This window comes from Parviterribacter kavangonensis, assembly GCF_056863335.1.
This window is the reverse complement of sequence record NZ_JBXPJA010000002.1, coordinates 785,269-840,896: the sequence shown is the minus strand read 5'-3', so window position 1 is coordinate 840,896 and position 55,628 is coordinate 785,269. Positions and strand designations below refer to the sequence as shown.

The window sequence follows — 55,628 nt, the reverse complement described above, 5'->3', positions numbered from 1 at the left end:
CCGGGCATCGGCCGCGCTTACGGTCGGCCCATGCCCCATCGCCCCTCCCACCGCGTCGTCATCGCCGGAGGCGGCATCGCCGGCGTCGAGACGCTGCTCGCCCTGCGCGAGCTCGCCGGGGCGCGCGTGTCGATCGACCTCGTCACGCCGGAGCCCGACCTCGTCCTGCGCCCGCTCGCCGTCGCCGCGCCGTTCGGCACGGAGGAGGTGCGCCGCGTCTCGCTCCCCGACGTGTGCGCCGACCAGCGCGTTCACCTGCGCCGCGACGCGCTCGACTTCGTCGACGTCGCCGGATCGGCGATCGAGACCGCCCGGGGCGTGCGCATCCCGTACGACTCGCTCGTCGTCGCCATCGGCGCGCGGCGCAGCGAGGCACTGCCGGGTGCGCTCACCTTCGACGGCGACGAGGGGATTCGCGCGTTCCGCCGGCTGCTCGACGAGCTGGTCACCGGCGCCGCCCGTTCGGTGGCCTTCGCGCTGCCGCCCGGGTCGACCTGGCCGCTGCCGCTGTATGAGCTGGCGCTGCAGACGGCCCGCCACCTCGAGGGCACCGGCGCCCGGATCGACTTCGTTACGCCCGAGCAGGACCCGCTCGACGTCTTCGGGCGCCCGGCGCGGCGGCGCCTGCGCGCGCCGCTCGCCGGCCACGGCATCGCGCTGCACGTCAGCTCGGCGCCGACCAAGCTCCTCGACGGGATGCTGATCACCTCGACCGGCGCGCTCACGGCCGACCGCGTCGTGACGCTGCCGCGGCTCACCGGGCCGCGGGTCGCCGGCCTGCCGTCCGACCCGGAGGGCTTCCTGCCCGTCGACGATCACTGCGCCGTGGTCGGTGCGCCGGGCGTGCACGCCGCGGGCGACGGCACGGCGCTGTCGATCAAGCAGGGCGGCCTCGCGTCGCAGCAGGCCGACGCAGCCGCGGAGGCGATCGCCGCCCGCGCCGGCGCGCCTTGCACGCCTCAGCCGTACCACCCGGCGCTGCGCGCTCAGCTGCTCACCGGCGCGTTGCCGTGGTGGTTCCGCAGCGCCGAGGGCCCGCACGGCGCGGTCGCCAGCCGCGCGCCGTTGTGGTGGCCGCCCGGCAAGGTCGCCGCGCGGTACCTCGCGCCGTACCTCGCCGACCGCGTGCACCTGCATCTCGGCACCGAGGCGACGCTGCACGACGTCGACCGCGGCATCGGCTCCGACGAGAAGGGCCGCCGCGCGGCGCTCGACCTCGCGCTGCTGCTCGCCGACGACGAGGCCGCCAGCGGCGAGCCGCAGCTCGCGGTCCGGTGGCTCGACGCGGCGGAGGGCATCGCGGGCACGCTGCCGCCCGAGTACGTCCGCAAGCGCCGCGTCTGGCGCGACCCCTCGTCCGAGAGCTCCGTCCTCGTCCGCGAGCCGGGCGGACCCTGGAGCTGACGTGACCGCGGAACGGCGCGAACGGGGTGCGGCCGAGTACGGATGGTGCCCTTTAGGTCCGCGCCTAGGCTGGGGATCATGAGCTCACGTGCAGAGCAGAAGGCGCAGGCGCGGGAGGCGCGCCTCGAGGCCGAGGCCGCCGCAGCCGCGCAGGCGAAGCGCCGCCGCCGGCTCATCCTCTTCGGCGTCACCCTCGCCGTCGCCGCGGTCGTGTTCGCGGGCGTCGCGCTCCTGTCCTCGGGCGGCGACGACAACGGCGGCAGCGCCGATCGCGTGACCCTCTTCGACGGCATCCCGCAGGACGGCGCGTGGCTCGGCAAGGCCGACGCGCCCGTGACCGTGCAGGAGTTCGCCGACCTCCAGTGCCCGTTCTGCGCCGCGGCCTCGAAGGAGCAGCTGCCGGCGATCGTCAAGGACTTCGTCCGTCCCGGCGACGTGCGCATGCAGCTGCGCCTGCTGACGTTCATCGGCGACGACTCCGTCAAGGGCGCGCGCGCCGCGTGGCGGGCCGCCGGCCAGAACCGCATGTGGCAGTTCGCGGAGGCCTGGTACGCCGACCAGGGGCCGGAGAACTCGAACTACGCGACCGACGACTTCATCAACGGCGTGGCCGACAAGGCCGGCGCGAGCGACGTGCTCTCCGGCGGCGACGCGGCGGCGATCTCCAAGCAGCTCGCCGAGGACCGCAGCGCCGCGAGCGCCGCGCAGATCGACAGCACGCCGACGTTCGTCGTGACGAGCAAGGACGGCAAGGCGCAGACGGTCGCGGCGGACGGACTCGCCAAGGCGATCCGCGACGCGCTGGCGGCCTCGGAGCAGAGCTAGGCGGGATGCCATGCGCGTGGTCGTCGCAGGGGGCGGGTTCGCGGCAGCCGAGGCGGTCCTCGCGCTGCACGACCTCGCCGGCGACCGCGTGCAGGTCGAGCTGCTGTCGAGCAGCGAGGACCTCCGCCACCGGCCGCTGAGCGTCACCGCGCCGTTCGCGGCGGAGGGCGTGCGCCACGTGCCGCTGCGGCCGCTGTGCGAGGAGAACGGCGCGCAGCTGCGGCTCGCCACGGTGCAGTCGGTCGACGTGCCGGCGCACACGGTGCACACCGACACGCTCGGCGCCGTCCGCTACGACGCGCTGCTCGTCGCCGTCGGCGCGCGCCGGCGCCCGGCGCTCCGCGACGCCCTGACCTTCGACGGCACGCGCGGGATCGCCGAGCTGCGGCGCCTGCTCGACGCCGTCACGGCGAAGACGGTGAGGCGCATCGCGTTCGTCGTTCCCGACGGCGTGACCTGGGCGCTGCCGCTCTACGAGCTCGCGCTGCAGACCTCGGCGCTGGCTCCGGACGCCGAGCTCGCCGTCGTCACCGCCGAGGCGGCGCCGCTCGCCACGTTCGGCGACGACGTGTCCACGCGGGTGCGGGCGCTGCTCGAGGAGCGCGGCATCGCGCTGCTGCCGCCCGAGCGCCTGCGCCGCTACCACGCCGAGCGCGTCGTCGCGCTCCCCCGCATCGAGGGCCCGCACCTGCACGGGCTGCCGGCGGACCGCGACGGGTTCATCCCGGTCGACGAGCACGGCCTGGTCGACGGGACCGCCGCCGTCTGGGCCGCCGGCGACGCGACGAACGCGATCGTCAAGCAGGGCGGCCTGGCGATCCAGCAGGCCGACGCGGCCGCCGCGGCGATCGCCGCACGCGCGGGCGCGCCGGTCGATCCCGCGCCGTTCCGCCCGTTCCTGCGCGCAGTGCTGCTGACCGGCGGCCTGCCGCTGTGGCTCGGCGCCGGCGGCGCGCACGACCAGCGGCCGTGGCCGCAGCCGGGCAAGGTCATCGGCGGCAGGATCGCGGCGTGGCTCGACGAGCCCGATCCCGTCGCCGCGCCGCAGACCGTCGACGCCGCCTTCAAGCTCGCCGAGGAGACCGCCCGGGCGGGCCGGCCGGGCGAGGCGCTGAGTTGGCTCGACGCGGTCGAAGCACTCATCGGTAGCCTGCCGGAGGAGTACGCGGCGAAACGACGTGAGTGGACGCTGACGACACCCGACCGCTGACGACCGTCGAGGTCGGGAAGCTGCCGCTCGAGCGGCTTGCGGACGTGCTCTCCGAGGACGACCGCGAACGCGTCCTCGCCGCCGCCGAGCGCGGCCGCGAGCACCTCGCCGGCCGGACCGTGTGGAACGTCAACTCCACGGCCCGCGGTGGCGGCGTGGCGGAGATGCTCGTGACGCTGCTCGCCTACGCGCACGGCGCGGGCGTCGACGCGCGCTGGGAGGTCATCGGCGGCGACACGCCGTTCTTCCGCGTCACCAAGCGGCTGCACAACCGGCTTCACGGCTCCGAGGGCGACGGCGGCTCGCTGGGCTCCGAGGCGCGCGCGGCGTACGAGGCGCCGCTCGAGGCTGCGGGCGCGGCGCTGCGCAAGCGGCTGTCCCCCGGCGACGTCGTGATCCTCCACGACCCGCAGACCGCCGGGCTCGTGCCGCACGTGCGCGACCTCGACGTCACCGTCGTCTGGCGCTGCCACGTCGGGCTCGACACGCCGAACGACGTCGCCCGCGAGGCGTGGCGCTTCCTCCAGCCGTACGTGCGCGAAGCCGACGCCTACGTCTTCTCGCGGCAGGCGTTCGCGTGGGAGGACCTCCCCGAGGAGAAGCTCGTCCTCATCGCGCCGTCGATCGACGCGCTCGCGCCGAAGAACCAGGACATCGAGCCGGACGTCGCCGAGGCGATCCTCTACGCCGCCGGGCTGCGGCGTGACGGCGACGGGCCCGCGGCCGAGCCGGCGTTCATCCGCTTCGGCGGCGACCGCGGAACTGTCCAGCGGACCGCGACGGTCGTCGAGGAGCGGCCGCTGCAGCCGGACGACCGCTTCGTGCTGCAGGTGTCGCGGTGGGACACGCTGAAGGACCCGCTCGGGGTGCTCGACGGCTTCGCCGAGCACGTCGCCCCGCAGACCGACGCGCACCTCGTCTACGCGGGGCCCGACGTCAGCGCGGTGACGGACGACCCCGAGGGCGCCGAGGTCCTCGAGCGCGCCCGGGCACGCTGGGAGGACCTGCCGGGCGACGTCCGCGCCCGTGTGCACCTCGCCCTGCTGCCGATGGACGACGGCGACGAGAACGCCGCGATCGTCAACGCGCTCCAGCGCCGCGCGACGATCGTCGTGCAGAAGAGCCTCGCCGAGGGGTTCGGCCTCACCGTCGCGGAGGGGATGTGGAAGGCGCGTCCCGTCGTCGCGTCGCGGATCGGCGGCATCCAGGACCAGATCGAGGACGGCGTCAACGGCGTCCTCCTCGACGACCCGCGCGACCTCGAGGCCTACGGCGCCGCCGTCCGCGCTCTCCTCGACGACCCCGGCCGCGCGGAGGAGATCGGCCGCAACGCCCGCGAGCGCGTCCGCGGAGGGTTCCTCGGAACCCGCTCGCTCGAGGACTACCTCGCGCTCATAGAGAAGCTCGGCTGAGACGCGACAGAGGCCGCCGGTCCGGCGGAGAGCCTCGATGCGGGCGCGCCCCCTCTCGCCTTTCACTGCGCGGCGGTGGCGAAGGCCGGCGGCGCATCGCCGGAGATCTCCGCGGGGACGCCGGCGAGCGTGCTCCCCTCCCACTCGGCGCGCAGCAGCCCGAAGACGTGGACGTCATGGACGGTGTCGCCGTGGTGGTGGAACGACCGCAGCGTCCCCTCGCGGACGAAGCCGATCTTCTCGAGCGCCCGGACCGACCGCGGGTTGCCGGGCGCGGCGTAGGCGCCGAGGCGCTCGAGACCGAGAGCGCCGAACGCCAGCGCCGCGACGAGCGCCTTCGCCTCGTGGTTCGCGCCCGTGCCCCAGTGCGGTCGGCCCAGCCACGTCCCGATCACGGCGCGGCGGTCGCGCAGGCTCCACTCGCCGAGACCGGTCACGCCGATCGCGACGCCGTCCGGTCCCGCGATCACGAAGTCGAGGTGCCGCCCCTCCGCGCGCTCGGCCGGCAGCCGCGCGATGTAGGCCTCGGCCTCGGCGACCGCGGTGTACGGGCCCCACGAGAAGAACCGCGTGACCTCGGGGTCGCGGCCGAGCACGAACAGGGCGGCGGCATCGGCCGGCCGCGCGTAGCGCAGCGTCAGACGAGGTCCTCGGGCGACGAGGTCGGTCATCGCCCGACATCATCAGCAGATCGAACGTGCACGCACGGTGCCTGACCCCGTTGTTGCGTTGGGTCAGGCGGTTCCGATGAGCGGGCCGCCGGCGACCTCGATGTCGCCGCCGCCGCGCCGCTTGACCGCGTACATCGCGGCGTCGGCGTCGCGCAGCAGCGCCTCGGGCTCGCACGTGCCGTCGGCGGTCAGGGCGATGCCGAGGCTGGCGGGCACGGGAAGCTCGTCGAGCAGGCGCCGGGCGATCGCCCGCGCCTCGTCTTCACCGGTGACGTCCTCGCAGACGATCACGAACTCGTCGCCGCCGAGCCGCGCCGCGGTGTCGCCGCCGCGCACCGTCCGGGCCAGCTGGCCGGCGACGGACCGCAGGACGCGGTCGCCCTCGAGGTGCCCGTGCTCGTCGTTGACCGCCTTGAAGGCGTCGAGGTCGAGGAGCATCACCGCCAGGCACGACCCGGTCCGGTCCAGGCGGCTGAGTGCGAGGCGCAGGCGGTCGCCGAACAGCACGCGGTTCGGCAGGTCGGTGAGCGGATCGTGCAGCGCGCGGTGCGCGAGGCGGTTCTCGACGCGCTTGCGCTCGACGGCGTGGCGGACCGCGCGCTGCAGCGCCGCCGGCTCGAACGTGCCCTTGACGAGGTACTCCTCCGCGCCCGCGCGCAGCGCCGCGACGGCCAGCGCGTCGTCGCGATGCCCGCTCAGCACGACGACCGCGGCCTGCAGCGCGGCCGGCCGGATCCGCTCGACCGACTCGACCCCGCGGACGTCGGGGAGATCGAGGTCGAGCACGACGCAGTCGACCGGCGCGGCGAGCAGATGCTCGATCGCATCGGAGAGCGAGGCGACGCGGGCGGTGTCCAGCGTTCCGTGCGGAACGGAGAGGAGCTCGAGCACGAGCCCGGCGTGGCTGTCGTCGTCCTCGACCACGAGGACCTTCATGAAGCCGATCGTCGCAGGTGCCAAGCACGGTCGAAGGCCGCTGACCGACGCTTTGGACGAAGGTTCGACGACGTTCTGCGCCGAGATGCCGCTCCGCGCGCCGATCAGGCCCCACTAGCCTCCTTCAAGTGGAAGACGAACCCTCCGAGGAGCCCGTCGACGTCGTCCTGACCGCGGGCGAGCTGGACACCCAGATCGTGGGGCTCCGCGAGTTCCTGCACGTCTCGAGCGCCGTCGAGGTGCAGGCCGTGCTCGACCGCGGCGACGACGCGCTGCCGGTGATGATCAGCTGCTCCCGGCTCGGGCCGATCGAGGTCGTCGAGGGCGATCGCACGGTCCACCTCCCCCACGCGGTCGAGCTCGCGCCCGAGCCGCCGGCGTTCCCGCTCATGGCGCCGATGCCGCCGCTCGAGGTCGACGCCGAGGAGGGAACGGTCACCGGTCCGCTCGGCGGCGTCGAGGCCGCGGCCCGCGGCGTCCGGACGCTCGCGCGCTGGCTCGGCGGGCGCAGCGTCGCGCTCGCGTTCTGGCCGACGACCGAGCCCGACCTGCCGCTCGGCATCGCCGCCCGCGAGGGCGAGCCGACGATCCTGACGATCGGCGAGCAGCAGTTCCACCTCCCCGACTGACGAAGCGTCACCGCAAGCCTTCGGCCCGTCGTTCGTTGCGGCAGGCGTGGAGGGTCACCACGACAAGGGCCTGAGCCCCGTCGGACGGATCGCGGCGGGGGCCTCCCTCGTGCTCGCGCTCGTCATCGCGGGCTTCCTGCTCCTGGGCGGCGCCGGCGGCGACGGCTACCGCGTGCACGTGCGGTTCCTCGCGGCCACCAACGTCGTCAAGGGCAACCTCGTCCAGGTCGGGGGCCGGCCCGTCGGCACGGTCGAGGACATCCGCCTCACGCCCGACGGTCAGGCCGACCTGACGCTGCAGATCGACGACGACCACGTGGCGCCGCTGCGCGAGGGCACGCGCGCGACGCTGCGGATCGCGTCGCTCAGCGGCTCCGCGAACCGCTTCGTCGACCTGCGCATCCCGCCCGCCGGCGGCCGGACGATCCCCGACGACGGCGTCATCGACACGGCGAGCACGACGTCGGCGATCGAGATCGACCAGCTCTTCCAGACGTTCGACCCCGAGACGCGCAAGGGCCTGCGCAACGTCATCCGCGGCCAGGCGAACCAGTGGCGGACCGACGGCGACAAGGCGAACGCGGGCTGGGAGAACGTCAACCCGGCGCTCGTCTCCGCCCGGCGCCTGTTCCAGGAGGTCAACGCCGACTCGGGCTCCCTCGAGGACTTCGTCGTCCACTCCTCGAAGCTCATGTCCGACGTCGCCGACCGCCGCGACAGCGTCGCGATGCTCGTCGACCGGCTCGCGACGACGACCGGCGCGATCGCGAAGGAGGAGCGGTCGCTGCGCGGGGCGATCGGGCAGCTGCCGGACTTCCTGCGCCGCGCGAACTCGACCTTCGTCGACCTGCGCGCGACGCTCGACGACCTCGATCCCGTCATCGACGCGTCGCGGCCGGTGACGCCGAAGCTGCGCCGCGTGCTCGCCCAGCTGCGGCCGTTCGCGGTCGAGGCGGTGCCGACGATCCGCGACCTCGCCGCGCTCGTGCGCTCGCCGGGCGGCGCGAACGACCTGCTCGAGCTGGCCCGCTCGATCCCGCCGCTGCGCGACGTCGCGGTGCGCACGGTCCGCCGCAACGGCAAGGAGCGCCCCGGCTCGTTCGAGACGACCACGAAGGCGCTGAAGGGCCAGCAGCCGCACCTCGCGTTCTTCCGCCCCTACGCCGTCGACTTCACCGGCTGGCTCGACGACTTCAGCCACTCGGGGATCTACGACGCGAACGGCTCGGCGAGCCGCGTCGCGACCTCGGTCAACGCGTTCGCCGCGGTGGGCGCGCAGCTCAAGCTCGTTCCGCAGGAGCTGCGCAACCAGCTCAACGACCTCGTCGTCCGCCGCGGCCAGACGAACCGCTGCCCGGGCGCGAGCGAGCGCCCCGCCCGCGACGGGTCGAACCCGTTCAAGCCCTCCGACGACTTCAACTGCGATCCGTCGCAGGTCCCGCCGGGGGAGTGACCGCGATGCTTCGCCGCCTCCTCGCGCTCCTCACGGTCGCGGTCGCCGCCGTCGCGGTCGGCCTGCTCGTCACGGGCGCGCCCGACAGCGAGGCGGACGCCAAGCAGTACTGGGTCGAGCTCGACAACGCGTTCGGGCTCGTGGACGGCGCCGACGTGAAGGTCGGCGGCGTGCGCGCCGGCAAGGTGACGACGCTGCAGCTCGACCGCGAGACGATGCGCGCGAAGGTCGGCATCGAGGTCACGAAGACCGGCTTCGACGACCTGCGCCGCGACGTGCGCTGCGAGACGCGGCCGCAGTCGCTCATCGGCGAGTACTTCATCGACTGCCGGCCCGGCACCGCGCCCGAGCGGCTCCAGCCGGGCGACACGATCCCGGTCGAGCAGACCGAGACGACGATCCCCGTCGACCTCGTCAACGACATCATGCGCCGCCCGTACCGCGAGCGCTTCTCGATCCTCTTCAGCGAGCTCGGCCTCGGCCTCGCCGCCCGCGGCGAAGACCTCAACGAGACGATCCGCCGCGCCGTCCCCGCGCTGCGCCAGGTCGACCGCCTGCTGGCGATCCTGCGCGACCAGCGCCGCACGATCCGCGACCTCTACACGAACGCCGACCGCGTCGTGACGCGCGTGGCGAACAACAAGACCGACGTCGCCCGCTTCGTCGACGAGGCGCGCGACACCGCCGCCGCCGCGGCGTCCGAGGACGCCGGCATCCGCGACCAGTGGCGGACGCTCCCGCGCTTCCTCGGCGAGCTGCGGCCGACGCTCGCCCGGCTCGAGGACACGGCCGAGGCGCAGATCCCGGCGCTGCGCAACCTGAGCACGGCCGCGCCGTACCTCGAGAAGCTCCTGAAGACGCTCGGGCCGTACGCGGAGGCGTCGCGGCCGGCGATCCGCTCGCTCGCCGACGCATCCGGCACCGGGCGCAAGGCGGTCGAGGCGGCACGTGCCCCGGTGGCCGAGCTGCGCAAGGGCGTCGACGACCTCCCCGAGGCCGCGCAGAACCTCGCGATGACGCTCGAGCACCTCGACGACCCGCGCTTCGCGGTCGAGAAGGACGCCCGTGCCGGCCGCGGGCCGGACGGCGGCTTCACCGGCCTCGAGTCGCTGCTGCGGTACTTCTACGCGCAGTCGCAGGCGATCAACCTCTTCGACGCCAACAGCTACATCCTCAAGGCGTCGCTCTTCCTCGATCGCGAGTGCGCGAACTACACGAACGCCGAGCAGATCAAGAGCGGCGCCAGCCCCGACCGCTGCCGCGCGTGGCTCGGCAGGAACCAGCCCGGCATCACGTCGGCCGACTGGACGAAGACGAGCGACGGCGCCGAAGCCGACCGCAAGCGCGGCAAGCGCGGCCGGTCGCGGGCGCACAAGGGCGGCGACGCGCGCGGCGACGACGAGGCGGCGGCAACGCCGCAGGACGCCACGCCCGGCCGCGACGGCGCGGGCGGGAGCGGCGGCCTCGGCGGCGTCGTCCCGCAGCTCGACGAGCTGCTCGACCGCCTCCCCGAGACGCCGTCGCTGCCGTCCGCGCCGCGCGTGCCGGACACGGGCCGCGTCGACCCCGTGCTGCCGCGCGACACGTCCGAAGAGCTCCTCGACTTCCTCCTGGGCCGATGAGACGCACGCGCAAGGGCACCGCCTCGATCGTCGCGAACCCCGTCCTCGTCGGCGCGGTGACCACGCTCGTGGTCGTCGTCGCCGTCTTCCTCGCGTACAACGCGAACAAGGGCCTGCCGTTCGTCCCGACGACGACGCTGCGCTTCCACGTCGCCAACGGCGCGAACCTGCTGCCCGGCAACGAGATCCGGGAGGGCGGCGCCCAGATCGGGATCGTCGAGAAGATGGAGCCGGTCCGCCTCCCCGACGGCACCGTCGGCGCCGAGGTCGCGATGAAGCTCGACAAGGTGGCCGGGGCGATCCCCCGCGACTCGACGCTGAACCTGCGGCCCCGCTCGGTGCTCGGCCTCAAGTACGTCGAGCTGACGCGCGGCACGTCGAAGCGCACGTTCGAGGACGGCGAGACGATGCCGGCCGAGCAGGTCGACTACCCGGTCGAGATCGAGGACATGAACCGCATGTTCGACCGGCCGACGCGGGCGGCCGTGCGGGAGAACCTGCGCGGGTTCGGCACCGCGCTGTCGAGCCGGGGCTTCTCGCTCAACGAGACGATCCGCGAGCTGCCGCGGTTCCTCGGAGGGCTCGAGCCCGTGGCGCGCACGCTGGCCGACGAGCGCAACCGGCTCGACCGCTTCTTCGGCGAACTGGGCGACGCCGCGCGGATCGTCGCGCCGGTCGCGGGCCGCTACGCGCACCAGTTCAGCGCCGCCGCCGACACGTTCGAGGCGTGGTCGCGGTACCCCGACCGGCTGCGCGAGACGATCCGGCAGAACGCTCCGACGATGCGCGCGGGCATCCGCTCGTTCCGCACGCAGCGGCCGTTCCTCGCCGACACCGCGCGGTTCAGCCGCGCGCTGCGCGACACGACCGAGGTCATGCCGTCGGCGCTGCCGCGCATCCAGCGCGCGCTCGCCACCGGCGTCCCGGTGCTGCAGCGCACGCCGGCCTACAACGAGGAGCTCGGCAAGACGCTCGGCGCGCTGCGCGACCTCGCGTCGGACGAGCGCACGATCGTCGCGCTGCGCGGCGTGACGCGGCTCGTCGACGTCGTGCACCCGTTCATCCGCTTCGTCGGGCCGTACGTCACGGTCTGCAACTACTTCAACTACGCCTGGGGGAACGTCAGCGAGCACCTGACGGAGCCCGACCCGACCGGCGGCTCGCAGCGCACGCTGCTCAACCAGGCGTCGCGCCCGCGCGACCCGCGGGCGCCGAGCATCGGCTCGATCGGCGCGACGCGGCCCTCCAACGGCGAGGAGGTCGTCTCGGGCTCGCCGATGAACCTGCACCTGAGCCTCTACTCGGCCGCCGTGACGCACGACGGCCAGGCCGACTGCGAGTCCGGCCAGCGCGGCTACCTCGAGAAGCTCACGACGTACGACAAGGACCCCAAGAACAAGGTCGTCGTCGACCCGCACATGCCGGGCGCGTCGGGGCCGACGCTCACGGGCCGCCCCCGCGTCCCGGAGGGCCAGACGTTCACCCGCCTTCCCGAGAGCGGTCCGCAGCTGCCGAAGGAGCTCGACAAGTGAGGGGTCGCGCGCCGTCGAAGAACCACCTCGCACGGATCGGGCTCGTCGGGCTGATCGTCGCCGCCATCGGCGTGTGGTTCGGGTTCCGCAAGGACAACCCGTTCAACCACCCCTTCGAGGTGCGCGCGGCGTTCAAGGACGTCTCGCAGCTGCAGCCGCGCTCCCCCGTCCGCATCGCGGGCGTGAACGTCGGCAAGGTGAAGCGGATCGAGCCGCTCGGCGAGGACGGCGACGGCGCGCTCGTGACGATGGAGATCAAGGACGAGGGCCTGCCGATCCACGCCGACGCGCGCGCCAAGGTGCGGCCGCGGATCTTCCTCGAGGGCAACTGGTTCGTCGACCTCTCCCCCGGCTCGCCGTCGGCGCCGGCACTGGGCCGCGGCGACACGATCCCCGTGCAGCAGACCGCGGCGCCGGTGCAGTTCGGCCAGTTCCTGGAGATGCTGCAGAGCGACACGCGCGAGGATCTGCGCAACGTCTTCCGCGAGTACGGCAAGGCGGTGTCGGGCGAGGGCGGCCGCGGGTTCAACCGGTCGATCAAGCACTGGGAGCCGGCGTTCAAGAACTCGGCGATGGTCAACGACGCGACGCGCGGCCTGCTCGAGCACGACCTCTCGCAGTACATCGCCGGCGCGGCGCGCGTCGCCGAGGGCCTCGACCGCAACCCGGACCGGCTGCAGGAGCTGATCGTCGGCCTCGCGCAGACCGCCGACGCGTTCGCGAGCGAGCAAGCGAACCTGTCGGCGGCGATCCACGAGCTGCCGGTGACGCTCGGCGCCGGCCTGCGCGCGTTCTCGGCGCTGCGCACGGCGTTCCCGGACGTGCGGCGCTTCGCCCGCGACCTCGCTCCCACCGTCCGTGAGTCGGGCCCGGCGCTCGACGCGCAGCTGCCGTTCGTCCGCCAGCTGCGCGGGCTCGTCTCGCCGCCGGAGCTGCAGGGCCTCGTCCGCGAGCTGCGCCCGACGGTGCCGTCGCTCGTCGAGCTCAACCGGGGCGGCGTGAAGCTCCAGGAGCAGACGCGCCTGGCCAGCTCGTGCCAGCTCAACTCGATCATCCCGTGGAACGAGTCGACGATCCCCGACCCGAACTTCAAGGCGAGCGGCCCGATCTACCAGGAGGCGTCGAAGCAGTTCGTCGGGCTCGCCGCGGAGAGCCGCAACTTCGACGCGAACGGCCAGTACGTCCGCTCGTACGCGAACAACGCCAACTACGCGTCGGTGCTGGGCGACGGTCGCTTCTTCTTCACCGACCTGCCGGTGCAGGGCGTCAACCCGCCCAAGAAGCAGGGCGGCCCGCCGGCGTACCGCCCGGACGTGCCGTGTGAGACGCAGGAGCTGCCGGACCTGCGCTCCAACCCCGCGCCGCCGCCGCAGCAGGTGCGGATCAACCAGCACGCGCCGGGCGCCGACGCGCGGCGGGCGAAGGCGAACGAGAAGCTCATGGACTGGATGCGGCGCGCGCTGAAGGGCAGCACGCTCGGCGACAAGCTGACGCTGTCGGACGAGCCGCTGAAGGTCGGCGAGCTCGGCGAGGTCGTCAAGACGCTGGGGAGCGACGCGCCGTGAAGCGCGCGATCCGCGAGCACGCGAAGGACTTCGTGGCGATCGTCGTGCTCGTCTCGATGGCCGCGCTCGTCGGCGGCTACATCCTCAGCAACCAGCGGCTGCGGTTCCCGCTGCTCGAGCCGAAGCCATACGTGCTGAAGGCCGAGCTGAGCACCGCGCAGGCCGTCACGCCGGGGCAGGGGCAGACGGTGCGTGTCGCGGGCGTGCGGATCGGCGACATCGCGAAGGCCGAGCTGAAGGAGGGGCGCGCGATCGTCACGCTCGAGCTCGACGAGCAGTACCGCGACCTGGTCCACACCGACGCCACCGCGCTGCTGCGGCCGAAGACCGGGCTGAAGGACATGTTCCTCGAGCTCAACCCGGGCACGAAGGCCGCGCCGCTGGCGAAGCAGGGGTTCGTCATCCCGGTGAGCAACACGCTCCCCGACGTCAACCCCGACGAGATCCTCGCCGGGCTGGACGGCGACGTCCGCCAGTACGTGCGGCTGCTGCTCGACGGCGCGGGCAAGGGGCTGAAGGGCCGCGGCGAGGACCTGCAGGAGGTGCTGCGGCGCTTCGAGCCGACCTACCGCGACCTCGCGGCCGTGTCGAGCGAGGTGGCGACGCGCCGCACCGAGCTGCGGCGGCTCGTCAACTCGCTGCAGCGGCTGAACACGACGCTGGGGCGCAAGGACGACGACCTCGCGCAGCTCGTCGACGCGTCGAGCCGCGTGTTCCGCGCGATCGCGTCGCAGCGGGCGGGCGTGTCGGACACCGTGCGCCGGCTGCCGGGGACGCTGAAGCAGGCGACCGCGTCGCTGCAGCGCGTCGAGGAGATGGCGACGGTGCTCGGGCCGACGACGCGCAAGATGCGCCCGGCGATCGGTGCGCTGCGGTCGGCGAACGAGCGCACGCGGCCGCTGGCGCTGGAGGCGACGCCGCGGCTGCGCGACGACATCCGGCCGTTCGTGCGCGAGGCGCGGCCGCTGGTGCGCGACTTGCGGCCGGCGGTGAAGGGCTTGGCCGAGGGCGAGCCCGGCCTGCGCCGGACGTTCACCGTCCTCAACCACTTCTTCAACATGCTCGCCTACAACAAGGGCGGACGCGAGGGGCCGGAGAAGGCCGACCGCGACGAGGGCTACCTCTTCTACACGGGCTGGCTCGTGCATCAGGTGAACAACCTGTTCGGCTCGCTGGATGCGCACGGGCCGGGGCGGCCGGTGACGTACGGCGGGACGTGCGCGACGATCGAGAACACGGTCGGCGCGCAGGAGGAGCTGGAGGCGCTGCTCGGCCTGACGGGCGCGCTGACCGATCCGGCGGTGTGCGGCGGGAAGGGCGGCGGCTGATGCAGAAGCAGGCCCCCACGCTCGGGCGGCTCACCGCGATGGTCGGCTTCGCGCTGTCGTGCTTCGGGCTGCTGCTGTTCCTGTGGCTCGCGTTCGGCGGGCCGATCCCGATGAAGCCGGACGGCTACCAGCTGCGGATCGCGTTCGACGAGGCGCCTCTGCTCGCGAAGCAGTCCGACGTGCGCGTCGCGGGCGTGCAGGTCGGGCGGGTCGTGTCGGTCGAGCACTCGGTGAACGCGTCGGTCGCGACGCTGGAGCTCGACCGCAAGTACGCGCCCCTGAGCCGCGATGCGAAGGCGGTGCTGCGCAACAAGACGCTGCTCGGGCAGACGTACGTCGAGCTGACGCTGGGGTCGCGCAACGGGCCGAAGGTGCCGGAGGGCGGGCTGCTCGACGAGCGCAACGTGTCCGACACCGTCGAGCTCGACGAGATCCTGAACACGCTCGACCCGTACACGCGCAAGGCGTACCGGACGTGGCAGCAGGGCGTGTCGCGGGCGGTCTCCGGTCGCGGAACCGATCTCAACGACGCGATCGGCAACCTCCCGGAGTTCGCGTCGTCCGGCGCGGACCTCTTCGAGGTGCTCGCGCAGCAGAAGCAGGCGCTAGGCGCGCTCGTCCGCAACACGGGCGTCGTGTTCGGCGCGCTGACCGAGCGCGAGGGCCAGCTGCGCCGTCTCGTCGAGAACTCGGACACGGTGTTCTCCGCGATCCAGCGCGAGAAGGAGGACTTCGCGCAGGTCTGGAACATCTTCCCGACGTTCCTGTCGGAGTCGCGGCTGACGTACGACCGCCTCGATCGCTTCGCGCGCAAGGCGCGGCCGGTCGTCCAGGACCTCGAGCCGGCGATGCGCGACTTGCGTCCCACGTTGGTGGCGCTGTCGCAGCTGTCGCCCGATCTCGAGCACCTGTTCCGCGAACTCGATCCGCTGCTGGAGGCGGGCCGCACGTCGCTGCCGGCGTCACGCGAGCTCTTCGAAGGGCTGCGTCCGGTGCTCGGTGAGCTCGGCCCGTGGCTTGGCGAGCTCAACCCCATCCTCGCCTGGCTCGGCGAGCACCAGCACACGCTGTCGGATCTCTTCGCGAACCTCGGCGCGGCGACGCAGGCGACGACGAAGTCCCGTGACCCGCAGGCCACCGGCCACTACCTCCGCCAGTTCGGCCCGACTGGAGCGGAGACCGTCGCCGTCCACCCGAAGCGCCTCGCCGGCAATCGCGGCAACGCGTACTTGAATCCGCTGTCCCTGACCGGCCCGGAGATCGCGAAGCGCGGGATCATCGCCGCCTTCGACTGCCGCAATGTCAGCGGCGACGCCGACAAGCCGTCCAACTCCGACAACCCCGCCTGCTTCAACCAGGCGCCGTACTCGTTCGGCGGGGCGTTGCGGAAGTTCCCGCGAATCGAGGCGGAGAGCTACCGCCGCTAGCCGCTTCGCCGCGCTTCGCGACGAAGACGGTCGCGGACCCGGCGCGCCGGATTGCCTCTTGACCTTAGGCGTTCGCGGTCGCGGGGGCCGGCGAGGGAGGGGTTCCGCAGTTGTGGTCTTTCGGTCCGTGATCGGCGCGCCAGTGGGGTTAGCAACGTGCCACACCGCGTCCCCCGCGTCCGCGCACGGGTTGTTCGCGTCGCGCCTCTTACGCTCGGTTGCCCCGGCCGTCCCGGGCCCGGACGAGTGCTCCCGGGGATGGCTTCGCCCCGTGACATTCGTGCACCGTCGTCGTTTCCGACGGGTCCGGTGCACGTTCGTTCCGCATAGCGGAAGGTTCGTGCACCGCCCTCCGATTTCACGGGTGCGGTGCACGTTCCTATCGCATAGCGAAAGGTTCGTGCACCGCGACCGCCCGCAGCCGGGGCGGTGCACGTTCCTATCGGCAGTTTCCTCGCGCCGCGTCGCGAAACCATCACCGGGAGCACACGCCCGGGCCCGGGACGGCCCGGGCAATGGAGCGCGCGGGGCGCGACACGAAACGCCCGTGCGCGGGTGCGGGTGGGCGGTGTGGCACGTTGCTAACCCCACTGGCGCGCCGACCACGGACCGAAAGACCACGAGCCGCAGAACCTCCCCCTTCGCCGGCCCCCGCGGCCGCGAACGACGAAGGACAAGCCAACGACCCGGCGCGCCGGGGCGAGACCCGCGAAGCGAGCGCTCGACTCGCGCTATGCCGAGAACAGCGCGTGGAAGAAGATCGCCAGCAACGTGAGGCCGGCGAGGAGAGCGGTGAGGGCGAGCACGCGCGAGGCCCAGAGGACCGCAGGGGGCTCATCCGGCTCCCGGCGGAACATCGCCCGGCGCAGCGCGTCGGTGGGAGCCATCGCGGCCCGCTCGCGCCGCAGCGAGTCGCGCTCGGCGACGGCCTGATCGCGCTCGCGCTCCATCGCGGCGCGCTGCTCCTCGGCGCGATCGCGCTGCCGCTCATGAGCGTTGCTCTCCGCCAGCGCCTCATCGCGCTCGGCGGTGAGGGTCTCGAGCCGCGCCTCCAGCGCCTCGATCCGGGCGACGACCTCGTCCCGCCGCGACAGCGCGGCATCCCGCGCGGAAGACGCGTTCTCACGCTCCGCGGTCAAAGCGGCGTTCTGCTCCTCCAACCGCTTCCGCTCGGCGACCAGCGCCGCCTTGTCGCCCGAGAGCGAATCCCGCTCCGCCGTCGCCGCGGAGAGCTCCTCGCGACGAGCGTCGAGACGCCCGTCCTCGGCCGGAGAGGGCTCCGCGGGCGGCGGCGCCGGCGGAACCTCCTCGACGACCGGCGGCGCCGGGGGCTCGGGGCGGGCGAACCTCGCCTCTCGGCGCGTCGGCTTCAGCCGGCCGTTCGCCTTGACGTCGGGGAGCTCGATCTCGATGCCGGGGGCGACGTCGAGCTTGGCGCCCGCGACGTGCTTCGCTCCCTCCCACGGGAACGCGGCGACCCAGTCGTCGGTGTCGGGCGCCCAGGGCTTGTGGTCGAGGATCGCGAGGAGGCGGCGGCCGTCGGCGAGCATCAGGGACGGGCGGACGAACCGGCGTCCGCGGACGCCGGACCAGTGCCCGCCGATCTCGAGCCGGTCGCCGTCGAAGTCCATGCGCTCGATGTCGAACGCGGCGACCTCCGTGACGACGCCAGGCGTCCTCGTGCTCCCTGCCACCTCAGCCAGGGTAGGAGGATCAGCCCATCAGCGCGCCGACTGCATCGCCGAACGCCTCGGTGTGACGGTCCACGTCAGCCTCGGTGGTCGCCGGCGAGATCAGGCACATCTTGTGGAACGGCGTGATGAGGACGCCCCGGTTCAGGAGGTGGAGATGGAGCGCGTCCTCGAGGGCCTCGTCGAGCAACGCGGCGCTCTCGCCGCCGCTCGACGGCGGCTCCGGAGCGAACGAGAGCTCCGCCCGCGCGCCCAGCTGCACGACCGACCACGGCACGCCCGAGGACGCGATGACGTCCTCGATCCCCGCGACGAGGCGGTCGCACAGCGCGATCATCCGCGCGAACGCCTCCTCGGTCAGGACCTGGTCGAGCGTCGCCCGCGCGGCGGCCAGCGACAGCGCGTTGCCCGCGAGCGTCCCGCCCACGCCGCCGACGTCGACGAGGTCCGCGCCCTCGAGCGCCTCGATCCGCTCCGCCACCGAAGCCGACACCCCGTACGCGCCGATCGGGATGCCGCCGCCGATCGCCTTGCCGAGCGTCACGACGTCGGGCCGCAGCCCCCACGCCGCGGTGCAGCCGCCCGGCCCCGCGCTCAGCGTGTGCGTCTCGTCGACGATGAGGAGCGTCCCCGTCGCGTCGCACGCGTCGCGCAGCCCCTCGAGGAACCCGTCCGAAGGCAGGACGATGCCGATGTTGGTCAGCGCCGGCTCGGTCAGCACGCACGCCACGTCGCCCTCGGCGAGCAGCGCCCGCACCGCGTCGAGGTCGTTGAACTCGCAGACCTTCGTGGTCTCCACGGGGTCGACCGCGGGCCCGACGTTGCCGGCGCGCGACCGCGGCCGCCCGTCCGCGACGGTGATGAACGTCTCGTCGACCGACCCGTGGTAGCAGTACGAGAACACGAGCACCTTCGGCCGCCCGGTCAGCGCGCGACACAGCCGCAGCGCCCACCGGTTCGCGTCCGTCGCGGTCAGCGAGAAGCTCCAGAGCGGCAGGCCGAAGCGGCGCCCGAGCTCCTCCCCCACCCAGGCCGCGTCCTCGGTCGGCAGCATGAGCGTCGCGCCGCCCTGCTCGGCCAGCCGGCGCTGCACGGCCGCGACCGTCGGCGGCGGCGAGTGGCCCGCCATCGCGCCGGTGTCGCCGAGGCAGAGGTCGACGTAGACGTTGCCGTCGACGTCCTCGATCCGGGCCCCGGACGCGCTGGCGGCGTAGACGGGATGGCCGCCCGCCCACTTCGCCATCCACGTCATCGGGACGCCCGAGACGAGCGATCCGCGCGCGGCCTCGAACAGCTCGCGCGACCGGCGGTGCGTCCTCGCGAAGAGCTCCCGCTCGTCGCTCAGCACCGCCTGAACACGTGACGTCTCGATCACACGCGGACCGTACTCGCTCGTCAGGCGGCCGCCGGCTGCGCCGCCGCGCCCTTCAGCGCCCGGCTGTCCGCCGCGCGGATCGCCAGCAGCGAGATCAGCGCCGCGACGACGGCGAACGCCGCACCCGTCAGGAACGCGTTCTGGAAGCCATCCGTCAGCGTCGCCGGGTCCGGCCGCGTCGGGTCGACGTCGGCGAACGCGATCGTCGAGAGGATCGCCAGGCCGAGCGCGCCGCCGACCTGCTGCGACGTGTTGATGAGCCCCGACGCGAGCCCCGCCTCGTCCGGACGCGTCCCCGCGACCGCGCCGAGCGTCACCGGCACGAACGAGAACCCGAGCCCGACCGCCGCCAGCAGCGACGGGAACAGGACGTCGCCGACGTACGTGCCGTCGACCGACACCTGGCTGAACCACAGCAGCCCCGCGGCGACGAACAGCAGCCCCGCGGTGAGCACCGGCTTCAGCCCGAACCGCGACACGAGCTGGGAAGCCACACCCGCCGAGACGATGATCGTCAGCGCCAGCGGCAGGTACGCGAAGCCGGCCTTCAGCGCGTCGTAGCCGAGCACCTGCTGCATGTACAGCGACACGAAGAAGAACATCGAGAACAGCGACATGCCGACGAGCAGGCCGATGACGTTCGACGCCGTCAGCGTGCGCTTGCGGAAGATCGAGAACGGCACGAGCGGCGCCCGGTGCCGCAGTTCGATGGCCACGAAGGCGGCGATCAGCACCAGCGAGACGGCGAGCAGGCCGATCGTCTGCGTCGAGCCCCAGCCCGCGTCGCGCGCGTCGACGAGCGCGTAGACGAAGATCGACAGGCCCGCGGTGATCGTCGCGGCGCCCGCGAGGTCGAACGAGCGGTGCTCGCTCTCGTCGCGCGACTCGGCCAGCAGCATCGGCGCGATGACCGCCGCCGCGATGCCGATCGGCACGTTGACGAAGAGCACCCACTCCCAGCTCAGCGCGTCGGTGAGGACGCCGCCGAGCAGCACGCCGGCCGCGCCGCCGGCGCCGGCCACCGCGCCCCAGACGCCGAGGGCCTTGTTGCGCTCGGCCCCCTCGGTGAACGTCGTCGTCACGATCGACAGCGCCGCGGGCGACAGGAGCGCCGCGCCGAGGCCCTGCACCGCACGGGCGATGACGAGCCACAGGTCGCTCTGCGCCAGCCCGCCGGCGAGCGACGCCACGGCGAAGAGCACGAGGCCGGCGATGAAGATCCGCCGCCGCCCGAGCAGGTCGGCGAGCCGCCCGCCGAGCAGGAGGAAGCCGCCGAAGAAGAGCGTGTACGCGTTGACGACCCACGAGAGGTCGTCCTGCTTGAAGTCGAGGTCGCGGCCGATGGACGGCAGCGCGACGTTCACGATCGAGGCGTCGAGCACGACGACGAACTGCGCCGCCGCGAGCAGGACGAGGGCCCACCACTTCCGTTGTTCAAGTCGTTCCGCATCCACCATCGTCAACCGCCTGCCTTCCCGCTAACCTGAATCTCGGTTCCGCATGATACGGAATCACGATTCCGTTTCAACCCCGAATGACGACTTCTTCACGCCCACTTCGCTCGGACGCGCGGCGCAATCGCGAGAAGATCGTCACCGCCGCCCGCGAGGCGTTCGCGGAATGCGGGCTGCCGGCGCAGATGGAGGACATCGCGAACCGCGCGGGCGTCGGGGTGGGAACGCTCTACCGCCACTTCCCCACGAAGGACGCGATCATCGAGGAGCTCGTCTTCGAGCACATGAGCGGCCACGCCGAGCTCGCCCGCGCCGCGCTCGCAAGCGACGAGGACCCGTGGACCGCGTTCAGCTCGTGGCTGTGGACGTGCGCGCAGCGCCACCGCGACGACCGCGCGCTCGGCGAGGTCGTCGTCAACAAGCCGTCCGAGCTCTTCCGCTCCGCCGCCGAGCGGAGCGGCCTCATCGACGTCACGGTCGAGCTGCTCGAGCGCGCCAAGGCGGCGGGCGCCGTGCGCGCCGACGCGACCGGCCAGGACGTGCCGCTCATCATGTGCGGCCTCGGCGCGGTGCTCCAGAGCTCGTGGGGCGAGGACGCCTGGCGGCGCTACTTCACGATCGCGCTCGACGGACTGCGCGCCCGCGCTTAGCTCAGCCGGCCGTTCCAGCGCAGCGCCAGCGCGCCGCCGAGCAGCAGCAGCGCCAGCCCGGCGCCCGCGAAGCCCGCGGTGATCTCGCGCTTCTCGGGCTCGGTCCCCAGCCGCGAGCCCAGCCGCTTGTAGATCTGCCGCAGCTCCCCCTCGTCGGGCGCGTCGGAGAACCGGCCGCCGGAGACCTGCGCGATCTGCTGCATCGTGTCGGGGTCGGGCGGGACGCTCAGCAGCTGCGGGCCGATCTGCACGACGCCCTCGGGCGTGCCGAGCGCGACCGTGTTGATCGGCACGCCGAGGCGCCGCGCCTCGCGCGCGACGCCGACCGGATCGCGTCCCGCCGTCGTCTTGCCGTCGGAGAGCAGCACGATCGCGGCGGGCGGCCGGCCACGGCCGCCGGCGCCGTCGCGGCGGATCGACTCGAGCGCCGTCGCCAGACCCTCGCCGGTTCCCGTTCCCTCGCCCGGCGTCAGCGCGTCCAGGGCGTTCTTGATCGCGTCGTGGTCGCGGCCGGGCGGCGCGAGCAGCCGGCTCGACTGGTCGAACGCGACGAGCCCGAGGCGGATCTGGTCGGGCAGCGCGTCCGTGAACGTCTTCGCCGCCTCCTTCGCGGCATCCAGGCGCGACGGGTCGACGTCGGTCGCCTGCATCGACGCCGACACGTCGGTCACGAGGATGACCGTCGCGCGCTCGCGCGGCACCGCGATCGTCTTCTGCGGCTTGGCGAGCGCAACGACGAGCGCCGTCAGCGCCAGCAGCGCCACGAGCGGCGGCAGGTGCCGGCGCCACGACGGCGTGCGGGCGAGCACGCCGGCGAGCACGTCGACGTTCGTGAAGGTCGTGGCGTACCGCGTCCGGCGCCGCTGGGCGGCCAGGTAGGCGAGCACCGCGAGCGGGATGAGCAGCAGCGCCAGCAGGAACAGGGGCTCGCCGAACGTCACGCCGCGCGCGCCCTCCTGGCGTCACGCCCGAGGAACCGGGCGAGCGAGCGCAGCCACTCGCCCTCGGTGGGCAGCAGCGCGTGGTCGGCGCCGCAGCGGCGCAGCGTCTCGGCGACCTCGCGGCGCTCCTCGGCCGCGGCCTCCGCGTAGCGCTGCCGCAGCCGCTTGTCGGACGTGTCGACGCGCACCTGGCGGCCGGTCTCCGGGTCGGCGAGCGTGATGTCGCCGACGTCCGGCAGCTCCTCCTCGCGCGGGTCGCGGATCTCGAACGCCAGCACGCCGTGGCGCATGTTCAGGCGGTGCAGCGGCCCCTCCCAGTCGCGGGCGCCGCGGAAGTCCGACAGCACGATCACGAGCGACCGCGACCGCGCGAACGCCCCGGTGACGTCGAGCGCGTCGGCCAGCGAGTCGGTCCGCGCGCCGGGCGCCGGGCGCGGCTCGCCGCGGTGCTCGGCCATGAGCTTCGCGAGCGGAGCGATCGCCGACCGGCCCTGGCGCGGGGGCATGATCCGCCGCTCGCCGTCGCCGAACGTCACCACCGCGAGGCGATTGCCGCGCCGCGTCGCCAGGCGGCCGATCGCGGTCGCCGCGCCCTCCGCCACGTCGCTCTTCAGCCGGTCGGCGGTGCCGAACGCCATCGACGGCGACAGGTCCACCACGAGCCACGTGGTCACCGACCGCTCGGCGACGTGGACGCGGACCTGCGGCTCGCCGGTGCGGGCGGTCGCGTTCCAGTCGATGTGCCGGACGTCGTCGCCGGGCCGGTACGGGCGGATCTGCGCCAGCTCCGTCCCCGCCCCGACCATGGGCGTGCGCTGGTCGCCCGGCACGATGCCCTCCAGCCGCCGGCGCACCGTGAGGTCGAGCGACCGCAGGACGGAGTCCGGGATCGGCCCGGGCCCGACGGAACCGGGGCGTCGGCCGGGCAAGGGCTACGCCGCGTGCTCGGACCGGGAGAGCTCGATGCGGGGCATCGCGACCTCCTCGATCATCTGGTCCAGCAGCTGATCCGGCGTGACGCCGTCCGCAAGCGCCTCGTAGGTGAGTACGATGCGGTGGCGCAGCACGTCGCGCGCGAGGTCGTGGACGTCGACCGGCAGGACGTACGAGCGGCCGCGCAGCAGCGCGAGCGCGCGCCCGGCGACGACCATGTTGATCGACCCGCGCGGCGACGAGCCGAACTCGACGTAGCGGTTCGGCCGGCGCGTCGCGTTCACGAGCGCGACGGCGTAGTCGACGATCGCGCGGTCGACGTAGACGTCGCGGGTGGCGGCCTGGTGCAGCTCGAGCTCATGCAGCGACAGGCGCTGCTCGACCTGCACCGGCTCGGCGAGCTGGCGCGTGACGACGGCCGCCTCCTCGCGCTCCGTCGGGTAGTCGACGACGAGCTTGAACATGAAGCGGTCGACCTGCGCCTCGGGCAGCGGGTACGTGCCCTCGGACTCGATCGGGTTCTGCGTCGCGAGGACGAGGAACGGGCTCGGCACGCGGTGCGAGTGGTGGCCGATCGTGACCTGGCGCTCCTGCATCACCTCGAGCAGCGCGGACTGGACCTTCGCGGGCGCGCGGTTGATCTCGTCGGCGAGCAGGAAGTTGCAGAAGACGGGGCCCAGCTCGGTGTCGAACGACGCGGAGCCGGACCCGCCCGCGCGCAGGATCCGCGTGCCCACGAGGTCGCTCGGCACGAGGTCCGGGGTGAACTGGATGCGGTTGAACGTGCCGCCGAGGACGTCGGCGGTCGTCTTGATCGTCAGCGTCTTGGCCAGGCCGGGCACGCCCTCGAGCAGGACGTGGCCGCCGGCGAGCAGCGCCACGAGCACCCGCTCGAGCATCGGCTCCTGCCCGACGATGACGCGCTTGATCTCGAAGAGCGCGTCCTCGAGCGCGTCGCGGGCCTCCTCGGGGCCGCCCACCGCGCGCAGTCGCGGCGTGTTCACGTCGTCCTGCTCCTCTCTGGCCATCAGTCAGGTCACAGGTTGGAAGGCGCAGTTCAAGGTGCTCTTAAGGCTACCGTGGCCCTGTGCTCCTGGCCGCGGCCTTGACCACGACGCTGGCCCTCTTCCCCGCCCCCGCGAACGGTCCGCTCGCGGCCGGGCAGGTCGCCGGCGTCTCGCGATCGCTGGGCACGCCGGTCAACGGGCGCCTTGCCCACGGCGTCCCGTTCCCGCCCGTCGGCGCGACGTTCTTCTCCTGGGATCCCGTCCTGCACCGCAGCCCGGACCGCATCTGGCGCCGGTACGCCACGATCAGGACCGTCTCGCGGACGATCGCGATCCTCGACGCGTTCCACGAGGACCACCCCGAGGCGCCGCGGATCGGCGTCGGCGACCTCTCGCGCCCGAACGGCGGGCCGTTCGGACCGAAGTACGGCGGCCTCGGCCACGCGTCGCACCAGAACGGGCGCGACGTCGACGTGTACTACCCGCGCAAGGACGGGCTCGAGCGGGCCGCGCGAACGCCCGGCCAGGTTGACCAGCAACTCTCGCAGGCGCTGGTCGACCGCTTCGTGAAGGCCGGAGCGCTCTACGTCTTCGTGGGTCCGCGCCTCTCGCTGACCGGTCCGCGCAAGGTCGTGCAGAAGCTCGTCCACCACGACGACCACATGCACGTGCGCTGGCGGACGTAGGCTGGAGGGCATGGCTGCGACTCCCGAAGTGACCGATCCCGACGTCGAGCAGGTTGCCTGGAACCTCGAGGACCTCGTCGATGGCCGTGCCGCCGCGGGAGCCGAGGCGCAGCTCGAGGAGGCCGACCGCCGGGCCGCCGCCTTCGCCGAGCGCTACGCCGGCAAGCTCGACGGCCTCGACGGCGCCGGGTTCGAGGAGGCGGTCAGGGAGCTCGCCGAGATCTCCGACCTCGCCGGCCGCGCGGGCAACTACGCGCAGCTGTCGTTCGCGATCGACACGAACGATCCCGCCCGCGGCGCGCTCATCGCCAAGGTGACCGAGCGCGGCACCGCGATCGAGACGAAGCTCCTGTTCTTCGAGCTCGAGTGGGCGGCGCTGGACGACGCGAAGGCCGAGGAGCTGCTCGCCCACGACGGCCTCGACTTCGCCCGCCACCACCTGCGCACCGCGCGCCGCTACCGCCCGCACCTGCTCACCGAGCCCGAGGAGAAGGTGCTCGCCGAGAAGTCGCAGACGGGCCGCGGCGCCTGGAACCGGCTGTTCGCCGAGCAGATGGCGGGCGTCAAGGTCGGCGACGAGGGCGAGTCGCTGGAGGTCGCGCTCAGCCGGCTCATGCATCCCGACCGCGAGGTCCGCCGGGAGACGCAGGAGGCGGTGACCGCGGCGCTCGAGCCGGGCCTGCGCACGCGCGCCTACATCTTCAACACGCTGGCGCTCGACAAGGCGGTCGACGACCGGCTGCGGCACTACCCGAGCTGGATCGCGGCCCGCAACCTCGCCAACGAGGCGAGCGACGAGTCGGTCGAGGCGCTCATCACCGCCGTCCAGGGCCGCTACGAGATCGCCCGCCGCTGGTACCGCCTGAAGGCCCGGCTGCTCGGGATCGACCGCCTCAAGGACTACGACCGCATGGCCGCGGTCACGAACGACGACCCGAAGGTCGGCTGGCGCGAGGCGCGCGAGATGGTCCTCGACGCGTACACGAGCTTCTCGCCCGATCTCGGCGCGACCGCGCAGCGGTTCTTCGACGAGCAGTGGATCGACGCGCCCGTGCGCGACGGCAAGCGCGGCGGCGCCTTCTGCGCCTACACCGTCCCGTCGGTGCACCCGTACGTGCTGCTGAACTGGACCTCGCGGCGCCGCGACGTGCTGACGCTGGCGCACGAGCTCGGCCACGGCGTGCACGCCGCGCTGGCCGGCAAGCAGGGCATCTTCCAGATGGGCACGCCGCTGACGCTCGCCGAGACGGCTTCGGTGTTCGGCGAGCAGCTCGTCTTCGGCCGCCTGCTCGCCGCCGAGGAGGACCCCGAGTCGCGCCTCTCGCTGCTGGCCGAGGCGATCGAGGGCCAGATCGCGACCGTGTTCCGCCAGGTGGCGATGAACCGCTTCGAGCACGCGTTCCACGTGGCGCGCCGCGAGGAGGGCGAGCTAGCACTCGACCGCATCAATGAGCTGTGGGCGCGGTCGCAGGAGGACATGCTCGGCGACTCGGTCGAGGTGACCGAGGGCTACAAGACGTGGTGGAGCTACGTGCCCCACTTCCTCAACGTGCCGGGCTACGTCTACGCGTACGCCTACGGGCAGCTGCTCGCGCTGTCGGTCTACCGCCGCTACGAGGAGGAGGGCGAGTCGTTCGTTCCCGCGTACCTCGAGCTGCTGTCGTCCGGCGGGTCGAAGAGCCCCGAGGAGCTCGGCGCGATCGTCGGCATCGACCTCGCGGACCCCGGCTTCTGGGACGCCGGGCTCGATCTGGTCGAGCGGCAGCTGACCGCGGCCGAGGACGCGGCGCGGGCCGCGCGCGGCGTCTAGCGCGCTTCGACGGGTGCCAGCGGCCGGGCGAGCCGGGTCAGCGCCAGCAGCGTGAGGCCGCACAGCGCGGCGACGATGGCGTAGGCGACCGCGTCGCTCGTGGCGTCGGCGGTCGCCGCGCCGGCCGTCGACCCGAGCACCTGCCCGCCCGCCCAGGCGAGGTTCACGAGGCCGAACGCGTAGCCCTGCGCGAGGCCGGCGTCCTCGGCGCCGTCGGAGAGCAGCGCCATCGCCGGCGCCCACATGATCCCCGCGAGCGCCGCGACGACGACGGTGAGGACGAACAGCTGCCACGACGCGCCGGCGATCGGCAGCACGATCGCGCCGGCGAGCACGCCGGTCAGGCCGACCCGCAGCGGCGCGAGGCGGCCGAGGCGGTCGCTGACGCGGCCGATGATCGGGCTGGCGGCGGCCTCGACGCCGGCGGAGACGAGGAACACCGCGGCGACGCCGCCCGCTCCCACCCCGAGGTCGTCGAGGCGCAGCGGCACGAGGATGGAGAAGAGCCCGAAGAAGAGGGCGGGGACGAGCGTCAGCCACGCGCCGGCCAGCACGCGGTGGTCCCGCAGGGCCTTCGCCAAGCCGCCGGGATGGTCGGGCGGGGGCGGAGCGGGGAGTCGCAGGCTGACGAACGCGAGGGCGATCGTCGCGAACGCGATCGCGCTGAACACCGGGCCGGTGCCGACGGCCTCGCCGACTGCGCCGAGCACCGGGCCGCCGAGCGCGCCCGCGATCGCGACCCCCATCGCGTTGCCGATGACCTCGCCGCGGCGGCTCGCGGGCGTGACGGCCAGCAGCCAGCCCATGCCCGCCGACCACATGCACGCGCCGCCGATGCCCTGCACGAAGCGCGCGCCGAGCAGCAGGCCGTACGCCTTCGCGAAGCCGAACGTGATGCACGCGACGGTGAGCAGCGCGAGGCCGACGAGCAGCATCCGACGCGCGCCGAAGCGGCTCGCCAGCCACCCCGCGGGCAGCGCGACGATGAGGTTGCCCGCCGCGTACGAGCCGCCGAGCAGGCCAGCCTCGCTCTTCGACAGCCCCAGGTCGTCGGCGTAGTGGGGCAGCAGCGGCGTGATCGCCGAGTAGAAGAGGACGTCCACCAGCACCACCGCGCTGACGAGGAGGAGAAGCGGACGAAGCACGCCTCAGTCCTAGCGCACCACCCGGGGACTGTCCCCTGGTGGTGCGCGAATCCGGCATCATCGCGCCATGCCCAGCTCCGCCGACAAGGCCGTTCAGCAGATCGCCGCGATGCGCATCGCCATCGGGGTCTCGTCGTGGGTCGCTCCGCGGCTCGCGGGAAGGCTCTTCGGGCTCGACACCGCGGGCAACCCGCAGGCGCCGTACCTCGCGCGCCTGTTCGGCGTGCGGGACATCGCGCTGGGCGTCGGCGCCATGCAGTCCTCGGGCGCGGCCCGCCGCCAGTGGCTGCAGCTCGCGATGGCCTGCGACGTCGCCGACGTGTTCGCCGGCCTGGCGGGCAAGCGCGACGGCTCGCTGCCCACGGGGACCTCGGTGCTCGTCTCGGGGGTGGCCGTCATGGCGGCGGCCCAAGGCGCGGCGGCGATCAAGGCGCACGACGCCGCTCAAGCCGCCTAGGCGCGCGAGGGCGTCTCGGGCTCGACGAAGATCGCCCGCGCGTCCGGGACCTCCCGGCGGATGCGGGCCTCGACGTCGTCGATCGAGCGCTCGATCCCGTCGGTGTCGAGGTCGTGGGTGAAGAGCACGTCCATGGCTACGAGCAGCTCCTGAGGACCCACGTGCATCGTCCGCAGGTCGACGACGCGGTCCACGCCGGGCGCCTCGGCCGCCGCGGTCGCGATCCGCTTGCGGACGGGCGGGGTCGCGGCCTCGCCGAGCAGCAGGCCGAGCATCTCGCGGGCCAGGAAGAACGCGACGCACGCGAGGATGACGCCGATGAGGATCGACGCGATGGCGTCGAACGCGGGCTGCTTCGTGATGTGGCTGAGGACGATGCCCGCCATGGCGACCGCGATGCCGCTGAGCGCCGCGGTGTCCTCCCCCATCACGGTCAGGACCTCCGGGTCCTTCGCCTCGCGCAGGGCCCGGCGGATCGTCCGGTCGCCGCGCTTGGCCTGGAACTGCTTCCAGGCGGTGCGCAGCGCGAAGCTCTCGAAGACCGCGGCGACGGCCAGGACGACGAGCGCGATGGTGGGCTCGGGCACCTCGTGGCCGTGGAGCAGCCCGGTCACGCCGTGGTAGATCGAGAAGCCGGCGCCGAGCGTGAAGAGGCTGCCGGCGACGACGAAGGTCCAGAAGAAGCGCTCCTTGCCGTGCCCGAACGGGTGGTCCTCGTCGGCGGGCTTGGCGGCGCGCTTCATGCCGAGCAGCAGCAGCCCCTGGTTCCCCGTGTCGGCGAGCGAGTGCAGCGCTTCGGCGAGCATCGCGCTGCTGCCGCTGATGACCGCGGCGACGGACTTGGCGACCGCGATCGCGGCGTTCGCGCCGAGGGCGGCGTAGACGCTGCGCTTCGGGTTGTGGTCGGCCACCCGCTCTTCCATACCCTTGCAGCCGTGGCACGCACCACCATCGCAGAGCTCCTGGCGTCGGCGCGGGCGCGCCTGTCGCGCCCCCATCCGGCCGAGGCCGCCGCGGCGGTCGCCGGCGGCGACGCCCTGCTCGTCGACATCCGCTCCGAGTACCAGCGGGTGGCCGACGGGGTCATCCCGGACACGATCTGGTACCCGCGCAACGTGCTCGAGTGGCGCGTCGATCCGACGTCCTCGGCCGCCGATCCCGTGCTGTCCCGCGACTTCGGGCGGCGGCTGATCCTGTTCTGCGACGCGGGCTACGCGTCGTCGCTCGCCGCCGTGTCGCTGCACGACCTCGGCTTCACGCAGGCGACCGACCTCGACGGCGGGTTCCAGGCCTGGCGCGCCGCGGGGCTGCCCGTCGCGCCGCTCGAGCGGTAGCTAGTCCGCCGCGGCTCTCGGGGCGTAGCGGTGGTGCAGCATGAGCGCGTTCCCGTCCGGGTCCGTGAGGAACGCCATGTGGCAGACGCCGGTGTCGAAGACGTCGCCCATGAACGAGACGCCCTTTCCCTCGAGCGCTTGGCGCGCCTGCTGGACGTCGTCGACGTGCAGGGCGATGTGGTTGCGGTTCACGCTGAACTCGCCGATGCCCATGCGCTTCGGATCGTGGACGTTGAGCGTGACGGTGCCCGTCTCGAACTCGGCGAAGTTGCGGTCGGGCATGTGCACGGACATCGGGAGCTCGAGCGTGTCGCGGTAGAACGCGACCGCTCGCTCGAGGTCCTGCGTGGGGACGGAGACGAAGTCGACGCCGGTGACGATCATGCGTTCCATCCAACCACGGGGTAGGGTCGGCGCGTGCGGAAGCTGCAGAGCCAAGGGGTCCACCACATCACGCTCGTCGGCGCCGATCGTCAGACGTCGATCGACTTCTGGGAGGGCGTGCTCGGGATGCCGTTCATCTTCGAGCAGCCGAACCTCGATCGCGCCTCGGAGAGCCACCTCTACTTCGATCCGGGCGACGGCCGGCTGATCACGATCTTCACGAACGAGGAGCGGTCGCCGGATCCTTCCCGGACGCCCACCGATGCCGGCTGCGTGCACCACATCGCGTTCTCGCTCTCGAACGCGTCGTTCCGCCAGGCGGTAGAGCGGCTCGACGAGCGCGGGATCGAGCACAGCGGCGTCAAGGACCGCGGCTTCATGGACTCGATCTACTTCAAGGACCCGCTGGGCCTGCTCATCGAGCTCGCGTCCTACCGCTTCGAGCCGCCGCACGGCTGCACCCACGCCGACGTGCTCCTCGAGGCGCACAAGCTGCGCGTCGAGCGCGAGGACTACAACATCGAGCCGGTCCACCTCGCCGACGCGATCGAGAACCTCGTGCTGAGGACGCGCCCGACCCTCTCCGAGGACCGGACGCCGAAGAACCCGTACTAGACCGGAGGGTCCGGGAGGGTCCGCGGCTGAGGCTTAGTAGCCGAGGCGCGCGAGGCGCTCGCGCTCGGCGCGGCGCTTGTTCTCGCGCTCTTCCTTGCGACGACGCTCGCGCTCCTTCTTGTCGTCGTCGCCGGGGCCGATGATGCGGATGTTGGCGCCGACGGTGCCGCCGGTGCCGAGCCGCTCGAGGTCCTCGCGGGAGACGCGATCGCGCGGAGTGCGCCCGAAGTCGTCGCGGCGCGGCGGACGGCGCTCGCCGCCACGGCCACCGGGGCCACGGCCGCGACCGCGACGGTTGTCCCGGCCGGTCGGGAGGCCGAGCTCGTTCTTGATCGCCGAGACGGGCGTCGCGGCGAGGCGGACCCACGCGTTGAAGACCGGATCGCCGGGCTTCATGCCCTTGCAGGCGTCCGCGCAGACGGTCGCCCACTTGAGTGGCTGGTCGTTCTCGTCGCGCTTGGGCTGCAGCGCCTCGGCGACGACCTCCGGACCACCCGCACGATCGATCGCCGCGATCAGGCGCGGCCGGTCGATCGCCGGCGGCGGGAAGGAAGTCCGGCGCTGCTCGTGAGCCTCGCCCTGGACGTCCGCGGCCTCCGCGGCGGGAGAGGAGGAGTCGCCTGCCTCGCCCGACTCGTCACCGGCCGTCGCCTCCGAAGAGGTCTCGGCGGTCGCGTCCGAAGAGGCCTCGGCGGCCGCGTCCGAAGAGGCCTCGGCGGTCGCGTCCGTCGCCTCGGAAGAGGTCTCAGCGCCAGCGTCGGCGGTCTCAGCGGGCGCTTCGGCAGACGTCTCCGCGGTCGCCTCGGAAGAGGTCTCAGCGCCAGCGTCGGCGGTCTCAGCGGGCGCTTCGGCAGACGTCTCCGCGGCCGCCTCGGAAGAGGTCTCGGCCGGCGCCTCGGAAGAGGTCTCGGCGGTCGTCTCGGGCGTCGCGTCCGCAGCGGTCTCCGCCGGAGCGGTCGCCTCGACCGGAGCCTCCGCGCCCTCGGCGGCGCCCTCCGTCTCCGGCGCGTCGGGCTGCAGCGCGGCCTCGCCGTCGCCACCGGACTGAGCCTGGCGGCGGAACTCGTTGAGCCGCGCGAAGAAGATGTTGCGATGCCGCTGGGTCGCGTTGAGCCGGCGGCGGCGCCGCGGCTTCTCGCTCTTCACCGCACCCGTGCCGTGAGCGGCCGGCGGAGGCGCCGGAGTCGGCGTCGGCGGCGTCCAGTCGGTGATGATCTTCGGCCCGACCGTCGGCTGGTCCTCCGAGGAAGCGGCCTCGGGAGAAGGCGTCTGCTCGGGCGAAGACGTCTCGTCGGATGAAGACGTCTCCACGGCCTGCGGAGCGGAACCCGTCTCGACCTCGGGCGAAGGCGTCGTCTCGGCCTCGGGAGAGGACGTCTCGGCGGCCTGCGGCGCCGAACCGGTCTCGATCTCCGCGGCGGGGGCCTCCGGCGAAGCGTCCGTCTTGGTCACAGCGGCGGTGACCTCCTCGGGCGCCGGGGGCGCGGCGGGGGTCTCGTTGCCCTCGGCGGCGACGGCGTCGGCGGTGCCGGCCTCGGTGACCGTCTGCTCGTCGGCGGCGGGCGACGCGGTCGCCTCGCCGGCCTCGGTCACGACGGTGTCGTCGGCGGTCGCGGGCGCCGTCTCCGAAGGGGTCTCGGCCTCGGCGGTGGGCGTCTCCGCCCCCGCAGCCTGCTCCTGCTCCGCCGCGCGCGGCTCCTCGATGTGCCCGTTCCCGCCCGCGGTCGGCTGCGTCTCGGCGGCAGCCTGGTCCGGGGCGTCGGCGCGCTCTTCGGCGCTCGGGGTGTCGGGGGCGTTCGGGGTCACGGAGGTCCTTCGGGACGGGCCGCCGTTCAATGTAGCCGTCCTCGCCTCCGAGCTACCCCCAGACCCACCCGAACCACCATCACCTCAACGATCCGTCCTCACCGGGAACGTGGATGGGGGCGCGGGAACCACCACGCGGCGGCGCCAAACCTCCCGCGCGAGACGCGGCGGACGCCGCCGAAAGAGGCGGGACGGGCGGCCGCGGAGAGCGGCGCGCAGGGGCCGCGGAGCGAGTCGATGCCGGACAGCGTGTCTAGCCGGTGACCTCGTCGAAGAGCCAGGTGCCGAGGATGATCCCGGCGGCGATCGCGGTGAGGAGCATGACGAGGATCGCGAGGCGGCGGGCGTCACTCACCGGCGAGCACCGCCTTCTTCGCGAGCTCGTACTCGGCCTCCGTGAGCTCTCCACGCTGCTTCATCGCGACGAGGCGCTCGAGCCGCGTGACGACGTCGAGCGCGTTGGGGACCGCGGGCGGAGACGCGGCGGTGGGCGGCGGCGGCGCGGCGGTGGGCGGTGGAGACGTCGTGGTCGTTGGCGGCGGGGTCCCGTCGAAGACCGGTTCGGTCGCGGAGGCATGGCGCATGTGGGCGGCGGAGAAGGTCATCTCCGACGCGGGCGCCGGCGCCGCGGCGGCGGGAGTCAGCGCGAAGCCTCCGAGGATGCCACCGGAGGACTCGCGCGGCGGGTCGTCCTTCGGCCAGAGGTTCGACGGCAGCGTCTTGATGAGGAAGACCGCCGGCAGGCCGCCCATCAGGACGAACAGGACGCCGCAGACGATCCAGCCCGCCTCCGCCCCGCTCCCATCCGGCGGGTTGAGGCCGTACTCCCAGAAGTTCCAGCCGAGGCTCAGGAACAGAGCGGGCCACGCCCACACGACGAGGCCCGCGTAGCCGGGGCCGAGGCGCGCCGCCGAGAGCCCGTACACCAAGAGCGCGACGAGCCCGCCGAAGATCCCGAGCAGCATCATCTCGACCACGCCGTCCGGGCACGGCTGCGCGCTGACGTACGGCCCGCCGTCCGCGCACGCGCCCCCGACGTCCATGACCGACCGCATCGACAGGAAGACGAGCGTCAGCGCGCAGGCGGAGCCGGCGAGCCCGAGGAACGCGCCGATGTACGCACCCGGCCCGGCCGGCTGGTTCGACGACGTGCGCACCCGATCGCTCACGCGAAGTGCGCTCCGTGGAAGCCGAAGGGAACCCACTGCGGGACGGCCGCCCGCGCCCGCTCGGTGAACGTCCGGGCATCGAGCACGAGCAGGAACGACGTCCGCCGTTTCGCATCGAGCACGACCGACAGGGCGACGCCGTCGTCCTCCCGCGATGCCGAGGGCGACGGCACGAACACCGCCTCCCCCGGGAAGCAGCCGTCCTCGTGCCACGTCCGCGCCTCGCCGCTCGCGACGTCGACCTTCACCACCTGGTCGAGGAACCGCGACCGGTCCGTGCGCAGCCCCGCGCCGTAGACGTACCGGTACGGCCGCGCGTTGACCCGCCCGTAGTTGACGCGCGGCAGCTCGAACCGCGCGTCGCTCAGCGTCGTCGCCGACGCGAGCCGCGCCCGGCCGACGTCGAGCACGAACCGGCGGAACCGCGCGCGCGGCGTCCGGTCGCCCCGCCGCAGCCGCTTGAGATAGAGCGCGTCGATGATCGACGGGTCCCCATACGCGAGCAGGTCGACGACGACCCGGCCGCGCCGGTCCTCGAACGCGTTGACGTTGTGGAAGGTGAAGAACGCCGGCGCCTCGACCGACGCGACGACACGGCCGGAGGCCAGCGACACGACGTGGAACCGCGTCGCCTCGGCACCGTCCCAGCGGAAGTTCCTGATGAACGGCTCCCAGTCCGTGACGAACTTCATCGGGTCGACCGTGAACGGCTGCTCGACCAGCACCGCGTAGCGCTTCGTCAGCGCGAAGGAGTGCATGTAGGCGGGACGCTCGGCCCCGACGCGTCCGAGCTCGCGCGAGCCGGCCCGCACGACGTACGCCGCCGGCGGCAGGAGCTGGATCTCGTACGCCACACGCCCACCGGACGCCGTGTGGTGCGGGTGCGCGGTGCCCGTCACTGCGAGCGGCATCTCCCGGCCACCGACGCCGAGCGTCCGCAACGTCACCGGGTCGAACCGCACGGGCAGCGGCAGCTCGGTGTGCGCGACGAACCGGCGGCCGAGCTGCTCGACGTGCACGTTCGCGTTCGGCACCGGCGCCACCGAGAACATCGCCTGCGCGCCGTTGAAGATCGCCCGGCACGGATCGGTGGCGAACTCGGAGAACCGGATCTCGCCCGACGTCCGCGCCGCCTCCCACGCCGACGACCGCAGGAACCGGTTGCGGTACGACACCCGCCCGCGCCCGAACGAGAACGCGTGCAGCATCGCCAACCCGTCGAACCAGTGCTCGAAGGTCCGCTCCCCCACCTCCCACAGCGCCGGCCCGTTGCGCACGAGGGTCCCGCCGAGCCACGACGGCAGCGAGCCCTCGACGGGCAGCGCGCCAACGGTGAGCTCCTTGCGGGCGCTCGTGAACCCGAGCAGGTGCTCCGGCCCCGAAGCGCCCAGCGCGACCGTCGCGTCCGCCCCCAGAGCGAGCCCGGCCGCGGCGCCCGCGGCACGACCCAGGAACGTGCGTCGCGTTTGCACGGCGCGACACTACAGACGCGATGATGGGCCGACCATGCCCGACTCCGCGCTCATCGTCGTCGACGTCCAGCAGGCCTTCGAGGACGCCTCGTTCTGGGGCGCCCGCAACATCCCGGCCTGCGAGGACAACGTCGCCAGGCTCATCGCGGACGCGCGCGAGCGCGGGGACGCGCTCGTCTACGTCCGCCACGACTCCGTCGAGGCCGGCTCGCCGCTCGAGAGCGGCACGCCCGGCAACCAGTTCAAGGAGGTCGTCAGCGGAGACCCCGACGTGCTCGTCACCAAGGACGTCAACTCGGCGTTCCTCGGCGAGCCCGACCTGAACGCCTGGCTGCAGGAACGGGGCATCGACCGGATCGCCATCTGCGGCATCCAGACGAACATGTGCTGCGAGACGACCGCCCGGATGGGCGGGAACCTCGGCTACGACGTGCAGTTCGTCATAGACGCGACCCACACGTTCGACCTGCGCGGCCCGACGGGCCGCGTCTTCTCGGCCGACGACCTTGCCGAGGTGACCGCCGCGAACCTCGATGGTGAGTTCGCGACGGTCCTGACGACCGCTGACTACTTGAAGCGGTAGACGATCCGGCCGCGGGAGAGGTCGTACGGCGAGACCTCGACGCGGACCTTGTCGCCCGGCAGGACGCGGATGCGGAACCGCCGCATCTTCCCGGCGAGATGCGCCAGGACCTCGTGACCGTTGTCCAGGGTCACGCGGAACATGAGGTTGGGGAGGGCCTCGGTGACCTCGCCCTCGAACTCGACCTTCTCCTCGACTGCCATAACACCTCCGGCGCACGCGCTCTCGAACCGCGCGCGTTGAGAACACGGAACCCAGTGAGTTTAGCCGCGCTGGTGCTCGTTCGTGGCGACTGCATCGACCTGCGCGCGCGTCGGTGGAGCGACCCCGAGCGGTCGCGCCCCGTCGGGCCGCAGGCCGTCGAGCAGCAGATCGAGGTAGCGGCGCCACAGGTCCCCGGAGGCGCCCTGCGCCATCTGGGCGGCGTGGCCGAGGCCGTGGAGCAGGAACGGCATGTCCTCGGGCGTGACGTCCGGGCGGATCTCCCCCGCCTCCTGCGCGCGCGAGACGATCTTCCCGATCAGGTCGATGAACTCGTTGCGGGCGGCGACGACGCGGGGGTGGTTGACGAGGACGTCCTTGGCCGCGCTCTCCAAGAACCCCTTGTCGCAGATCTGGAACTCGACCGTCTGCTCGAGCACCCGCCTGAGCACGTCGAGGCCGCCCGGTTCCTCGGCGGCCTCGCGCAGCGGTGCCATGACCTCCTCGAACCGCAGCTCGAGGACCGCGAGCATGAGGTCCTCCTTGGTGGGGAACCGGCGGAAGATCGTCGCGGTCCCCACCCCGGCGCGGCGGGCGATGTCCGCCACGCCGACCTCGAGGCCGCCTTCGGCGAACGCCTCGCTGGCGGCCTCGAGGATGAGCTCCAGGTTGCGCTGGGCATCCGCTCTGAGGGTGCGCTCGGCCACGCAGCCGAGCCTAGTTGAGCGAAGCCCGCGCATGCGTCAAGCGAGGACCGGCTGCTCGGCGCCCGTGAGGTGCGCCACGTCGCGGCGCCGCAGCAGCAGCGCCAGCAGGACCACGCCGGCGATCATCACGACCGCCCCGCCCGTGAACGCGACCTGCCAGCCCTCGACGAGCCCGGCGGGCGTGTTCCCCACCGACGCCGTGTGGTTCGCGGCGAGCGTCGAGAGCACCGCGAGTCCGAGCGCACCGCCGATCTGCTGCGACGTGTTGAACAGGCCGGACGCGAGCCCGGCGTCCTCGTCGCCGACGTTCGTCGTGGCGATCAGCGTGATCGGCACGAAGACGATCCCGATGCCGATCGACAGCAGCACGAGCCCCGGCATGAGACTGCCGGCGTACGAGCCGCCGACCGACAGGCCGGTGAGCAGCACCATGCCGACGGCCGCGACGGTGAGGCCGGCCAGCGTCACGTTGCGGGCGCCGAACCGGCGGACGAGCGGCTGCGCGGCCGCGGCGCCGCCCATGATCGCGGCGGTCGCCGGCAGGAACGCGAGCCCGGCCTCGAGCGGCCCGTAGCCGAGGATCTGCTGCGCGTACAGCGACGCGAAGAAGAACATCGAGAAGAGCCCGCTCGCGACGAGCAGCATCACCACGTTCGCGGCCAGCAGCGACCGGATGCGGAAGATGCCGAGCCGGATGAGCGGCGCGGAGCGGCGGCGCTCGATGGCCACGAACGCGCCCAGCAGCGCGACCGCGACGGCGGCCAGGCCGAGCGTGCGCGGATCGCCGAAGCCCCAGTCCTGCGCCTTGACGATGGCGTAGACGAGCGTGATGAGGCCGGCGGTGACGCTCGCGGCGCCCGCGAGGTCGATGCGGGTCCGATGCTCGGCGACCGTGTTCGGCACGTAGCGCGCGGACAGCGCGAACGCGGCGATGCCGACCGGGACGTTGACGAGGAAGACCCACTCCCACGACAGCCACTCGGTCAGCGCGCCGCCGAGCAGCAGGCCGACCGCGCCGCCGCCGCCCGCGATGGCGCTCCAGATCCCGAGCGCGCGCGTGCGCTCGGAGCCCTCGGCGAACGTCGTCGTGATGATCGACAGCGCCGCCGGCGAGACGAGCGCCGCGCCGAGGCCCTGCAGGCCGCGGGCGAGGATCAGCAGCTCGCCGCTCGGTGCGAACGCGTTGAGCAGCGAGGCGAACGTGAAGAGGCCGACGCCGGCGAGGAACACCCGCTGGCGGCCGAGCAGGTCGGCGGCACGACCGCCGAGGAGCAGGAAGCCACCGAACAGCAGGGAGTACGCGTTGACGATCCACTGCAGCTGAGCGGAGTCGAGGTCGAGGTCGGTCTGGATCGACGGGAGCGCGACGTTCACGATCGTCGCGTCGAGGACGACCATGAACTGCGCGAAGCAGACGAGGACGAGCACGAGCCAGGGGCTCGCGGCACGGGCACGTGGCACGAGGGGCCTTCCTTCGTATGGGAGAGGAGCGGAGCGGCGGAGCCGGCGGATAAACGGATCGCACGATCCGGTTGTAGGCGAACCGTACCACAAGCGGATCGACCGATCCGCTTTCTTCGCAACTCGGCGCGTGGGCAACACTGGAGGCATGGCGTCGACCTGGTCCTCCACGCGTCCCGCCGGCTCAGGCCTGCTGCCGGACGGGCTGCGCCTCGGCCCCGCCGAGCTGACCGTGACGAACCTGGACCACGCGCTGGACTTCTACGCCGGCGTCCTCGGGTTCACCGTGCACCGCAACGAGGACGGGGTCGCCGCGCTGGGCGCCGGCGGCGAGGACGTGCTCGTGCTCGTCGAGGAGCCGACCGCGGGCAGCGCGGGCGGGACCGCCGGCCTCTACCACGTCGCTTTGCTCTATCCGAGCCGGCTCGAGCTCGCCCGCGTCGGTCAGCGGCTCGCGATCACGCGCACGCCGATCCAGGGCGCGTCGGACCACAAGACGCACGAGGCGATCTACCTCGCCGACCCGGACGGCAACGGGCTCGAGCTCGCGGCCGACCGCCCTCGCGAGCAGTGGCCGACCGTCCAGGACACGTACTCGCGCGGGCCGCAGCCGCTCGACACCGACTCGCTGCTCGGGCTCGTCGCGGGCCACGAGCCGACCGAGCGCGCCGAGCCGGGCCTCGCCGTCGGGCACCTGCACCTGCACGTCGGCGACATCGAGCAGGGCCTCGCGTTCTACCGCGACGTGATCGGGTTCGACCTCATCGCGAACCTCGGCAGCGCTGCGTTCGTGTCAGCCGGCGGCTACCACCATCACCTGGGGTTCAACGTGTGGCGAGGCGAGGGCGTGCCGGCGATGCCGCCGAACACCGTCGGCCTGCGCGTCTGGACCGTGCTGCTGCCGGAGGCGAGCGACGTCGAGGCGGTCGCCGCGCGCGCGGAGAAGGACGGCGCTTCGGCGGTGGTGCGTGAGCCGTCCGGGTCGGTGCTCATCCGCGACCCGTGGGGGATCCCCATGCGGTTCGCGGTCGCCGGCTAGGCGGCCTCGCGCACCGCGCCCGCGATCAGCAGGCAGACCGCTCCCGCGAGGCCGAACGCCAGCCGCGGGTGGCCCGCGTAGAGCGGCAGCCACACCGCCGGGCCCGCTGCGTTGCCGGCGAACTTCCAGGCGCCGATGAACGACACCGCGCCGCCGCGGTTCTTCGGCGCCGCCTCGACCGCCGAGGTGTTCAGGCCGGTCCACAGCAGCTGCGAGCCGAGGCCGGCGACGACCCACGTCGCGGCCAGCAGCGCCGCCGTGTCGACGAGGCCGAGCACCGGCACCACGACCGCGCAGGCCAGCGTGCCCGCGAGCGTGACGGGAACCCGCCCGTGCCGGTCGACGAGCGTCCCCGCGAACGGCCCGACGATCACCCCCGCGAGGCCGAACCCGGCGAGCAGCAGGCCGCGGTCGGTCGAGGACAGGCCGAACTCGTCGGCCGCGTGCAGCGCGACGAGGAACCCGAGCCCGGTCACCGCGAGGTACGACATGAACGCGGCGGCGGCGAGCCACCCGACGCGGCGGTTGACCGCGGACCGTAGCCGTGGGGGCTCGGCGTGCGGGTCGCGGGCGAGGCCGGGCAGCGGAACCACCGCCAGGACGATCGCCGCGAGCGCCGGGCCGATGAACGCGAGCCGCAGATCGACGGCGCCCGCCAGCCCGCCGACGAGCGGCGCGGACACGATCCCCGCGGTCTGAACGGCGGCGAACGTGCCCATCGCGCGGCCGAGCTTGAGCGGCTGCGTGCTGCCGGCCAGCGCCGCGAGCAGCAGCGGCGTGGTGAACGCGTTGGCGAAGCCCTGCAGCGCGCGCGAGAACAGGAGCAGGCCGAACCCGGTCGCAGCGGCGGAGAGCAGGCACGCGAGCGCGTAGAAGACGTACGCGGCGCGGACGGTCCGCGCAGCGCCGAACCGTTCCCCGATCGTCCCCGAGACGAGCTGCAGCGCGGCGAACGGGACGATGTACGCGGGGATGACCAGGCTCGCCACGCCGGTCGAGACGCCGAACTCGGTGCGCAGGTCCGGGATGAGGACGGTCAGGACGCCGCCGCCGAACGGCCCGAGGAACCCGCCCGCGTAGAGAGCGGCGCGCTGCAGCCGCTCCACGGCTCAGGCCCAGTGCCCGCCGGCGGTGCGCAGCAGCGGGTCGCCGCAGCGCGGGCACTCGAGCTTCTTGGCCAGCCGGCCGCGCTGCTTCGGCGTCTCGAGATGCGCCCCGCCGCACCGCGGGCACGTGCCGGCCTGCGCGCGCAGCGCCGCGAGCACCGGCGTGTCGCCCTCCTCGTCCGGCGCGTCGGCGACCTTCACCACGACCGAGACCAGCTCGTCGCAATCGGCGCAGTGCGCCACGACGCGGCCGCACAGATCCCCGCCACCCTCGAGCAACCGCCCGGCGTCGTGACCGCAGTGGCCGCAGATGTACGCGTTCCAGGTGCCCATGGACCCTCGGGATCCAAGGTAGTCGTGGGATCCTCCACCCCACCTTGTTGCCGGTTGCCTGGTCATCGTTGGGCGGCGATGCCGCGTTGCTCGGCCTGGTCGACGCCGGAGACGACGGGCTCGCGCATCTCGTTGCGCGCCTTCCGGTCGACGATCTCGCCTCGGCGACCGTCGGGAGCGCGCTGCTCGCGGCGTCGGAACTTGAGGCGGCGCGGAGGGGCGCGGAGCCGCGGCCGGTCGCCCTCGACCGCGACCACCTCGCCGTCGCCTTCGCGAGCGAGCGCCATCTTCGCGTCGCCGAGGACCTCCCGCCCGCCTTCGCGCCGCTCTCGCGCTTCGCCGAGACCGCGGACGGGTGGATCCGGCTGCACGGCAACTACCCCCATCACCGGGCGGCCGTCTTGCGCGCGACGGGTGCCGACGACGACGAGGGCGCTCTCCGCGTCATCGCCGAGCGGCCGGCTCTCGCCGTCGAGGAGGCTGTCGTCGCCGAAGGCGGTTGCGCGGCGGCGGTGCGGACGGCGGAGGAGTGGCTCGCGCATCCGCAGGGCGCGGCGGTCGCGGCGATGCCGTGGCTCGACGTCTCCGCCGGCGACGCGGTGGACCGGCCGCCGGGCATGCGCGTGCTCGACATGACGCGGGTCATCGCGGGGCCGGTCGGCACGCGGTTCCTCGCGGCGCTCGGGGCTGACGTGCTGCGGCTCGATCCGCCGTGGCTGCCCGACCTGCGGCTCGCGGCGCTCGACGGCGGGCCGGGCAAGCGCGGCGCGTGGCTCGACATCCGGACGCAGCGCGACACGCTTCACGAGCTGCTCGCCGGCGCCGACGTGCTCGTGCACGGCTACCGGCCCGGAGCGCTCGAGGCGGCCGGGCTCGACGTCGCCGCGCACCCGCACATCGTCACGGTCTCGCTCTCGGCCTGGGGCCACGAGGGTCCGTGGGCGCGGAGGCGCGGGTTCGACAGCCTCGTCCAGGCGGCGACCGGCATCGCGACGATCGAGGGCGACGATGGCCGGCCGGGCGCGCTGCCCGTTCAGGCGCTCGACCACGCGACCGGCTACCTCGTCGCCGCCGCCGCGCTGCGCGGGCTGACCTCGCGCGTCACGACCGGCCGGCCGCTCCACGCGCGCCTCGCGCTCGCCCGCACCGCGCACGCGCTTCTCACCGCGCCGCGGGCGCAGAAGCCAGCTGCGCCGCCGCCCGACCCGGAGCCGTTCCTCGTCGAGCTCGAGGGCGTGACGCTCGTCCGCCCGCCCGGCGCCCCGACGTGGGCCCACGGGCCCCACGATCAAGGCGGCGACGAACCCGCTTGGGCCCGCTAGATCTCCGCCAGCCTCCGCTCGAGGAACCTCCGGTCGGCATCGGAGGTGGCAAGCGACAGCGCCTTCGCGTAGGACGCGCGGGCCTCGTCGCTCCGGCCGAGGCGACGCAGGAAGTCGGCGCGGGTCGCGTGGAGCAGGTGGTAGGTGTCGAGCCCCTCGAGTGCGTCGAGCATCGGCAGCGCCGCCTCGGGGCCCGACGCCTCGGCGACGGCAACCGCCCGGTTCAGGGCGACCACGGGCGATCCGGTCAGCTCCTCGAGCCGGCCGTACAGCGCGGCGATCTGCGCCCAGTCCCGCGGCTCGTCGGCATGCAGCGAGGCGATCGCCGCCTGGACAACGTACGGCCCGCGGCCGCGCAGCGCGATCGCCCGGTCGAGGGCTGAGCGCCCGGCGGCGATCGCCGACCGGTCCCACAGCGTCCGGTCCTGATCGCCGAGCAGCACGAGGTCGCCGTCGCGGAACCGTGCCGCCCGCCGCGCGTCGTGCAGCAGCATCAGCGCCTGCAGCCCGAACGCCTCGGGCTCGTCCGGCATCAGCTCCACCAGCGCACGGCCGAGCCGGATCGCCTCGGACGCGAGGTCCCCGCGCCCGCCGAAGCCCTCGTTGAAGATCAGGTAGACGACGGCGAGCACGGCGGCGAGCCGGTCGGGCAGCACCTCGGGCGCCGGCACGCGGAACGGGATCCCGGCCGCCTTGATCTTGCGCTTCGCCCGCACCAGCCGCTGCGCCATCGTCGCCTCGGGCACCAGGAACGCCCGCGCGATCTCCGCCGTCTCCAGCCCGCCGAGCGTCCGCAGCGTCAGCGCGACCTGCGCCTCGATCGCCAGCGCGGGATGGCAGCACGTGAAGAGCAGCTCCAGCCGCTCGTCGGGGAACGCGGTGTCGTCGGGGTCGGCCGGAGCGGGCACGGGCTCGGGGACGTCGAGCAGCTTCGTCTTCTCGGCGAGCGTCCGCTCGCGGCGGATGCGATCGATCGCCCGGTTGCGCGCGGTGGTGATGAGCCAGGCGCGCGGGCTCGCGGGCACCCCGTCGCGGGGCCAGCGCTCGGCGGCCAGCGCGAACGCCTCCTGAACGGCGTCCTCGGCGAGGTCGAAGTCGCCGAGGAAGCCGATCAGCGAGGCGAGCACGCGGCCGTGCTCGTCGCGGAAGACCTGCGCGAGGATCGCCTACCGCCCGAGGACGGGACGGACCTCGATCGCGCCGCCCATGCGCGCCGCGGGGATCCGCGCGGCGAGCCCGACGGCGGTGTCGCGGTCCCCGTGCACGAGGTAGTAGCCGCCCACCTGCTCCTTCGTCTCGGTGAACGGCCCGTCGGTCACGATCCGCTCGCCGTCGCGGACCTGCACGAGCGTCGCGGTCGACGCCGGGTGCAGCTGCGCGCCGCCCGTGACGCCGGGCGCGCCGGCGACCGCCAGGTACTCGGCCGAGATCGCCGCCCGCTCGTCCTCGGGCACCGCCCCCAGGCCGTCGGGGTCGTCGTGGATGAGCAGCATGTAGTCGGACGGCCCGTCGGGCTCGCCGGCGCGGGCGCCCGGCCGCTCGACGACCGGCCGCACCTCGATCGGCGCGACCGCCGCCGTCGGAAACGCCGCCGCCCAGTCGAGCGCCTCGTCGAGGTCCGCGCACTCGAGCACGAAGTAGCCGCCGAGCCACTCCTTCGTCTCGGCGAACGGCCCGTCGGTCACCAGCGGCTCGCCGCTGTCCTGCACGCGCACGGTGACCGCGCTCGCCGGGTCGGCCAGCGGGTCCGACGACACCAGCGCGCCCTCGGCGACGGCGCGCTCGTGGAACGCGGCGACCGCCGAGTAGGCGGCCTCCGCGTCGGGGTTCCCGGCCTCGGGGCGGCCGGGCACGTGGGTCATGAGCATGTAGCGCATGGGCTCCTCCATCATCGCGGCCCGCTTCGGTTCAAGGGCCTGTTCTCGATGAGGAGACGAACGGCGGGCCGCCGAATCGACAGCCCGCCGCCGAACGTCACGCGACGTCGGTCGAGAACGCGACCGTCTGGACGCGGCCCTCGTGCTTGAACTGGAGGAACAGCCGGTAGCGGCCGGTCGTGGGGAACGTCGCCATGAAGCGCGCCCGGTCGCCCTCCTCGGGGTGGACGTGGAGGAACGCGAGGTCCCCTTCGCGCAGCGCGACGAGGTGGCCGGCGGCGCCGAGGTAGGGCTCGGGCGTGATCTCCTCGCCGTCCTTCGTGATCGTGAACGCCAGGTCCGCCTCCTCGCCGGGGCGCGGCGCGCCGCCGTCGAGCCGGACGTCGTAGCCGCCGTCGCTGACCGCGGTCGGCGCGGGCTCCGGGACCGGCTGCAGGTGGGCCGCGCCGTCGACGCGCAGGTCGGACGCGAGCGTCGTCTTCTCGCCGTCGTGCGCGAAGTCGGCGAACACGCGGTACGAGCCGGCGTCGGGCAGCTGCACGTCCGTCGACCACGAGCCGTCGGACGCCTGGCGCGGGTGGAGGTGCTGGAAGCCGGTGAGGTCGCGGCGGGCGACGATGAGGTGCATCCGCTTCTCGTGCTCGACGTCGAAGTCGCGCACGGTCTCGCCGTGCGCGCCGACGACGCGGAAGCGCAACGTGGCCGGCTCGTTCCGGCGCAGCTCCGGCGTGTCGACGACGAGGCGCAGGCCGTTCTCGGCGACCGCCAGCCCGCGCACGGGATCCGGCGCGGCGTGCTCCTCCTCCATACCGCCGCCGCCGTGCGTCTCCGCGGCGGCCTCGTCCTCCGAGGGAGCTGGACCGATGAGGGAGCCGGCCAGGGCGGCGATGCCCAACGCCGCGGCGAGGACGGCGGCGAACCCGGCGAGCTTGGCTGAGGTGGTCATGACCGCGATCCTAGTACCCCCCTGGGGTATCGCTGTGTGACGATCGTCCGCATGCGCGTGCCGTCCTCCTCGCCGTACGCCGAGTCGATCGGCTTCAGCGCCGCGGCCCGTACCGGCGACCTCATCGCCACGGCGGGCCTCACGGCGCTCAACGCCGACGGCGAGGTCGTCGGCGGCGACGACGCCCACGCGCAGGCGATCGCGGCGCTGCGCAAGCTCGAGGCGACGCTCGCCGAGGCGGGCGCGACGCTCGCCGACGTCCTCCAGACCCGCATGTACATCACGCGCGCGGAGGACTGGGAGCACGTCGGCCGGGCGCACGGCGAGGTGCTCGGGCACGTGCGCCCCGCCGCCACGATGGTCGTCACCCAGCTCCTCGATCCCCGCATGCGCGTGGAGATCGAGGCGCTGGCGGTCGTCTCCCGCTAGGCGGCGGCGGGCGCGGGAGCGGTCTCGGGCGCGGGGCGGCCGAGCCGGCGCTGCAGCGACTTCGGCAGCCACCAGTTGCGCTCGCCGAGCAGCGTCATCGTCGCCGGCAGCAGCACTGCGCGGACGAGCGTCGCGTCGAGCAGCACCGCGACCGCGAGGCCGACGCCGATCTGCTTGATCTCGATCATCGAGAGCGTCGCGAAGATCGAGAAGACGCCGACCATGACGAGCGCGGCGCTCGTGACCACGCCGGCCGTCGAGCGGACCCCGTGGTGGACCGCGTCGCGCGTGCTCATGCCCCGGTCGACGGCCTCGCGGATCCGGCTGAGGATGAACACGTGGTAGTCCATCGACAGGCCGAAGAGCAGCAGGAAGTTCAGCACCGGCACCCACGTCGAGATCGACCCGGTCGCCTCGAAGCCGAGCAGCGAGTCGCCCCAGCCGTGCTGGAAGACGAGCACGAGCACGCCCGTCGCGGCGCCGACCGACAGCAGGTTCAGCGCGACCGCCTTCAGCGGCACGACGACCGACCGGAAGGCGACCATCAGGACGAGGAACGACAGCGCGAGGACGAGCGCGATGACCCACGGGCCCTTGCCCATCGTCTGGTCGCGCAGGTCGACGGACGCGGCGGTCGGGCCGGTCACCTCGGCATGCAGCCCGGCGCGCCCTATGCTGCCGGGCAGGACGTCCTCCCGCAGGGCGGTCAGGGAGCGCTCCGACGCGTCATCGGTGCCGTCGCCGCGCAGCGGGACGAGCACGCGGGCGACGTCGCCGGCGCGGTTGACCTCGACGCGGGCGGGCCCGCCGAAGCGGTCGTCGGCGGCGACCATCCGCTGCAGGTCGCCGAGGCCCGCGGCACCGGCGCCGTGCGTGACGCTGCCGCCCGACACGACCGCCACCGCCGGGGCGGCGCCGCCGGGGAACACGTCCTGGATGCGCTTGCCGGCCGCGACCTCGGGGACGTCGCGCGGCATGCCGTCGAGGCCCTGCTCGGCGAGGTGCAGGCCGAGGTTGGGCGCGGCGAGCGCCAGCAGGACGGTGACGGCGAGCGCGGCGGACACGGCCGGGCGGCGCAGGACCCGGTCGAGGATCGCGCCCCAGACGCGGGACGGCTCGGCGGCGCTGCGCTTCTTGAGGAACGGCAGGCGGCCCTTCTCGACCCGGTCGCCGAGCCACGACAGGACGGCGGGCAGCACCGTCAGCGACGCGAACGCGGCGAGGACGACCACGACGACGATGCCGGCCGCGTACGAGCGGTACCAGACGCTGTCGAAGAGGAACATGCCCGAGACGGCGGCGACGACGGTCGTGGCGGAGACGATCACCGCGTGACCCGAGGTGGCGGCGGCCGCCTCGATCGCGGCCTCGTGCCCGCGGCCGGCCGCCCGCTCCTCCCGTTCTCTGCGCAGGTAGAAGAGCGCGTAGTCCACGCCGACGGCCAAGCCGACGAGCAGGACGATCGACCCGACCGACTCCTCGACGGCGACGCCCGCGCTGGCGAGCGAGATCAGCCCGATCGCGCCCATCACCGCGGACAGGCCGAGCACGACCGGCACGACGGCGGCGACGAGCGCGCCGAAGACGGCGAGCAGGATGGCGAGCGTGATCGGCACGGCCGACAGCTCCGCCTTGGTGAAGTCGTCCTGGACGAGCTCGTCGGCGGCCTTCGCCAGCGACGCGTCGCCCGACTGCGAGACCTTCACCGCGGGGTTCGCGTCGCGCGCGGCGTCGACCGCGGCGGTCAGCGGGCCGATGCGGTCGGGCGCGTCGTCGGCGGAGCCCGCCACGACGGCCTCGACCAGCGCGGCACCGCCGCCGCTCGCCACCTCGGGCGCGGCGACCGAGGCGACGCCGCCGGCGGAGCGCAGGCGCTGCTCGACGTCGGCGGTGGCGCGCTTGACGGCTGCGGGGGCGCCCTCGACGAGCACCCGCTCGCGCGCGGGCTGCTCGAAGCCGGAGGCGTTGAGGACGCGATCGGCGCGCCCCGCCTCGCCGGAGTTCTTCTCGTTGACGCCGAGCGTGGTCAGGCCCACCCCGGCGCCGGCGGCGGTGACGAGCACGGTCAGGACGAGCCAGCTGACGATGGCCCGGCGACGGTGCCGCACGCTCCAACGGCCTGCACGTCGGGAGAGCGAGATCACGGACATGGTGCGATCTTGCGCCCTCCGGGCCGGGCTGCCATCGGGGGGTTCCCCGTTCTTGTCCCCCACCCCCCGGCATCAGGGATCGGCCGATCGGTGGACCCCCGGCATCGGATCCGCCCCCGCCCTTGCGCTGACGCGCCAGCAGCGGCGTCAGCGCAGCTTGCCGGTCCGGGGTCAGCCGGCGGCGGCGAGCAGCTCGTCGCGGTCGAGCGGCTGGTCGAGGAACTTCAGGTTCTCCTCGGTGAGCTCCGGCCACTCGTCGAACGGCCGGTCCCAGGCGAGCTCGAGGTCGTTGCCGTCAGGGTCCGAGAGGTAGACCGCGAGGTGGGTGCCGTGGTCGGTGAGCTGGCGCAGCTCCACGCCCGCGTCGACGAGCCGCTTCACCGTCGTCGCGAGTTGTGCCTTCGAGGAGAAGTTGAGCGCGACGTGATGGAGGCCGGCGACGCCGTCGGGCGTCGGCCCGCCGCCCTTCGACTTCCAGGTGTTGAACCCGAGGTGGTGGTGGTAGCCGCCCGCGGAGACGAACAGGATGTCGCCCGTCGTCCCCCAGCCGGGCACGGCGCGCGCCTCGAAGACGACGTCGAAGCCCATGATCCCGACGTAGAAGTCGCGCACGCGGTCGATGTCCGCCGTACGCAAGTGCACGTGGCCGATGCGCACGTGCGGGTCGATCGGTCGCTCGGCGGCGACCGCCGGCTCGACAGGTCCCTGCGGTCCGCTCATGCGGCGAAGGCTACGCGGCTAGCGTGCAGTCGGATGCTCTACGAGCCGCACGAGTTCGACCCGCTGATCGACGAGCCGTGGGATCCCGCGCGCGTCGAGGACGCGATCGCGGCGATCGTCCACGACACCGACGCGGCGTTCGATCCCGAGGCGCTGTGGCCCGCGCACGAGTGGGACGGCGAGGACGAGCCGCTGCCGCTGAAGGCGCTGTGGGTCGGCGCGGCGGGTGTGGTGTGGGCACTCGACGAGCTGCGCCGGCGGGGCTACGCGGAGACGTCGCTCGACCTCGCCGCCGCCGCGCTGCGGACGGTCGAGCTCAAGCGGGCGGAGCCCGACTTCGCGGCGGACGAGCACTACCACCCGGCGTCGCTCTTCAACGGCGAGACGGGGCCGCTGCTCGCCGCTCACCGGCTGACCTCGGACCCGGCGATCGCCGACGAGCTGCACGCGCTCGTGCTCGCCAACGTCGACCACCCGACGGACGACCTCGGCTGGGGCGCGCCCGGCACGCTGCTCGCCGCGCTGGCGATGGGCGAGCGGACGGGCGAACAGCGCTGGGACGAGGCGGCCCGCCGGACGGCGGCGGCGCTGCGGGCCCGCCGCGGCGAGGACGGCCTGTGGCGCCAGGACGACGACTACCGGGGCCTGACGACGTTGCACGGCCTCGCCGGGAACGTGCTTGGGCTGCTGCGCGTCGAGCACGACGACGCCCTCGCACGCGACGCCGCGGCCGTCCTGGCCCGGCACGCCGTCCGGGAGGGCGGCCTCGCCAACTGGCCCGGCACGCCGCGCCCGACGCTGATCCGGCCGCGGGACGGGCGCATCTGCCTGCAGTTCTGCACTGGCGCGCCGGGCGTGCTCATGGGCGCGTGGGAGTGGATGGACGAGGAGCTCGTCCTCGCCGGCGCCGAGCTCGTCTGGCGGGCCGGCGCCCACAAGGACGAGAAGGGCCACGGGCTCTGCCACGGCACCGCGGGCAACGGCTTCGCGCTGCTCAAGGCGTTCGCGCGGACGGGCGACGAGCGCTGGCTGCACCGCGCCCGCCGCTTCGCCGTCCACGCGCTCCGTCAGGCCGACCTGCTCGCGGCCGCCGACGGCCGCCGCAGGTTCTCGCTGTTCACCGGTGACGTCGGCACCGCGCTCTTCGCCGCCGCGTGCCTCGACGCCGACCCGCGGTTCCCGGTCACCGACGTGCTCTGAGACGGCCCACGACGCGCGCGGCCTGCGCCGCCAGCAGCCGCGGCAGCAGCCGCGGACCGGGGACGATCAACAGGCCAAGCTGGTCGAACAGCGTCAGCGAGTCGAGCTGGACCCAGTGCTCGGCGACCTTCCCGTCCGACATCCGGCTCATCTCGATGGCGGAGAAGCGCACGCGCCGGCCGGTCGGCGGAAGCCCGCGGAACGACCCGGTGTGCGTGCCGGTGAAGACGATGCGCTGGGCGGTCATCCCCTCGTCCGCAACGGCGTCGACGACCTCGAGGTGGAGGTCCGGGAAGCCCTCGAGGAAGACGCCGAGGAACGCGACCCAGGCGTCGCTGTCGAGCGCCTCGGTCCCGATGCTCTCGGGCGGATGCGCGATGTAGCCGGCGGTCCGGGCGGCCGCCTCGGCGTCGTCGTCGCGGGCGTTGAACGCGTCGATCCACTGCCGCGCCGCGGCTCGGTTGCGCTGCGCGGAACCGGCTGCGTCGCCATCGCGGGGCCCGTGCGCGACGGGCGCGAGGGTGTCGCTGGTCTCCATGTGACGCAGCCTGCTCCTCCCGGCGCGCACCCGCCACCCCGCGCGCGGGGATCTTCCTGCCCGTTGCGTGCAGCAGACGCCGCTGACGTCGCGCGGCCGCTTCGACCGCATGGAGCGGGCCGAAGCGGCGGAAGTGGAGACGGCGGGAATCGAACCCGCGTCCGCAATCGCGTGAAGAGTGGCGTCTACGAGCGTAGTCAGTGCTCTTGTCTCGCCCCTCGGTTGCCGCACTGACAGGGTTCCGAGGGGCCAGCCTCCTGAGATGTCCCCCGGTCGGCGGAAGCGGACCTAGCGGGGTGAGCCCACGTTCTGATACCGACATCCCCCGCGGTGGGCGGGCGGGGGGCGGCACCTTCGCGACTTAGTGCTTAGTGACTAAGCGGCGAGGGCGAACTCGTGAGAATCCGCACGTATGGTTTTCCGGCGGTTTTACGAGGCCAGCCGGAACCTCGACTCGCGACCACCCCCACGAACCGACCACGTCGAAGCCTGTCGTCCCCGGGGGTTATGTACGGAAGTCAGTCTACCTCGCGGCGGCGGTGCCGTGCGAGGCCAGCCAGGCCGCGAAGTCGCCCGGTGGGAGCGGCCGCGTGAACGCGTAGCCCTGGACGTAGTCGCACCCGAGCGACGCGAGCTGCTCGACCACCGACTCGTCCTCCGCGCCCTCCGCGATGACCTTCATCCCGAGCGCGTGGGCGAGGTCGATGATCGAGCGGACGACCGCGTCGTCGCCGATCTCGGCCATGCGGCGGACGAAGCTCTGGTCGATCTTGAGCGTGTCGAGCGGCAGCTCGTGCAGCCGGGCGAGCGACGAGTAGCCGGTGCCGAAGTCGTCGATCGCGACCACGCGGATGCCGAGCTCGGTGAGCTGGCCGAGCACGCGCGTCGCCGCCTCGGGGTCGCGCATGACCGCGCCCTCGGTGACCTCGATCTCGAGCGCCTCCGCCGGCAGTCGCGCGGCCTCGAGCAGCTGCCCGACCTCGCCGGCGAGACGGCGGTCCGGCAGGACCTCGCCGGAGACGTTGACCGCCACGCGGACGTCCTTGAACCCGAGGTCCCGCCAGCGGGCGCACTCGCGCGTCGCGATCCCGAGCAGGTGCAGCGTCAGCGGCCACATCACCTCGGTGGACTCGACCGCGAAGATGAACCGGTCCGGCGGGATCGCGCCGCGCGTCGGGTGGTGCCACCGCACGAGCGCCTCCGCGCTCGCGGGCCGTCCCGTCGCCGCCTCGACGATCGGCTGGAAGTGCAGCGACAGCTCGCCCCGCTGCATCGCCAGCTTGAGGTCCCGGACGAGCTCGACCCGCCGCGGGTCGTACTGCGCCCGCAGCGCCCGGCCCGCGCGCAGAAGAGCGGGCAGGGAGAGCAGCCACGCGAGCAGCCCGACGATCGCGATCGCCGCCGCAAGCCGCCACGTGCGCGACGACACGTCGGCGGCGACGTCGTCGTACGGAAGACGCAGCTCCAGCGCCGCGGCGGCCGAAGACTTGTCGGCGGCGCCGCCCGCCGAAGACCCTTGGGCGGCGGTCCCCCCCGAAGAGCCTCCTGAGGCGCGGCCCTCCGCCGAAGAGCCTTCGGCGCGGCGGACCGGGACGGCGGCGACGAGGACGGTGTCGTCGTCGCGGACCGCAGTCGCGCTGCGGCCGCGGAGACCGGCCTTCACGACCTCGTCGGGTCGCGGTGAGGAACCGATCTCGCCGCGCGACCGGGCGTAGAGCACGCGGCCGTACGCCGACCAGAGGCGCATGTCGAGGAGGGGCTCGCGGGCGCGGGCGGAGGCGAGCTGACGGTCGAGCTCGTCGAGGTCGCGCGCGGACAGGCGGCCGTCGCCGGCGGGCAGCCGCGGCGCGAACGCGACGCGGGCGGTCAGCTGGGCGGTGTCGCGGGCTCGCTCGAAGGCCTGGTCCTCGATCTGCGCGCGGACGAGCAACACGACGACCGCGCCGAAGACGACGAGGACGAGCAGGGCGACGACGCTGATCGACGCCACGAAGCTGCGCCGCCAGCGGTCACCGAACCGTCGGAGCCTGCCTCCCACCGCCGGTACGCTACGCACATGCGGAGCGCAGGGGCGCCGCTGGGTGGGGTGACCGCGCGGCTCGCCGCGGCCGCGGGCATGCTCGCTGCCACCGCGGTCGCGGTCCTCTCGCTGGGCGCGCTCGGAGTTCTCGGGCCGCTCGGCTCGCTGATCGCGGGCGGAGAACGATCGGACCTCGGCGACGGGTCCACGCGCGGGAACGACCGGCCCGGCGCCGCGATCGTCGCCGCGCCCAGCCTCGTCGCGCTCACGCCCGTCCGCGCCACGACGCGAACGAAGACGCCGCCCGCGACCGGCAAGCCGGTCGCGCAGCAGCCCGCGACCACGACGCCCGCGCCCGCGGCGCCCAACCCTGCCCCGCAGACGCCGGCGCAGAGCCCGCAGCCGCCCACTCCGACCGAGCCGCCCACGCCGCCCGAGCCGCCGGCTCCGCCACAGCCGCCGAAGGTCGTCGACACCGCCGCGACCACGGTCGACCGGGTCGCCGACCAGACGCCCGAACCGGTGCGCGGCACCGTTCACCAGGTGACCGACACGCTCCGCGAGACGTGCGCGCAGCTGCAGGTCTGTCCCTGAACGCGAGTCGTACGTCTGTCCGAACAGGTCAGTCCGGCATCCGGTTCAACCGACGTAGGGATGGCGCGGCCCGGCACCGAGGTACGGATGCTGGAGCGTCGGGTCGCGCGAACTACCCTGCGCCGCGATGGCCCGACTCGTGAGCCGCGCGCTCCTCGCCATCGCTTCCGCCGCAGCCCTCGCCGGCTGCGGGTCGAGCGACAAGACGTCCACCACCGCCGGCGCCCCCGCGACGGAGGCGACGCTCGTCTGGGCCGTGGGCGACGGCGGCACGGACAGCAAGGACTCGAAGGCCGTCGCCGACCGGATCCGCCGCGAGAACCCTGCGCGAGTGCTCTACCTCGGGGACGTCTACGAGAGCGGCACGCCCGCCGAGTTCACCGATCAGTTCGCGCCCGTCTTCAAGGGCCTGCTCCAGCGCATGATCCCGACGCCCGGCAACCACGAGTGGGCCAACCGCCGGATCGGCTACTTCCCGTTCTGGCGCAGGCAGCGCGGGAAGAAGCTGCCGCGCTGGTACACGACGGACGTCGGCGGCTGGTGGATCTACGTCCTGAACTCCGAGGCGCCCCACGAAGCGGGCTCCGCCCAGCTCGCGTGGCTCAAGCGCCAGCTCCGGACCGCTCGCGGCACCTGCGCGATGGGCGTCTGGCACCGGCCGCGGTTCAGCGCCGGGCCCCACGGCGACGCCGTCGACGTCCAGCCGCTCTGGGACGCGCTGAGCGGCCACGCGACCCTTATCGTCAGCGGCCACGACCACACGATGCAGCGCTTCCATCCCCTCGACGGGATGACCCAGGTCGTCTCCGGGGCCGCCGGCAAGGAGCTCTACGAGCTCGAGGAGCACGACGGGCTCGCCTTCGCGAACGACAGCGAGTTCGGCGGCCTGCGCATGCGGCTCCAGCGAGGCCGCGCCGACCTGGCGTTCGTGACGGCGAGCGGCCGCGTGCTCGACCGCAGCACCGTCCGCTGCACGCCCGCTTAGCGGTACTCGGCCCGCGCGCGATCGAGGTCGCGCTTCATCTCGCGCTCCTTGATCGACTCGCGCTTGTCGAAGCGGTCCTTGCCGCGCGCGAGCGCCAGCTCCACCTTCGCGCGTCCGTCCTTGAAGTAGATGCGCGTGGGAACCAGCGTGAGGCCCCGCTCGTTGATCCGCCCGACGATCCGCTCGATCTCGCGGCGGTGCAGCAGGAGCTTGCGGTCGCGCTCGGGCGGGTGGTTCTCCCGCGCGGCCGGCTTGTACGGCGGGATGTGCAGGTTGTGCAGCCACACCTCGCCGTCGCGGATGAGCGCGTAGCTGTCCTTCATCTGCGCCCCGCCGTCGCGCAGCGCCTTGACCTCCGTGCCGCGCAGCACCATGCCCGCCTCGAGCTTGTCGAGCAGCTCGAAGCGATACGAAGCCTGCCGGTTCGTGGCGACGTCGCCGGGTGCGACCTTCTTCTTGCCCTTCTTGGCCATCGTCCGTCCGAGACTAGTTGCCGGCCGGCGCTACAGCTCGACCGGGTACAGGTCCACCCGGCCGCGCGGCGCCTCCACGCGCCCGACCGCGACCCGCACCTGGTCGCCCAACCGGATCGCCTTGCCGAGCTTCGCGCCGACGAGGATCGTGCCCTCCTCGTTGAGGTCCCACCAGTCGCCGCGCAGTCGCCGGACGGGCAGCAGCCCCTCGTAGCCGTCGCCGAACGACACGAACGCGCCCGCCGCGATGAGCGACGTCACCTCGCCGTCGAACTCGCGCTCCGGCGACCGCTCGAGCAGGAACGCGCGGGCGACGTCGTCGGCGTCTCGCTCGATCACCATCGCGTCGCGCTCGCGCGCCGACGTCCAGGCCCCGACCTCGTCCAGCCGCGACCGCTCGGGCGGGTCCTCCCCCGCACCGATCGCCGCCAGCAGCGCCCGGTGGCACACGATGTCCGGGTAGCGGCGGATCGGCGAGGTGAAGTGGCAGTACCGCGCGCTGCCGAGGCCCGCGTGGCCGACGTTGCGCGGCGAGTACCACGCCTGCTTCAGCGACCGCAGGACCAGGTACGTGAGCGCACGCCGCCCGCGGCCGTGCTGCTCCACCCACGCCGCGACCGCTCGCGAGATCTCGGCCGCCGCCTCGCCCGTCGCCGAGGGCGGCAACGGGTTCGGCAGCGGTGGCGTCGGCACATCCAGGGACGCGAGCTGGTCGGCGAGGCGCAACACGGCGTCGGGCTCGGGCCGCTCGTGCACGCGGTAGAGCGCCGGCATCTTGCGGTCCTCCAGCAGCCCCGCGACCGCCTCGTTCGCGGCGATCATGAGGTGCTCGATCAGCCGGTGCGACTCGGTCTGCATGACCGGATGCACATGCGTGACCTGGCCGCGCGCGTCGAAGCGGAACTCCGGCTCAGCCGTGTCGAGCGCGATCGCGTGCCGCTCGCGCGCCGACCCCAGCGCGGCGGCGGCCTCGCGCGCGGCCGCCAGCGGCTCGGCCCACAGCTCGGCCGCGTGCTCGCGCCCGCCGAAGATCCGGTCGACGCGGTCGTAGTCGAGCCGCTCGTCCGACCGCACGAGCGACCGGTAGAACGCGCTCTTGACCACCTTCGACCCGCGGATGTCCAGCTCGACGGTCACCGCCAGCCGGTCGACGTACGGCACGAGCGAGCACGCCTCGTTCGACAGCGCGGTCGGCAGCATCGGCTCGACGCGGCCGGGGACGTAGACGCTCGTCGCGCGCCGGTACGCCTCCTTGTCGACGGCGGATCCCGGCGCCACGTACGCGCAGACGTCCGCGATGTGGACCCACACCTTCCACGCCTTGTCGCCGAGCCGCTCGGCCGAGATCGCGTCGTCGAAGTCCTTCGCCGTCGGCGGGTCGATCGTGAACGTCGTGAGGGACCGGAGGTCGCGCCGCGACGGCACGTCGTGCCCGCCGCGGTCGGCGGCCTCGCGCGCCTGGCGCTCGACGAACGGCTCGAACCGGCGCCGCAGCCCGCGGTCGAGCATCAGCGCCTCGAGCACGTCGCCCGCCACGTCGGGCCGGCCGACCTGGCGGAGCAGCTTCGCGCGACCGCGGCCCGTGCCGCTCGTCCGCAGCAGCACCAACGCGCCGTCCTTCAGGCGCTTGTCGCGCTCGACCATGAAGGCGCGGCCGGGCTCGAAGAACGGCTCGCCCGTCCAGTGCTTCCCGCGGCGTGCCAGCTGTGCGACGACGGGTGCGCTCACGCAGCGAGCGACGCCAGCGCTTCTTGCAGGGCTTCATCTCGCGGCGTCTTCGGGTTGTCCTTCGCCGAGAGGTCGGGCTCGAGCCCCGCGCCGCGCTCCACCCCGCGCCCGCCGATGTTGCGACCGGACGGGAGGAAGTACTGCCCGACCGTCAGATCGAGCGCGCCGCCGTTCTCCAGCTCCATCACCTGCTGGAAGACGCCCTTGCCGAACGTCTTGGTGCCCACCAGCTCCGCGCGATGGCGGTCCTGCAGCGCGCCCGCGACGATCTCC

At 73.5% G+C, this 55,628-nt stretch carries 53 protein-coding genes and 1 other RNA gene (1 of these 54 running past the window's edge); 24 read left to right on the top strand and 30 right to left on the bottom strand.

Going from position 1 to position 55,628, the window contains the following annotated elements; all coding sequences use genetic code 11:
* Positions 1-30: 30 nt before the first annotated feature.
* The 4 genes from AC1UE4_RS19595 to AC1UE4_RS19580 all read left to right on the top strand — a co-directional run bounded on the left by AC1UE4_RS19595 (position 31) and on the right by AC1UE4_RS19580 (position 4,851).
* The gene (locus tag AC1UE4_RS19595; RefSeq protein ID WP_482918993.1) at positions 31-1,404 is read left to right on the top strand and encodes an NAD(P)/FAD-dependent oxidoreductase; all 1,374 of its coding nucleotides are present in this window, start codon (positions 31-33) and stop codon (positions 1,402-1,404) included.
* 78 nt (positions 1,405-1,482) lie between these two features.
* The gene (locus tag AC1UE4_RS19590) at positions 1,483-2,229 is read left to right on the top strand and encodes a DsbA family protein (RefSeq protein WP_482918992.1); all 747 of its coding nucleotides are present in this window, start codon (positions 1,483-1,485) and stop codon (positions 2,227-2,229) included.
* 10 nt (positions 2,230-2,239) lie between these two features.
* Entirely contained in the window at positions 2,240-3,439 is a 1,200-nt protein-coding gene (locus tag AC1UE4_RS19585; protein WP_482918991.1) for an FAD-dependent oxidoreductase, read from the top strand.
* Positions 3,412-4,851, top strand: a complete 1,440-nt coding sequence (locus AC1UE4_RS19580) for a glycosyltransferase (RefSeq protein WP_482918990.1) — start codon at positions 3,412-3,414, stop codon at positions 4,849-4,851. The genes AC1UE4_RS19585 and AC1UE4_RS19580 overlap by 28 nt, the downstream gene beginning before the upstream one ends.
* Before the next feature lie 62 nt (positions 4,852-4,913).
* Here the strand turns inward: AC1UE4_RS19580 and AC1UE4_RS19575 are convergent, their stop codons facing one another.
* Positions 4,914-5,522, bottom strand: coding sequence for a GNAT family N-acetyltransferase (locus tag AC1UE4_RS19575; protein ID WP_482918989.1), 609 nt, complete (start codon positions 5,520-5,522; stop codon positions 4,914-4,916).
* A gap of 63 nt (positions 5,523-5,585) precedes the next feature.
* The gene (locus tag AC1UE4_RS19570) at positions 5,586-6,458 is read right to left on the bottom strand and encodes a diguanylate cyclase domain-containing protein (RefSeq protein WP_482918988.1); all 873 of its coding nucleotides are present in this window, start codon (positions 6,456-6,458) and stop codon (positions 5,586-5,588) included.
* A 128-nt stretch (positions 6,459-6,586) separates the two neighbouring features.
* Between AC1UE4_RS19570 and AC1UE4_RS19565 the strand changes: the two genes are divergently transcribed.
* Genes AC1UE4_RS19565 through AC1UE4_RS19535 form a run of 7 tightly spaced genes read left to right on the top strand, consistent with a single transcriptional unit; the run spans position 6,587 to position 16,014 of the window.
* Positions 6,587-7,087 carry a hypothetical protein gene (locus tag AC1UE4_RS19565; RefSeq protein WP_482918987.1) on the top strand — a complete coding sequence of 167 codons (501 nt, stop codon included), beginning with the start codon at positions 6,587-6,589 and terminating at the stop codon, positions 7,085-7,087.
* Between the two features lie 46 nt (positions 7,088-7,133).
* Positions 7,134-8,540, top strand: coding sequence for an MlaD family protein (locus AC1UE4_RS19560; protein WP_482918986.1), 1,407 nt, complete (start codon positions 7,134-7,136; stop codon positions 8,538-8,540).
* 5 nt (positions 8,541-8,545) lie between these two features.
* Entirely contained in the window at positions 8,546-10,162 is a 1,617-nt protein-coding gene (locus tag AC1UE4_RS19555) for an MlaD family protein (protein WP_482918985.1), read from the top strand.
* Positions 10,159-11,694 (top strand): MlaD family protein, encoded by a 1,536-nt coding sequence (locus AC1UE4_RS19550; protein ID WP_482918984.1) that lies wholly within the window; start codon positions 10,159-10,161, stop codon positions 11,692-11,694. The genes AC1UE4_RS19555 and AC1UE4_RS19550 overlap by 4 nt, the downstream gene beginning before the upstream one ends.
* The gene (locus AC1UE4_RS19545; RefSeq protein WP_482918983.1) at positions 11,691-13,259 is read left to right on the top strand and encodes an MlaD family protein; all 1,569 of its coding nucleotides are present in this window, start codon (positions 11,691-11,693) and stop codon (positions 13,257-13,259) included. The genes AC1UE4_RS19550 and AC1UE4_RS19545 overlap by 4 nt, the downstream gene beginning before the upstream one ends.
* Complete coding sequence (locus AC1UE4_RS19540) at positions 13,256-14,587, top strand: MlaD family protein (RefSeq protein ID WP_482918982.1); 1,332 nt, start codon at positions 13,256-13,258, stop codon at positions 14,585-14,587. Before AC1UE4_RS19545 ends, AC1UE4_RS19540 begins: the two co-directional genes overlap by 4 nt.
* Positions 14,587-16,014 carry an MlaD family protein gene (locus AC1UE4_RS19535; protein WP_482918981.1) on the top strand — a complete coding sequence of 476 codons (1,428 nt, stop codon included), beginning with the start codon at positions 14,587-14,589 and terminating at the stop codon, positions 16,012-16,014. The genes AC1UE4_RS19540 and AC1UE4_RS19535 overlap by 1 nt, the downstream gene beginning before the upstream one ends.
* Before the next feature lie 731 nt (positions 16,015-16,745).
* On the opposite strand, the gene AC1UE4_RS19530 is transcribed toward AC1UE4_RS19535, so the two are convergent.
* Genes AC1UE4_RS19530 through AC1UE4_RS19520 form a run of 3 tightly spaced genes read right to left on the bottom strand, consistent with a single transcriptional unit; the run spans position 16,746 to position 20,537 of the window.
* A complete protein-coding gene (locus AC1UE4_RS19530) occupies positions 16,746-17,708 on the bottom strand; it encodes a hypothetical protein (RefSeq protein WP_482918980.1) in 963 nt (320 codons plus the stop codon).
* 19 nt (positions 17,709-17,727) lie between these two features.
* A complete protein-coding gene (locus AC1UE4_RS19525; protein ID WP_482919055.1) occupies positions 17,728-19,077 on the bottom strand; it encodes a transaminase in 1,350 nt (449 codons plus the stop codon).
* Positions 19,078-19,100: 23 nt separating this feature from the next.
* Positions 19,101-20,537: a DHA2 family efflux MFS transporter permease subunit gene (locus tag AC1UE4_RS19520; RefSeq protein ID WP_482918979.1), complete on the bottom strand. Its 1,437-nt coding sequence runs from the start codon at positions 20,535-20,537 to the stop codon at positions 19,101-19,103.
* Between the two features lie 77 nt (positions 20,538-20,614).
* Here AC1UE4_RS19520 and AC1UE4_RS19515 point away from each other — a divergent pair, with 77 nt between their 5' ends.
* Positions 20,615-21,184, top strand: a complete 570-nt coding sequence (locus AC1UE4_RS19515) for a TetR/AcrR family transcriptional regulator (RefSeq protein ID WP_482918978.1) — start codon at positions 20,615-20,617, stop codon at positions 21,182-21,184.
* On the opposite strand, the gene AC1UE4_RS19510 is transcribed toward AC1UE4_RS19515, so the two are convergent.
* From AC1UE4_RS19510 to AC1UE4_RS19500, 3 genes are read right to left on the bottom strand one after another with little or no spacing between them, the layout of a single operon-like run.
* Positions 21,181-22,125 carry a VWA domain-containing protein gene (locus tag AC1UE4_RS19510; RefSeq protein ID WP_482918977.1) on the bottom strand — a complete coding sequence of 315 codons (945 nt, stop codon included), beginning with the start codon at positions 22,123-22,125 and terminating at the stop codon, positions 21,181-21,183. The two genes, AC1UE4_RS19515 and AC1UE4_RS19510, sit on opposite strands and share 4 nt — an antisense overlap.
* A complete protein-coding gene (locus AC1UE4_RS19505; protein WP_482918976.1) occupies positions 22,122-23,054 on the bottom strand; it encodes a DUF58 domain-containing protein in 933 nt (310 codons plus the stop codon). The genes AC1UE4_RS19510 and AC1UE4_RS19505 overlap by 4 nt, the downstream gene beginning before the upstream one ends.
* 3 nt (positions 23,055-23,057) lie before the next feature.
* Positions 23,058-24,086 carry an AAA family ATPase gene (locus AC1UE4_RS19500; protein WP_482918975.1) on the bottom strand — a complete coding sequence of 343 codons (1,029 nt, stop codon included), beginning with the start codon at positions 24,084-24,086 and terminating at the stop codon, positions 23,058-23,060.
* Between the two features lie 59 nt (positions 24,087-24,145).
* Between AC1UE4_RS19500 and AC1UE4_RS19495 the strand changes: the two genes are divergently transcribed.
* The gene (locus AC1UE4_RS19495; protein ID WP_482918974.1) at positions 24,146-24,751 is read left to right on the top strand and encodes a penicillin-insensitive murein endopeptidase; all 606 of its coding nucleotides are present in this window, start codon (positions 24,146-24,148) and stop codon (positions 24,749-24,751) included.
* Between the two features lie 10 nt (positions 24,752-24,761).
* Entirely contained in the window at positions 24,762-26,561 is a 1,800-nt protein-coding gene (locus tag AC1UE4_RS19490) for a M3 family oligoendopeptidase (protein ID WP_482918973.1), read from the top strand.
* On the opposite strand, the gene AC1UE4_RS19485 is transcribed toward AC1UE4_RS19490, so the two are convergent.
* Positions 26,558-27,706, bottom strand: coding sequence for an MFS transporter (locus AC1UE4_RS19485; protein WP_482918972.1), 1,149 nt, complete (start codon positions 27,704-27,706; stop codon positions 26,558-26,560). The two genes, AC1UE4_RS19490 and AC1UE4_RS19485, sit on opposite strands and share 4 nt — an antisense overlap.
* 67 nt (positions 27,707-27,773) lie before the next feature.
* On the opposite strand from AC1UE4_RS19485, the gene AC1UE4_RS19480 reads away from it, so the two are divergent.
* Positions 27,774-28,163, top strand: coding sequence for a hypothetical protein (locus AC1UE4_RS19480; protein WP_482918971.1), 390 nt, complete (start codon positions 27,774-27,776; stop codon positions 28,161-28,163).
* Here AC1UE4_RS19480 and AC1UE4_RS19475 read toward each other — a convergent pair.
* Positions 28,160-29,074: a cation diffusion facilitator family transporter gene (locus AC1UE4_RS19475; RefSeq protein WP_482918970.1), complete on the bottom strand. Its 915-nt coding sequence runs from the start codon at positions 29,072-29,074 to the stop codon at positions 28,160-28,162. The two genes, AC1UE4_RS19480 and AC1UE4_RS19475, sit on opposite strands and share 4 nt — an antisense overlap.
* Before the next feature lie 24 nt (positions 29,075-29,098).
* Between AC1UE4_RS19475 and AC1UE4_RS19470 the strand changes: the two genes are divergently transcribed.
* A complete protein-coding gene (locus AC1UE4_RS19470) occupies positions 29,099-29,497 on the top strand; it encodes a rhodanese-like domain-containing protein (protein ID WP_482918969.1) in 399 nt (132 codons plus the stop codon).
* Here AC1UE4_RS19470 and AC1UE4_RS19465 read toward each other — a convergent pair whose 3' ends face one another.
* Entirely contained in the window at positions 29,498-29,890 is a 393-nt protein-coding gene (locus AC1UE4_RS19465) for a VOC family protein (protein WP_482918968.1), read from the bottom strand. It lies immediately after the preceding gene.
* Between the two features lie 24 nt (positions 29,891-29,914).
* Between AC1UE4_RS19465 and AC1UE4_RS19460 the strand changes: the two genes are divergently transcribed.
* Positions 29,915-30,496: a VOC family protein gene (locus AC1UE4_RS19460; RefSeq protein WP_482918967.1), complete on the top strand. Its 582-nt coding sequence runs from the start codon at positions 29,915-29,917 to the stop codon at positions 30,494-30,496.
* 33 nt (positions 30,497-30,529) lie between these two features.
* Here AC1UE4_RS19460 and AC1UE4_RS19455 read toward each other — a convergent pair whose 3' ends face one another.
* The 3 genes from AC1UE4_RS19455 to AC1UE4_RS19445 form a co-directional block, all read right to left on the bottom strand.
* Positions 30,530-32,302, bottom strand: a complete 1,773-nt coding sequence (locus tag AC1UE4_RS19455) for a DNA polymerase III subunit gamma/tau domain-containing protein (RefSeq protein WP_482918966.1) — start codon at positions 32,300-32,302, stop codon at positions 30,530-30,532.
* A 347-nt stretch (positions 32,303-32,649) separates the two neighbouring features.
* Positions 32,650-33,471: an SHOCT domain-containing protein gene (locus AC1UE4_RS19450; protein ID WP_482918965.1), complete on the bottom strand. Its 822-nt coding sequence runs from the start codon at positions 33,469-33,471 to the stop codon at positions 32,650-32,652.
* Positions 33,468-34,943, bottom strand: coding sequence for a carotenoid oxygenase family protein (locus AC1UE4_RS19445; RefSeq protein WP_482918964.1), 1,476 nt, complete (start codon positions 34,941-34,943; stop codon positions 33,468-33,470). The genes AC1UE4_RS19450 and AC1UE4_RS19445 overlap by 4 nt, the downstream gene beginning before the upstream one ends.
* A 34-nt stretch (positions 34,944-34,977) precedes the next feature.
* Between AC1UE4_RS19445 and AC1UE4_RS19440 the strand changes: the two genes are divergently transcribed.
* Positions 34,978-35,526 (top strand): cysteine hydrolase family protein, encoded by a 549-nt coding sequence (locus AC1UE4_RS19440; protein ID WP_482918963.1) that lies wholly within the window; start codon positions 34,978-34,980, stop codon positions 35,524-35,526.
* Here AC1UE4_RS19440 and infA read toward each other — a convergent pair.
* The 3 genes from infA to AC1UE4_RS19425 are packed head-to-tail and all read right to left on the bottom strand — an operon-like array spanning position 35,511 to position 37,895.
* Positions 35,511-35,729 (bottom strand): translation initiation factor IF-1, encoded by a 219-nt coding sequence (gene infA / locus AC1UE4_RS19435; RefSeq protein ID WP_482918962.1) that lies wholly within the window; start codon positions 35,727-35,729, stop codon positions 35,511-35,513. The genes AC1UE4_RS19440 and infA overlap by 16 nt on opposite strands.
* A gap of 60 nt (positions 35,730-35,789) precedes the next feature.
* Complete coding sequence (locus AC1UE4_RS19430; RefSeq protein WP_482918961.1) at positions 35,790-36,434, bottom strand: TetR/AcrR family transcriptional regulator; 645 nt, start codon at positions 36,432-36,434, stop codon at positions 35,790-35,792.
* A gap of 36 nt (positions 36,435-36,470) precedes the next feature.
* Positions 36,471-37,895 carry an MFS transporter gene (locus AC1UE4_RS19425; RefSeq protein WP_482918960.1) on the bottom strand — a complete coding sequence of 475 codons (1,425 nt, stop codon included), beginning with the start codon at positions 37,893-37,895 and terminating at the stop codon, positions 36,471-36,473.
* 148 nt (positions 37,896-38,043) lie between these two features.
* Between AC1UE4_RS19425 and AC1UE4_RS19420 the strand changes: the two genes are divergently transcribed.
* Complete coding sequence (locus tag AC1UE4_RS19420; RefSeq protein ID WP_482918959.1) at positions 38,044-38,934, top strand: VOC family protein; 891 nt, start codon at positions 38,044-38,046, stop codon at positions 38,932-38,934.
* Here AC1UE4_RS19420 and AC1UE4_RS19415 read toward each other — a convergent pair.
* On the bottom strand, positions 38,931-40,040 hold the full coding sequence (locus AC1UE4_RS19415) for an MFS transporter (RefSeq protein ID WP_482918958.1): 1,110 nt from the start codon (positions 40,038-40,040) through the stop codon (positions 38,931-38,933). The genes AC1UE4_RS19420 and AC1UE4_RS19415 overlap by 4 nt on opposite strands.
* Positions 40,041-40,043: 3 nt before the next feature.
* Positions 40,044-40,373, bottom strand: a complete 330-nt coding sequence (locus tag AC1UE4_RS19410) for a hypothetical protein (RefSeq protein WP_482918957.1) — start codon at positions 40,371-40,373, stop codon at positions 40,044-40,046.
* 68 nt (positions 40,374-40,441) lie between these two features.
* On the opposite strand from AC1UE4_RS19410, the gene AC1UE4_RS19405 reads away from it, so the two are divergent.
* On the top strand, positions 40,442-41,695 hold the full coding sequence (locus AC1UE4_RS19405; protein WP_482918956.1) for a CoA transferase: 1,254 nt from the start codon (positions 40,442-40,444) through the stop codon (positions 41,693-41,695).
* On the opposite strand, the gene AC1UE4_RS19400 is transcribed toward AC1UE4_RS19405, so the two are convergent.
* The 3 genes from AC1UE4_RS19400 to AC1UE4_RS19390 form a co-directional block, all read right to left on the bottom strand.
* Complete coding sequence (locus tag AC1UE4_RS19400; protein ID WP_482919054.1) at positions 41,692-42,858, bottom strand: RNA polymerase sigma factor; 1,167 nt, start codon at positions 42,856-42,858, stop codon at positions 41,692-41,694. The genes AC1UE4_RS19405 and AC1UE4_RS19400 overlap by 4 nt on opposite strands.
* Before the next feature lie 3 nt (positions 42,859-42,861).
* A complete protein-coding gene (locus AC1UE4_RS19395) occupies positions 42,862-43,572 on the bottom strand; it encodes a YciI family protein (RefSeq protein ID WP_482918955.1) in 711 nt (236 codons plus the stop codon).
* Positions 43,573-43,669: 97 nt separating this feature from the next.
* The gene (locus AC1UE4_RS19390) at positions 43,670-44,518 is read right to left on the bottom strand and encodes a DUF8832 domain-containing protein (protein ID WP_482918954.1); all 849 of its coding nucleotides are present in this window, start codon (positions 44,516-44,518) and stop codon (positions 43,670-43,672) included.
* 51 nt (positions 44,519-44,569) lie between these two features.
* Between AC1UE4_RS19390 and AC1UE4_RS19385 the strand changes: the two genes are divergently transcribed.
* The gene (locus AC1UE4_RS19385; protein ID WP_482918953.1) at positions 44,570-44,947 is read left to right on the top strand and encodes a Rid family hydrolase; all 378 of its coding nucleotides are present in this window, start codon (positions 44,570-44,572) and stop codon (positions 44,945-44,947) included.
* Here the strand turns inward: AC1UE4_RS19385 and AC1UE4_RS19380 are convergent.
* Complete coding sequence (locus AC1UE4_RS19380) at positions 44,944-47,055, bottom strand: MMPL family transporter (RefSeq protein ID WP_482918952.1); 2,112 nt, start codon at positions 47,053-47,055, stop codon at positions 44,944-44,946. The two genes, AC1UE4_RS19385 and AC1UE4_RS19380, sit on opposite strands and share 4 nt — an antisense overlap.
* Positions 47,056-47,268: 213 nt before the next feature.
* On the bottom strand, positions 47,269-47,817 hold the full coding sequence (locus AC1UE4_RS19375; RefSeq protein WP_482918951.1) for a VOC family protein: 549 nt from the start codon (positions 47,815-47,817) through the stop codon (positions 47,269-47,271).
* A gap of 33 nt (positions 47,818-47,850) precedes the next feature.
* Here AC1UE4_RS19375 and AC1UE4_RS19370 point away from each other — a divergent pair, with 33 nt between their 5' ends.
* Complete coding sequence (locus AC1UE4_RS19370; protein WP_482918950.1) at positions 47,851-49,017, top strand: lanthionine synthetase LanC family protein; 1,167 nt, start codon at positions 47,851-47,853, stop codon at positions 49,015-49,017.
* Here AC1UE4_RS19370 and AC1UE4_RS19365 read toward each other — a convergent pair.
* From AC1UE4_RS19365 to AC1UE4_RS19355, 3 genes are all read right to left on the bottom strand, one after another.
* Complete coding sequence (locus tag AC1UE4_RS19365) at positions 49,001-49,555, bottom strand: ester cyclase (RefSeq protein ID WP_482918949.1); 555 nt, start codon at positions 49,553-49,555, stop codon at positions 49,001-49,003. The genes AC1UE4_RS19370 and AC1UE4_RS19365 overlap by 17 nt on opposite strands.
* Before the next feature lie 131 nt (positions 49,556-49,686).
* Positions 49,687-50,055, bottom strand: a transfer-messenger RNA (tmRNA) gene (ssrA, locus tag AC1UE4_RS19360).
* 23 nt (positions 50,056-50,078) lie between these two features.
* The gene (locus tag AC1UE4_RS19355) at positions 50,079-51,593 is read right to left on the bottom strand and encodes a putative bifunctional diguanylate cyclase/phosphodiesterase (protein WP_482918948.1); all 1,515 of its coding nucleotides are present in this window, start codon (positions 51,591-51,593) and stop codon (positions 50,079-50,081) included.
* Between the two features lie 18 nt (positions 51,594-51,611).
* Here AC1UE4_RS19355 and AC1UE4_RS19350 point away from each other — a divergent pair, with 18 nt between their 5' ends.
* Both AC1UE4_RS19350 and AC1UE4_RS19345 read left to right on the top strand, forming a co-directional pair.
* Positions 51,612-52,169, top strand: a complete 558-nt coding sequence (locus AC1UE4_RS19350; RefSeq protein WP_482918947.1) for a hypothetical protein — start codon at positions 51,612-51,614, stop codon at positions 52,167-52,169.
* Positions 52,170-52,296: 127 nt separating this feature from the next.
* Complete coding sequence (locus AC1UE4_RS19345; RefSeq protein ID WP_482918946.1) at positions 52,297-53,154, top strand: metallophosphoesterase family protein; 858 nt, start codon at positions 52,297-52,299, stop codon at positions 53,152-53,154.
* On the opposite strand, the gene smpB is transcribed toward AC1UE4_RS19345, so the two are convergent.
* The 3 genes in view from smpB to AC1UE4_RS19330 are tightly spaced (at most 30 nt apart) and all read right to left on the bottom strand, a layout consistent with a single transcriptional unit that may run on beyond the window.
* A complete protein-coding gene (gene smpB / locus AC1UE4_RS19340; protein WP_482918945.1) occupies positions 53,151-53,627 on the bottom strand; it encodes an SsrA-binding protein SmpB in 477 nt (158 codons plus the stop codon). The genes AC1UE4_RS19345 and smpB overlap by 4 nt on opposite strands.
* Positions 53,628-53,657: 30 nt before the next feature.
* Positions 53,658-55,355 carry a ribonuclease R family protein gene (locus tag AC1UE4_RS19335; protein WP_482918944.1) on the bottom strand — a complete coding sequence of 566 codons (1,698 nt, stop codon included), beginning with the start codon at positions 55,353-55,355 and terminating at the stop codon, positions 53,658-53,660.
* On the bottom strand, positions 55,352-55,628 hold the 3' portion of the coding sequence (locus AC1UE4_RS19330) for a S41 family peptidase (RefSeq protein WP_482918943.1). 887 nt of this gene lie beyond the right edge of the window; the window shows 277 of its 1,164 coding nt (coding positions 888-1,164); its start codon lies beyond the right edge, outside the window; its stop codon occupies positions 55,352-55,354. The genes AC1UE4_RS19335 and AC1UE4_RS19330 overlap by 4 nt, the downstream gene beginning before the upstream one ends.

Coding starts and splice junctions, on each gene's coding strand:
- AC1UE4_RS19595 (WP_482918993.1), top strand. CDS start 31: ATGCCCCATCGCCCCTCCCACCGCGTCGTCATCGCCGGAGGCGGCATC.
- AC1UE4_RS19590 (WP_482918992.1), top strand. CDS start 1,483: ATGAGCTCACGTGCAGAGCAGAAGGCGCAGGCGCGGGAGGCGCGCCTC.
- AC1UE4_RS19585 (WP_482918991.1), top strand. CDS start 2,240: ATGCGCGTGGTCGTCGCAGGGGGCGGGTTCGCGGCAGCCGAGGCGGTC.
- AC1UE4_RS19575 (WP_482918989.1), bottom strand. CDS start 5,522: ATGACCGACCTCGTCGCCCGAGGACCTCGTCTGACGCTGCGCTACGCG.
- AC1UE4_RS19570 (WP_482918988.1), bottom strand. CDS start 6,458: ATGAAGGTCCTCGTGGTCGAGGACGACGACAGCCACGCCGGGCTCGTG.
- AC1UE4_RS19555 (WP_482918985.1), top strand. CDS start 8,546: ATGCTTCGCCGCCTCCTCGCGCTCCTCACGGTCGCGGTCGCCGCCGTC.
- AC1UE4_RS19550 (WP_482918984.1), top strand. CDS start 10,159: ATGAGACGCACGCGCAAGGGCACCGCCTCGATCGTCGCGAACCCCGTC.
- AC1UE4_RS19535 (WP_482918981.1), top strand. CDS start 14,587: ATGCAGAAGCAGGCCCCCACGCTCGGGCGGCTCACCGCGATGGTCGGC.
- AC1UE4_RS19520 (WP_482918979.1), bottom strand. CDS start 20,537: ATGGTGGATGCGGAACGACTTGAACAACGGAAGTGGTGGGCCCTCGTC.
- AC1UE4_RS19515 (WP_482918978.1), top strand. CDS start 20,615: ATGACGACTTCTTCACGCCCACTTCGCTCGGACGCGCGGCGCAATCGC.
- AC1UE4_RS19500 (WP_482918975.1), bottom strand. CDS start 24,086: ATGGCCAGAGAGGAGCAGGACGACGTGAACACGCCGCGACTGCGCGCG.
- AC1UE4_RS19490 (WP_482918973.1), top strand. CDS start 24,762: ATGGCTGCGACTCCCGAAGTGACCGATCCCGACGTCGAGCAGGTTGCC.
- AC1UE4_RS19480 (WP_482918971.1), top strand. CDS start 27,774: ATGCCCAGCTCCGCCGACAAGGCCGTTCAGCAGATCGCCGCGATGCGC.
- AC1UE4_RS19465 (WP_482918968.1), bottom strand. CDS start 29,890: ATGGAACGCATGATCGTCACCGGCGTCGACTTCGTCTCCGTCCCCACG.
- AC1UE4_RS19440 (WP_482918963.1), top strand. CDS start 34,978: ATGCCCGACTCCGCGCTCATCGTCGTCGACGTCCAGCAGGCCTTCGAG.
- infA (WP_482918962.1), bottom strand. CDS start 35,729: ATGGCAGTCGAGGAGAAGGTCGAGTTCGAGGGCGAGGTCACCGAGGCC.
- AC1UE4_RS19420 (WP_482918959.1), top strand. CDS start 38,044: ATGGCGTCGACCTGGTCCTCCACGCGTCCCGCCGGCTCAGGCCTGCTG.
- AC1UE4_RS19410 (WP_482918957.1), bottom strand. CDS start 40,373: ATGGGCACCTGGAACGCGTACATCTGCGGCCACTGCGGTCACGACGCC.
- AC1UE4_RS19395 (WP_482918955.1), bottom strand. CDS start 43,572: ATGCGCTACATGCTCATGACCCACGTGCCCGGCCGCCCCGAGGCCGGG.
- AC1UE4_RS19390 (WP_482918954.1), bottom strand. CDS start 44,518: ATGACCACCTCAGCCAAGCTCGCCGGGTTCGCCGCCGTCCTCGCCGCG.
- AC1UE4_RS19385 (WP_482918953.1), top strand. CDS start 44,570: ATGCGCGTGCCGTCCTCCTCGCCGTACGCCGAGTCGATCGGCTTCAGC.
- AC1UE4_RS19375 (WP_482918951.1), bottom strand. CDS start 47,817: ATGAGCGGACCGCAGGGACCTGTCGAGCCGGCGGTCGCCGCCGAGCGA.
- AC1UE4_RS19370 (WP_482918950.1), top strand. CDS start 47,851: ATGCTCTACGAGCCGCACGAGTTCGACCCGCTGATCGACGAGCCGTGG.
- AC1UE4_RS19365 (WP_482918949.1), bottom strand. CDS start 49,555: ATGGAGACCAGCGACACCCTCGCGCCCGTCGCGCACGGGCCCCGCGAT.
- AC1UE4_RS19350 (WP_482918947.1), top strand. CDS start 51,612: ATGCGGAGCGCAGGGGCGCCGCTGGGTGGGGTGACCGCGCGGCTCGCC.
- AC1UE4_RS19345 (WP_482918946.1), top strand. CDS start 52,297: ATGGCCCGACTCGTGAGCCGCGCGCTCCTCGCCATCGCTTCCGCCGCA.
- smpB (WP_482918945.1), bottom strand. CDS start 53,627: ATGGCCAAGAAGGGCAAGAAGAAGGTCGCACCCGGCGACGTCGCCACG.